The sequence below is a fragment of the Bacillus cereus group sp. MYBK5-2 genome, assembly GCF_051915685.1.
Taxonomy (GTDB): Bacteria; Bacillota; Bacilli; order Bacillales; family Bacillaceae_G; genus Bacillus_A; species Bacillus_A cereus.
On record NZ_JBQAFE010000014.1, the window covers coordinates 1 to 57,296 of the forward strand.

Sequence of the window (57,296 nt, forward strand, 5' to 3'; positions counted from 1 at the left end):
TAATGATGGCAGAGAGGTCACACCCGTTCCCATACCGAACACGGAAGTTAAGCTCTCTAGCGCCGATGGTAGTTGGGACCTTGTCCCTGTGAGAGTAGGACGTTGCCAGGCTAATATTATTCCGCAGTAGCTCAGTGGTAGAGCTATCGGCTGTTAACCGATCGGTCGTAGGTTCGAGTCCTACCTGCGGAGCCATTATGCTTCCATAGCTCAGCTGGTAGAGCACTTCCATGGTAAGGAAGAGGTCACCGGTTCAAGCCCGGTTGGAAGCTTGGGAATAGGTTTAAAACTTTTTTGGCCCGTTGGTCAAGTGGTTAAGACACCGCCCTTTCACGGCGGTAACACGGGTTCGAATCCCGTACGGGTCACCACTTTTGGAGGATTAGCTCAGCTGGGAGAGCACCTGCCTTACAAGCAGGGGGTCGGCGGTTCGATCCCGTCATCCTCCACCATATATATTTAAAATGTCGGAGGGGTAGCGAAGTGGCTAAACGCGGCGGACTGTAAATCCGCTCCTTCGGGTTCGGCAGTTCGAATCTGCCCCCCTCCACCATTTTCTTTAAAATAACCTGAGAGGGTTTATTTTTTTGAAAAGATAACCATACTAGTAAATATTAATGGGCTATAGCCAAGCGGTAAGGCAACGGACTTTGACTCCGTCATGCGCTGGTTCGAATCCAGCTAGCCCAGCCATTTACGAGCCATTAGCTCAGTTGGTAGAGCATCTGACTTTTAATCAGAGGGTCGAAGGTTCGAGTCCTTCATGGCTCATCATTTTTGCGGAAGTAGTTCAGTGGTAGAATACAACCTTGCCAAGGTTGGGGTCGCGGGTTCGAATCCCGTCTTCCGCTTAATTAATAAGGGGCCTTAGCTCAGCTGGGAGAGCGCCTGCCTTGCACGCAGGAGGTCAGCGGTTCGATCCCGCTAGGCTCCATCTAAATAAAAAAGCTTACATCATACGATGTAAGCTTTTTTTGTGTTTAAAAAGACAACTTTTATACTTGTCGTTTAAAATGAAGAAAACGTAAAAATAAGGGATGGGGAGATAATTGTGAAAGTTGTTATTGCATCTGATTCATATAAAGAAAGCCTAAAAGCTATAGAAGTATGTGGAGCTATTGAAAGAGGTTTTAGAGCAATTTTTCCTAATGCAGAGTATGTGAAAATACCAATTGGAGATGGAGGAGAAGGGACGGTTGAATCACTTGTTGATGCTACAGGGGGGAGAATTATATCAATTAGTGTGACAGGACCGCTTAGAGAAGGTATACAAGCTTTTTATGGCATTTCTAAAGATAAAAAGACAGCGTTTATTGAAATGGCAGCAGCATCAGGATTACAGCACGTTCCAGTTGAAAAGCGCAACCCACTTATTACAACGACAAAAGGAACAGGAGAACTTATATTACATGCGCTAAATCAAGGAGTGGAGTACATAATTTTAGGACTTGGAGGAAGTGCTACAAATGATGGCGGGGCAGGTATGTTAGCGGCTTTAGGAGTAAGGTTTATAAATGGCAAGGGTGAAGTAATAGATCCATCTGGAGGCACATTACACTCGATTGTTACTATTGATTTTTCACGAATGGACCCACGCTTAAAGGGGGTAAAGATAGAAGCGGCATGTGATGTGGATAATCCATTAGTCGGAATGCAGGGAGCATCTTTCGTATTTGGGAGACAAAAGGGTGCAAATATAGAGATGATGAAAGAGCTAGATGAAAATTTACAACATTATGCGAATATGCTTAAACGATATGTATCTTTTGATGTATCTGAAATACCTGGTGCAGGGGCAGCGGGAGGAATGGGAGCGGCTGTTATTTCAGTGTTAAAGGGAGACTTGCGTAGGGGCATTGAAATTGTATTAGATTATACAAATTTCGATAAACATATAGAAGATGCAAATCTTATTATAACTGGTGAAGGTAGAATAGATAAACAAACTGCATATGGAAAGGCTCCTGTGGGTGTTGCGGGGCGTGCAAAACGTTTTTCTGTGCCTGTAATTGCTATTGGAGGGTCTGTATCATCTGATTATTCAGCTGTGTACGAGAAAGGAATAGATGCGGTATTTAGTATCACAACGAGACCGATGACACTAGAAGAAGCATATAAAGTAGCAGAAGAAAATATTGAAATGACAACGAAGAATATTGCAACAGTATGGAAAATAGCATCAGAAAAACACTTCTAAATATAGGAGTGTTTTATTATTATTATTTAATAATAGTGATTGCGATTGTTTCATTAAGTTAACTTTATACATAGAATAGTCTTAAAATTTGGTTTTCAACGTGAATATAAGTGAATAAATTGTATATCCATACAGAAAAATGTCGAGTTGAGTCAGACTATATAAAAGATTTAAAATATTTAGTGAAGGCATAAAAGGGGGATACTATCTATGAAAAAAGAAATCTCAGTTATTGGAGTTCCAATGGATTTAGGACAGATGCGTCGTGGAGTTGATATGGGACCGAGCGCGATCCGTTATGCAGGGGTAATTGAAAGAATTGAAGAAATTGGATATGACGTTAAAGATATGGGAGATATATGTATAGAGAGAGAAAAAGAGATAGATGAAAATACAAAATTAAGAAACCTTACACAAGTTGCAACTGTATGTAATGAATTAGCAAGTAAGGTGGATCATATTATAGAAGAAGGTCGTTTTCCACTTGTATTAGGTGGTGACCATAGTATTGCTATCGGTACATTAGCTGGTGTAGCAAAACATTATAAAAACTTAGGCGTTATTTGGTATGATGCACACGGTGATTTAAATACAGAGGAAACTTCACCATCTGGAAATATTCATGGTATGTCACTTGCAGCAAGTTTAGGTTATGGACATTCTTCACTTGTAGATTTATACGGAGCATATCCAAAGGTGAAAAAAGAGAATGTCGTAATTATCGGTGCGCGTGCATTGGATGAAGGAGAAAAAGATTTCATTCGCAATGAAGGTATTAAAGTGTTCTCAATGCATGAAATTGATCGTATGGGGATGACGGCTGTGATGGAAGAAACAATCGCATATTTATCTCATACCGATGGTGTACACTTATCATTAGATTTAGATGGTCTTGATCCTCATGATGCACCAGGTGTTGGAACACCTGTAATTGGCGGTCTATCTTATCGTGAAAGTCATTTGGCGATGGAAATGTTAGCAGAAGCTGATATTATCACATCTGCTGAATTTGTTGAGGTAAATACGATTTTAGATGAGAGAAATAGAACGGCAACAACAGCAGTTGCTTTAATGGGTTCTTTATTCGGTGAAAAACTAAAATAAATGTAAGAAAAGCAACTGAGAAGTTGCTTTTTTTATTTGAAAATAAGCGTATAATAATGATTTATATTATACTGTACAATAAAAATGTTTGACATCTTACCAATTTGAGCTAAAGGGGGTTGTTTGTAATTGTCGTTTGTTTCATGTATGGTATAATTAACTAGTTGTTGGAAATACATACAGATAGAGCATAAAACAATATTTCAATATATGGATAGAATTGCTCGTAAGTAGGAGGAAGGGATAGCATGCCTTTTGAAGATACGACCATTTTGAAATATCTTAGTACGGCATTAGATATTGCCATTGTATGGTTTATTATATATAAGCTAATTCTTATAATCCGAGGGACGAAAGCTGTTCAACTTTTAAAAGGGATTACAGTTATTATCGTCGTTAAGATGATCAGTATTTTCCTTGAATTGCGTACGCTATCTTGGCTAACTGAACAAGTATTAACGTGGGGATTTTTAGCCGTTATTATTATCTTTCAGCCAGAATTGCGAAGAGCACTTGAGCAGCTAGGGCGCGGGAGCTTATTTTCGCGTGTTGGAACGCATGAGGATGATGAACCTGAAATGGTTGCAACAGCGATAGCAAAAGCAACCGAATATATGGGGAAACGTAGAATTGGTGCATTAATTACTTTGTCAAAAGAGACCGGTATGGGTGATTATGTGGAAACGGGTATTCCGCTTAATGCAAACGTATCATCGGAATTACTTATTAATATTTTTATTCCAAATACACCTCTTCATGACGGAGCGGTAATTATGCAAGGAAGTACAATTAAAGCAGCAGCATGCTATCTTCCATTATCAGAAAGTCCGTTTATTTCTAAAGAATTAGGAACTAGACATCGTGCTGCAATGGGAGTTAGTGAAGTTACTGATAGTATTACAGTAGTTGTGTCTGAAGAAACTGGTCAAATTTCTTTAACGAAAAATGGTAAGTTGCATCGTGATTTGAAGACAGAACAGCTGAAAGATATGTTATTAGCTGAATTTAGTGGAAACGAAAAAACGACTTCTTCGTCTTTATGGAATTGGAGGAGAAAGCGTCATGGATAAGTTAATGGAGAATCATTGGTTTTTAAAAGGGATCTCATTACTATTGGCGTGTATGCTTTTTATGTCAGCGACGTTAACTGAAAAAAATACGACATCAGGTATATTACCTTTTGCAAATGATACGAAAGAAACATTAACTAATTATGCTATTAATCTTAAGTATGATGAGGAGAAATATATTGTAAGTGGTATTCCGGCAGAGGGCGTTAAAGTAAAATTAGAAGGCCCAAAAGCATCAGTTGCTACAGCAAAAGCAAAAAAACAATTTGACATACCGGTTGATTTGCGAGATAGTCCAAAAGGAACTTATGAGATTTCTTTAAAAACGAACGGGCTTCCAGATGATGTGAAAGGAACAGTTCAGCCATCAACAATTAAAGTTACTCTTCATGAAAAGGCGAGAAAATATGTTCATGTAGATCTGAAATTATCAAATGAGGATCAGATGCCAGCCGGGGCTACTCTAGAAAAATCAAGCCTTAAACCGGATACTGTTGAGGTAGTTGGGACGAAAGAAGAAATTGAAAGCATTTCCTCTGCCAAAGCGTATGTTGATTTAAAAGGTGTTAATAAAACTGTTACAAAAACGCCCGAAGTTACATTATACAATAAAGAAGGAAAACGTTTAAATGTAAGAACAAGTCCATCTAAGATTAGTGTAACGTTGAATGTGGCAACGCAAACTACAGCCAATAATACTGAAAAAACTGTTCCTGTAACGTATACGAAGAAGGGGAGTTTAGCAGAAGGATTGGCGGTTACAAATATCAGTGTTGAACCGAGAGAAGTAACGATAGCTGGTCCAAAAGATATTTTGGATAATATACAATCGCTAGAGGGGGTCGAAGTAGATCTTAGTCAATTGACAGAGTCTACAACATTCGATGCCTCTGTTTTATTACCCAAGGGTGTAACAAGTGCAAAACCGAATCAAGTGAAGGTTTCGGTGGGAGTGCAAAAAACAAAACAAACGAAAACAAAAACGATTGATGGTATCCCAATCCAGAAAAATGGACTGTCTAAAGATGTTACTGCTCAGCTACTTTCGCCGCAAGATGGAAAGATAAGTGTTGATATTTCAGGAGAAGCAAGTATAGTAGATAAAATAACAGCTGCTCAAATAACAGCGGTAATTAATCTGCAAAATGTATCCTCAGGGACGAAAGATATTTCCATTCAAGTGAGCGGTCCTGGTAATATTTCAATAGAGCCAAAACAAAAAAGTGCTAAAGTTACTATTGTGAAGAAAGAAAAACCAGATAAAGAAGTACAGGGTAACGGTCAACAACCGGATTCAAATACGGATCAAGAAAATCAAAATGAGAAACCAAAAAATCCTGAACCTGATTCAGAAAAAGAACAGGAAAAGAATCAAAACCAAAATCAAAATCAAGATAAAGATAAAGAAACGAGTCAAGAACCAACAGTAGATAATCAAAAAGAGCAAGAAAAAGGAGCGAATCATAATGGGTAAATATTTTGGTACAGATGGAGTACGCGGAGTTGCAAATAAGGAGTTAACACCTGAATTAGCTTTCAAAATTGGACGTTTTGGTGGTTATGTATTAACAAAAGATACAGATCGTCCAAAAGTAATTATCGGCCGTGATACACGTGTATCTGGTCATATGTTAGAAGGAGCTTTAGTAGCAGGTCTATTATCAACTGGAGCAGAAGTAATGCGCCTTGGCGTTATTTCTACACCGGGCGTTGCTTATTTAACAAAAGCACTAGATGCACAAGCGGGTGTTATGATTTCTGCATCTCATAATCCAGTACAAGATAACGGTATTAAATTCTTTGGTTCAGACGGCTTTAAATTAACAGATGAGCAAGAAGCTGAGATTGAAGCTTTATTAGACAAAGAAGTTGATGAACTACCACGTCCGACAGGTACTAATCTTGGACAAGTGAGCGATTACTTTGAAGGTGGACAAAAATATTTACAGTACATTAAACAAACTGTTGAAGAAGATTTCTCTGGCCTACATATCGCTTTAGATTGTGCACATGGTGCAACTTCTTCTCTAGCTCCATACTTATTTGCAGACCTAGAAGCTGATATTTCAACAATGGGAACTTCTCCAAACGGTATGAATATTAATGAGGGTGTAGGATCTACACATCCAGAAGGCTTAGCTGAATTGGTAAAAGAAAAAGGTGCGGATATCGGACTTGCTTTTGATGGCGATGGCGACCGTTTAATTGCTGTAGACGAAAAAGGAAACATCGTTGACGGTGATCAAATTATGTTCATTTGTGCGAAATATATGAAAGAAACTGGTCAATTAAAACATAATACAGTTGTTTCAACTGTTATGAGTAACTTAGGTTTCTACAAGGCACTTGAAGCAAATAATATTACAAGTGATAAAACAGCAGTTGGTGACCGCTACGTAATGGAAGAAATGAAGCGTGGAGGTTACAACCTAGGTGGAGAACAATCAGGCCATATTATCTTACTTGATTACATTACAACTGGTGATGGAATGTTAAGTGCACTTCAACTTGTAAACATCATGAAAATGACGAAAAAGCCATTATCTGAGCTTGCAGGAGAAATGACGAAATTCCCACAATTGTTAGTAAACGTTCGTGTAACAGATAAAAAATTAGCATTAGAAAATGAAAAAATTAAAGAAATTATTCGTGTTGTAGAGGAAGAAATGAACGGTGATGGCCGTATTCTTGTTCGTCCATCTGGAACAGAGCCACTTATTCGTGTAATGGCAGAAGCACCAACACAAGAAGTTTGTGATGCATATGTACATCGCATTGTAGAAGTTGTGAAAGCTGAAGTTGGCGCTGAATAATTAGCTGAATTTATATGAAAAAGGAGCACAAAAAGTGCTCCTTTTTCATATGTTTTATAGACGATGAAAAAAATTTCATTGACGGTTTATCCATGTTTGTTATAAGATGGTCTTGTTCTTTTTCTCAAAGGAAATATTGTAAATTATAAAAGCGCCAGAACTACAAATAGTGTAGTTGACGAGGTGGGGTTTATCGAGATTTCGGCGGATGACTCCCGGTTGTTCATCACAACCGCAAGCTTTTACTTAAATCATTAAGGTGACTTAGTGGACAAAGGTGAAAGTGTGATGAGAGAAGAGGAACGGATGAAAACTAGCTGTATAAGTATATACGGACTTAAACCCAATCGAGAGGAAGGTGAAAGCCGTTACAAGCTTACAGGGCTAGCAATATGTAATCCGTTTTTTAGTATAAATAAAAATGGTATCGGACTATGTCGTTACATGTTCGCAGAGCAGTGTAAGCATTTGTAACGGCGACTAAACATGTGTGGAATCGTAGGATTTATTGGAGAGCAAGATGCAAAGGAAATTTTATTAAAAGGTTTAGAAAAGCTAGAATATCGTGGATATGATTCAGCAGGTATTGCAGTACAAGCAGAGAACGGTGTTGTTGTATACAAAGAAAAAGGCCGTATCGCAAAACTTCGTGAAATCGTAGATGAGAACGTAGCAGCAAGCGTGGGTATCGGACACACACGCTGGGCTACACACGGTGTTCCAAGTAAAGTAAACGCGCATCCGCATCAAAGTACATCAAAACGCTTTACATTAGTTCATAACGGTGTAATTGAAAACTATGAATTAGTGAAAAAGGAATATTTACAAGATGTAACGTTCGTAAGTGAAACAGATACAGAGGTTATCGTACAGCTTATGGAACAACAAGTGAGCACAGGATTAAGTGTAGAAGAAGCGTTCCGTAATACGCTATCTCTTTTACATGGCTCTTATGCAATCGGATTACTTGATGCTGAAAATCCAAACATGATTTATGTTGCTAAAAACAAAAGCCCGCTATTAGTAGGTGTTGGTGACAACTTTAATGTTGTGGCAAGCGACGCTATGGCGATGTTACAAGTTACAGATCAATTTATTGAGTTAATGGATAAAGAAATCGTAATCGTAACGAAAGAAAGTATTACAATTAAAAACTTACAAGGTGAAACGATTGAACGTGCACCGTTTACAGCGGAATTAGACGCAAGTGATATTGAAAAGGGAACATATCCTCATTTCATGCTTAAAGAAATCGATGAGCAACCACTTGTAATCCGTAATATAATTCAAAAGTATCAAGATGAAAATGGCGAAATTGAATTAAATCAAGACATCCGCAATGCGATCTTAGATAGCGATCGTATTTACATCATTGCATGTGGAACGAGTTATCATGCAGGTCTTGTTGGAAAACAATTTATCGAGAAGTTTGCAAAAATGCCAGTTGAAGTACACGTGGCAAGTGAATTCTCTTACAACATGCCATTATTAACAGAAAGACCATTCTTCATTTACATTTCACAAAGTGGTGAAACAGCTGATAGCCGTGCAGTACTTGTGCAAACAAATGAAATGGGCCATAAAGCATTAACAATTACAAACGTGCCTGGTTCTACGCTTTCTCGTGAAGCTGATTATACACTTCCGTTATACGCTGGACCAGAAATTGCAGTTGCATCAACGAAAGCTTACACAGCACAGCTTGCAGTACTTTCAATTTTAGCGGCTGATATTGCTAAAGCAAAAGGTGAAGTTCTTGATTTCGATTTAACACACGAACTAGGACTTGTAGCAAATGCAATGATAGAACTTTGTGATCAAAAAGAAGAAATGGACGCATTAGCAAAACAATTTTTAGCGACAACGCGTAACTGTTTCTTCATCGGACGTAGCGTAGACTTCTACGTAGGATTAGAAGGTGCGTTAAAACTAAAAGAAATCTCTTACATCCAAGCAGAAGGATTCGCTGGAGGAGAGTTAAAACACGGTACAATCGCTTTAATCGAAAATGGTACACCAGTTATCGCACTTGCTACACAAGAGCACGTAAACCTTGGAATTCGCGGCAACGTGAAAGAGGTAGTAGCACGCGGAGCTAACCCATGTATCATTTCAATGAAAGGCTTAGAAATGGAAGGAGACAGCTTCGTATTACCAGCTGTACACGAAGCGCTAGCACCGCTAGTAGCAGTTATTCCATTACAACTTATCTCATACTACGCAGCACTTCACCGCGAGTGTGACGTTGATAAGCCACGTAACTTAGCTAAGTCTGTTACTGTTGAGTAGGAGATTGGTAGGTTAATAAATATAGTTATACGTTTGAAATAAATTAAAACTAAGAAAAAACTCTGTAAAAATCATTTTACAGAGTTTTTTTAGTTATTTATTGTTTTACATAACAAATTGTTACTTGTTCGTCTATGTGGAAAATTTGTAACGCTTTACCATCTAAATTTTTAACCTCATATGATGAATAAATAGGTCTTTCCAATTTCACTTCTTGTCCATTTTGAGTTCCTTTTTCCACCATTAGCGTTAACTGATGGGAAGAAACGTCTGCTTGGTATGTTCCTGTTAAGTAATTATCTTTATTTGGATAAGAACCATTTGCATATGTTTCAAATGTCTTATCTGCTTTTAGGACTAACGTAGTTTTGACTCCGTCTCCGTAATCAATACCCCAATTACCTACAAGCTCTGTACCGTCTTTATAGTTGTTCTGTACATTCTTAAACTTAGCGGAATCCTCGTCTGGTGTATCAATTTTTCCTTTGAATATACCAGTTTTATCTTGGGTACTGTATGTTTTAACTGTATTACCACTAGATAAACTCGGTGAGTTAGAAGAACTAGTACCACTTGTTGTAGAGGTAGTTGTTGAACCACCCTTAGCTTCCGCTTTTAACTTATCAAATACAGGTTTCCAAATGCGTTTTGCTTCATCTAATTTATTGTTTGCTTTATCTATGATTGCATCATCCGTATCTTTAAGTGTTTTAGAGTAATCAAATAACTTCGATACTTCTTTGAAAGATTCTTTTAACTTTTGAACAGCTTTTACAATTTCCTTATGATCTTCCTTGTATTTTCCTGGTGCATCTATACGCTCTATTTTATTAAATACTTTATCTAAGTCTTTAATACTATCTCGTACCTCTTCATTTGACTTACTTCCCTTTTTATTATCCCTCACAGAAGCATCATAGTAATCTAGACGTCTTAATAAGTCTTCTTCAATGTCTACCATAAGTTGTGGGTAATCCTCAGGCAAAACCATAATCATCTTAACATCTTTACTTTCTTCTTTTGAGTTAGTTGATTTTTCCTTTGTTTCAGATGATTTACCTTCTGTCTTAGTTTCTTTACTTTCTTGTTTACCAGATTCAGTATTTGTTTTTTCTTTTTCTCCAAATAAATTTGTTACACTACAAGCTGACATAGAAACTACTAATCCAGATGCTAGTAAAATTTTACCGGTACTCTTTTTGAAATTCTTCATATGATTTTTCAATTCTCCCTTTCAAAACATAAAATAGATGTGTTTTAGCCCCTTTAAAACAAAAAAACATACCCCTTCTATATTTATTTTATAATACCTTTCTATGTATAATATTTTACAATTAATTACAGGTGCGGTCAAAGTTTATCTTAGTTTAACGATGTTCACAAAAAAGATGCGAAGCTCTATTCCTTCAAGTAAAGATTGTAAGTGAGTTTTGATTAAAATTTTTTTATAAAAATCTCATACTTAGTTAAAAAGAGTAATTCTATTTTGATCAAACGTTTTTTCAAAATGAATTTTTTTGTTGTTAAATAAAGATTTTTGACTTCATTGCTATCAAATTTTATTCCAAACCAATATATAGTTATAGCTTTAAAATAAATTTACAAATTTGCACCCCTTTAGATATTTTATCTAAAGGGGTGTTTTTGTGTCGAAAAAGAACATCTAGAATTGGTAAGTGGATAGAACTCCATAAATTAAAGTTTTACTTTATCGACTTCACTTTTGTTTGTCTGAATTTTCCGTTATTATTTTAAGTATTCGTGAACAATTTCATTTATTACGGCAAAAAGAGACGAGAGATTTATGGACATTTCAAGGGGGTATATTGATGAAAGTGAATGAAAAAACATATTTAAGTATAGAAGAGATTATTTCATTACCAACCGTATCAAGTACAAACATAAGTGATGATGGTAAAAACGTAGCATTTGTTAAGAAGACGGCTAATTGGAAAGACAATACATATAGGAATCATGTATGGATATATGAAAAAGATAAGAAGCAGAGTTACCCATTATCAAATGGTGATATAGATAGTACACACCCATTATGGTCTCCAGATGCTAGGTGTATCGCATATCTTAGTCCAGTTGGTGATGGGAAAAATCAGATATTTGTTAAGTCACTAGATGGTTATAGAGAGGTTCAAATTACCGATGAGAAAGAAGGAGTCAGTACATTCAAATGGGGTCCTACTGGCAAGGGTCTTTATTATGTTACGCAGTCAAAAGAATGTGAGGAGATAAAGAAACGTAAGGACCTATATGGAGATTTTCAACATATAGGTAAGGAACACCAGAATAATTGTTTATATTACATTGAAATAGAGAAGGTGATACAAAGTGATACAGATGAACACGAGAACAGAGTCGTTTATCAATTAACGGATGGTAAGGATTTTCATATCCATGAATTTGATATTTCAAATGATGGTAAAAAGGTTGTATTTATGGCGACACCAAGCTCAAATATGGCAGATTATATAAATGGAGATCTATACATACTCCATATTAAAGCTGGAGAGCTACAAAAGCTGAATGTGGATAAGTTGTTGGGAGGGAGTGTTTGCTTTTCTCCTGACGGCAGTGAAATATGTTACACAGCAAGCATAAGAGAGAAGGATTACTATAGAAACCATATACAGGATAGTACGTTAGAGATATATGATATAAATACCGGAAAGGTAATTCAACCTGTAACAAATTTTGATAGTACGGTTATGCCATTACAGTGGACAGCTAAAGGGGTTTTAATTAGGTGGCAGAATAAAACGAATTATCTTATTGGTTTGCTAGCCGAAGATGGCACTGTGGAAATATTAAGCGAAAAAGTAGATGGCTTTATAATGGATGCTTCTATAACAAAGGATGGCAAACATGTATCCTACAATAAGGCTATAACAAATGAAACCTTTGAAATCTATTTAGACGATAAAAAAATAACGGATGAAAATAGCTTTTTCAAAGGGAAACTTAGAAGTAACAGGGAAATCATCTCATGGAAAAGTAGCGATGGTCTTGAAATAGAAGGTGTTTTATCAACGCCAGTAGAGTTGGACACTAATAAAAAATATCCTTTATTAGTAGTAATTCACGGCGGTCCGGCTTGGGCATCTTTTCCGATATTTTCAGACTGCTTCAATGAGAAATATCCGATTGAACAGTTTGTTGAAAAAGGCTTTATCGTTTTAGAACCAAATTACAGAGGAAGTTCAGGTTATGGTAATGAATTTTTAAAAGCTAACTATAGAAAACAGGGGATTGCTGACTACGATGATGTTATATCTGGAGTGGATGAACTAGTAGAAAAAGGGATGGTAGACAAGGATAGAGTAGGAGTTATGGGATGGAGCAACGGTGGATATGTATCAGCTTTCTGTTCTACGTTTAGTAGTCGGTTTAAAGCTATTTCAGTTGGCGGTGGAATAACTAACTGGAGTACCCATTATGTAAATACAGATATACCTTACTTTATTAGAATGTATTTAGGAAATACTCCATGGAATGATCCAGAGATATATACGAAGACATCACCTATGACGTATATTAAATCAGCTTGTACGCCTACCTTAATTCAACATGGGGAAAAGGATGCAAGAATTCCAATTACAAATGCATATGATCTATATCAAGGATTAATGGATATGGAAGTTGATACAGAATTAATTATATTTAAAGGAATGGCATATAGTTCTGACCAACCAGGAGTTCATGTGGCTATTATGAAGCAGAACTTGATGTGGTTTTCACACTATATTCTTGGAGAGAGTATGGAGGGTTTTAGGACTTTGTAAGGGATGTTTGTACAAGACATAAGGTTGAAACGGTCTTCATATTGAGATGATTTATTATAAAATATATACTTAAACTACTATCAGTACATAAATTAGGGAGGACTAATATGACAGGAAATAAAAATGACTTACTAGTAGAAAAACGTGAAGAGTTATTGAAAGTATTGCAAGCTCGTTTTGAGAAAAACATGAACCGCCATGAAGGTCTTGAATGGGCTAAAGTTGAAGCGAAGCTGACTACTAATAATGAAAAAATGTGGTCACTTAACGAAATGGAAGTAACTGGTGGTGAACCGGATGTTGTTGGTTATGATGAAGAAAAGGACGAATATACTTTCTATGATTGTTCAAAGGAGAGTCCTAAAGGCCGCAGAAGTCTTTGTTATGATCTTGAAGCGTTAGAATCAAGAAAAAAACATAAACCAGAAAATAACGTTATTGATGTTGCCAATGCTATGGGCATTGAATTATTAACGGAAGAACAGTATCGGGAATTGCAACAACTTGGCGATTTTGACATGAAATCATCAAGTTGGGTACAAACACCTTCAGATATTCGAGAACTCGGTGGTGCTTTATTTTGCGATTATCGCTTTGGACATGTGTTCGTGTACCATAATGGAGCAGACTCTTACTATGCTGCCAGAGGTTTTCGTGGCTCGTTAAAAGTTTAAATTAGGAGAAATAAGAAAAAGAGCCTATATTCAGGCTCTTTTTCTTATTTATATTTTAAAAGTAAACTGTTACTATGCAGTTTTACTTAATTTATATGTTCCGTGGTTGTTTTTACGGAAAAGTTTAGGGAAAACATAGCCATCTAATCCAATACGTCCAGCGTTCTGCCCTGCAACTAAAATGAACATAGTCAAAATAAGCAGGTTTGGGTTTACACTAACGGTTCCACTTAATAAAAATGAAAGATTCATTATGATTCCGAAAAATGCAGCTGTTTTTGTTAATCCGCCTAAAATTAAACCTAGACCTACTAAAATTTCTCCCCATTGAACTAAAAAGCTAAATAGGTCTGCGTTTGGAAGGACAAAATGTTGAAGAAAATCTGCCCACCAACTTTGTACTGCAGGGTGGTCACCTGATGCTTGAGCAATAGCACCCTTTAGAAAGCCACTTGCGTCAAAAGATTGTCCGAAGACTTTGCCTATCCCAGCAGCGAGCCATGTATACCCTATGTAAAGCCGTAAAAGTAATAATATGAAAGTAGCACGTTTATCAGTTCTTAAAAAATTGATAACCATTGAAATCCCTCCAATATTGTATTTACATGTTTATTATATATATATTGTGAATAAATTCACAATAGAGGAAATGTGAACGAATATATGTTTTGAGTAATTGTTTTATTTTTTGTAACATTTCATCTTTTTTGATAGACTAATAATAGAGATATATCAAAAGGAGGCAAAGACTAGATATGTGGATGAACTTGTAATGATTAGAAACTAGATAGATGAATTTTTCTCTCATAAGCGAGGGTTTATTTAGTTATCTGTAAATCATTCAAGGAATGCATATTTGGCTTGTACATCCCTTTTATAAGGATAGGTGCCTATTTTATGTATCTGTCTTTTTTGTGGGAAAGTTTATATCTCTTATATAAAATATGCGTCCTTTAAACTTGGAGGAGTATATGATGAACCAATTAAAAAATAAAGTAGCAGTTATTACAGGGGTAAGTCGTCTAGACGGTATAGGCGCAGCAATTTGCAAAGAATTGGCTGAATCAGGATACGATATATTTTTTACGTATTGGACGGATTATGATAAAGAGATGCCATGGGGCGTTGAGAAAAATGAACAAATACAATTAGAAGAAGAGCTATTACAAAACGGTGTTAGAGTATCAAGCATGGAGTTAGATTTAACTCGGAATGATGCACCGAAAGAGCTTATAAATAAAGTTACTGAACAATTAGGGTACCCTCATATATTAATTAATAATGCAGCATATTCTACGAATAATGATTTCTCTACGTTGACTGCTGAAGAATTAGATAAGCATTATATGGTGAATATTCGTGCGACTACATTGCTCAGTAGTCAATTTGCCCGTGGATTTGATAAAAAATCTGGTGGTAGAATTGTGAATATGACTTCGGGGCAATTTCAAGGTCCTATGGTAGGAGAACTAGCGTATGCAACAACGAAGGGAGCTATTGATGCTCTTACTAGTACGTTGTCAGCAGAGGTAGCTCATTTAGGAATAACAGTGAATGCAATTAATCCAGGACCAACTGATACAGGATGGATGACTGAAGAGATAAAACAAGGGTTAAAGCCGATGTTTCCTTTTGGCAGAATTGGTGAGCCAAAGGATGCAGCTAGACTCATTAAATTTCTAGTAAGTGAAGAAGCTGAGTGGATTACTGGGCAAGTTATTCATTCAGAAGGTGGATTTAAAAGATAAAAAAGAAGGTATCTCACCTTGGTGAGATACCTTCTTTTTTTAATCTTTCTTCAACCTTCGTGCAATACCATTCCCTAAAGACTGTAATCCTTGAACGAGGATAATTAAAATAAAGACAGTTGCATACATTACTTCAGGTTCATAGCGTAAATGTCCGAAGCGATATGCTAAGTCCCCTAGCCCACCAGCGCCTACAAGACCAGCCATTGCTGTTGCGCCGATTAAGCCAATCGTTGCAATTGTTAATCCAAGTACAAGGGAGGGACGAGCTTCTTTAACCATAACGTGCCAAATAATTTTTATAGTAGAAACGCCCATTGCTTGATAGGCTTCAATAACGCCGCGATCTACTTCTAATAAAGCAGTTTCCATTAATCGTGCAATATAAGGGGCCGTGAATACGACAAGCGGTACGATTACGCCTTGTACACCAATGGAGGTTCCCATTAGAAACTTTGTAAAAGGTAAAATGAAGAATAATAGAATGATAAATGGAAGAGAGCGAATGATATTAATAATTGTATTAAGAATTGGGTAAATGATTTTATTTTCGTGCTGCCCACCAGGTCTTGTTAAAACAAGTGTGACACCAAGTGGTAGTGCAATAAGGATAGAGATGAATAGTGAAATAGATGTCATTTGAAATGTTTGAATGGTTGCTTCCCATATGACTTTACCCCATTCATCCAAAAAGGACTTGTTTCCCATAATCTGTTCTACCCCCTTCTACGATGATTCCTTGCTCTTGTAAAAATGATAAAGCGTGGTTGATTTCATTTTGTTCCCCTTGCATATGAATGACAAGTTTCCCGTATGCCTCATGTTTTAACTGTGTAATATTACCGGATAAAATATTTGGATACACTTGGAAACGTTTTGTAGCGATAGCTAACGCTGGTTCACCAGAAGAATTTCCTATAAATGAAAGTGTTACGATTTCTCCGGTTCTTTGTAGTTCTTTTTGTACTTCAGCTGGGATTTTTGCTGCAAATGCACTATTTACAAATTTCTTCGTTGTTACATGTTGTGGGTTTGTGAAGATCTCCTTCACAGTCCCGCTTTCAATTACTGCTCCATGTTCCATAACAGCAACTCGGTCGCATATACGTTGGATGACATTCATTTCATGTGTAATTAATAAAATTGTAATCCCGATTTCCTCATTAATCTTTAATAATAGGTCAAGAATAGAATCAGTTGTTTCTGGATCTAAAGCACTCGTTGCTTCGTCGCTTAATAACACTTCCGGTTCATGTGATAGTGCACGTGCAATGGCAACACGTTGTTTCTGGCCACCAGAAAGTTCACTCGGATAGGCATCTTTTCGATTAAAAAGATCGACAATACGTAAATACTTTTCTACCCTTTTTTCAATTTCTAATTTTGGAACGCCAGCAAGGCGTAACGGTAATGCGATATTTTCATAAACGGTAACAGTTTTGAGCAAATTGAATCCTTGAAAAATCATCCCGATTTTTTGTCTCGCTTTTGCTAGTTCTTTTGTAGACAGTGTTGTTAAATCTTGCTCGTTTACAATAATATTTCCTGTCGTTGGTTTTTCTAATAAATTTACACAGCGAATTAATGTACTTTTGCCAGCGCCACTATATCCAATGATTCCAAATACTTCGCCCTTTTTTACTTGGAGGGAAGTGGACTTAAGAGCTTCCACATTCCCCTTTTTTGTTGTAAATACTTTGGATACATTTTTTAATTCAATCATTATCGTCAGCTCCTACCAAGACGGTAAAACAGAACCATCAAATTTTTTCTCGATAAATTCTTTTACTTCTTTAGATTGATAAGCTTTCTTTAATTTATTTACAACAACATCATCTTTATTTTCAGTACGAACAACGACCCAGTTCACATAAGGCGAATCTTTGCCTTCACGGAAAATGGAATCTTTCGCAGGGCTTAATTTTGCACCTAATGCAAAGTTTGTATTAATTGCAGCTGCTTTTACTTCACTTAGTTGTGTTGGTAATTGAGATGCCTCTAACTCAACAATCTTTAATTTTTTTGGATTTTCAATTACATCTTTCGCAGTCGCTTTTTCTGTCGCTTTTGGATCCACTTTTAAAACCCCTGCTTTTTCAAATAACTTTAAAGCACGAAGTTCATTCGTTGGGTCATTTGGGACAGCGATTGCGTCGCCCTCTTTTAATTCTTTTACATCTTTTATGTCTTTAGAATAGACGCCCATAGGGAATGTTACTGTTGAAAATACTTCGGTTAATTTCATATTACGTTCAGCTTTAAATACGTCTAAATATGATTTCGTTTGATAGCTATTTACATCAAGGCTTTTTTCATCTAATGATACGTTTGGCGCTACATAATCATTAAATACTTTTATATCAATTTCGAGACCATCTTTCGCTGCCACTTCTTTTACCTTTTCAAAAATCTGCTCATGCGGCCCGCCTGTTACACCGACAGTAATCTTTTTCTCATCTAACGCTTTTACTTGTTTATCTGAACCTGTGCTACATGCGCCTAATAATAGTACCGCTCCGCTTACAATGCTTAATAATACTTTCTTCATCTATGATTCCCCCTTCATATACGTTCCAAAATAAAAAGCACCTCTCAAAATAAGAGAGGTGCCGAATAGACGAAATAGGTTCCTCTCTTATCTTCCAAAACGAAAACTCGTTTTGCAGGAATTAGCACCTTAGCTTATACGTCATAAACTCGGTTGCCGGGCATCATCGGGCCAGTCCCTCCGCCACTCTTGATAAGAGTATGTGTATGTAGTTTTTTAGTATGGTACTAATAGTAAATCTTACAAAAAGAATTGTCAATATTGTTTTCTGAATATATTTTATTTTAAGGTAATCGAAATGTTTCCTTTTTTATGCCCTTTTTCCACATACATATGAGCTTCAGCAATTTCTTCTAATCGGTAAGTTCTATCAATAACAGGTTTTAAATGTTCTGTTTCAGTTAGTCTTTTTAGTAGAATCATATCCTCTTTACTTACTTTTGCCATCATTCCATTCACAGATACATATTTTCCATTAGGCGCTAATACTTGTTTACAAAGGGATTTTTTATGCTTTCCAACTGCATCAAATATAATATCGTAACGCTCGCGCCGCTTAGTAAAATCTTCTTTCGTATAATCAATCACTTTATCCGCTCCTAAAGATTGCACTAGTTCAAAATTTGAATTACTACAAACAGCTGTAACGATCGCACCAAAATATTTAGCGAGTTGTATGGCAGCTGTTCCTACTGATCCAGAGGCACCATATATGAGAACTTGTTGCCCCTTTTTTATTCGGCCTTTTCTCAGAAAATGCAACGCTGAAGTTCCACCAAAAGGAATAACTGCCGCTTCTTCATACGTTACATTGGTAGGTTTTAATGTTATTAATCCACTTTCATGCACGCATGTGTATTCGGCATAACCACCAAGATTTAGTTCTGTTAATGCAAAAATTTGATCTTCTTTTTTAAATTGAGTTACATCTGTCCCGATCTCCTCTATCTCTCCTGCTAATTCTACGCCAAGTATAGGGTTTCTCGGTTTTCTAAGTCCTAATATAAGTCGCATAGGAATCCAAAATAATAGAGGGCTATTAAATCCGCGTATTCTACAATCTCCAGTCGATACACTTGTTGCGTGAATTTTAACTAATACTTCGTTCTTTTTAGGTATAGGTTTCTCTATATTTTGAAGCTGAAGAACGTTAGGTGGTCCATACTGTGTGCAAATGATCGCCTTCATAATGTCCTCCTGAAATGAGTTGTCTTTATTTACATCATATTTAAGATCTTTATTAAACATGTCGCTATATAGTGAGTATAGATTAAAAATTATATAGATTTCATAGGAAAAGAGGTGATATTATTTTGGGAAAGGGGGCAACAGTATGAAAAAATTATTTTTGTTTCAAGTTTAGTACTTGCAATCAGTCTAGGGGTAGGGTGTAGTAATGAGAAAACAGCAAAGACGGATGAGCCGAAAAAAGAATCCGTTCAAAAAGAAAAGGAATTAACGGCGAAAGATGTTTTCAAGAAAACGAATGAAGCTTTTAAAAATGAAGAACATGTAACGATGACATATGGTGTAGGGGTAAAAGCTGAGGGAACAGAGATGGATATATTAAAGGCTAAGATGCAATTAGAGCCAAAGACAAAGAATTCTCGTTCTGAAATGAATATTTCCGGTACAGATGTTGTAGTGTATACTGTGGATGGTAAAGTTGCTGGTGAGGTAAAAAACCCTAATACAGGAGAAGTTGTAACCGTACCAGAGGAGCAATTAAACGCTGGTGGAATGAAAGCGACTCAAGATATTATAGATAAATTAGAAGTACCGGAAGTAGTTTTAGATAAAATGAAGCTGGAGAAAAGCGGAGATAAATATAAACTGAAATTTACATTAAAAGGGCAAGAAACAGAAAGTATGTTAACTAGCATGGATGAAACGCAGAAGAAAATGTTACAAGCACAAAATGCGAAGATAGAAGAAGTGGATGCAGAATATATCATTACAAAAGATTTTAAATATGAATCAGCAAAGATAGACATGATTATGAGTAGCAATGGCAAGGATAAAGCACACATTATTACGAACGCAAAATATACGTCGTATGAAAAGTTTGACCCAATACAATTGCCAGCAGCAAAGTAACAGTTTTGATAAGGAGGGACCTAAAATAAGGTCCCTCTTTTTTGTATTCTTTCTTCATAGGAAAATAGGTACAATATAAAGAGGAAAAGATGTAGAAGAGGAGAGTGTCATTTGAAAAAAGGAAAGATAGCGGCGGTCATTGTTGCATATACGGTTTTGCTTGCAACGTCTGTACATACGTATAAAAAACAAATTGATCATCCTATTATGAGTGATGTAGGTAAATTGCTTCCGACAAAAATAAAACGTGTTGAAAGTGCTACGGAAGAGCGCTCGTTAATAAAATTAGTGCGAGATGCAAAAGTTTCAGGAGAGAAAATTTCCATTGCAGGCATGCAACATAGCCAAGGAGGACAGACATATTATCCAAATGGCACGATGCTCGATATGAAAGGATATAATAAAATATTAGAATTTGATCCAGAGAAGAAGCAGATTACAGTTCAAAGTGGTGTCACGTGGAATGATATTCAGAAGAAAATAAATCCATATGGCCTTGCGGTACAGGTCATGCAGTCTCAAAATATTTTTACTGTTGGTGGTTCATTAAGTGTAAATGTACACGGGCGTGATATTCGTCATGAGGCACTAATTGATACAGTAGATTCATTTAGATTGTTAATGGCAGATGGTACGGTACGTAATGTAAATAGAGAAGAAAATGCAGAGTTATTTCCATATGTCATTGGGGGTTACGGTTTATTTGGAGTTATTTTAGATGTGACGCTGAAGTTAACAGATGATGAATTATATGAAATGCACACGAGAATGATAGATTATAAAGAATACGTATCTTATTTCAAAGAGAAAGTGAAAAGAGATGAAAATGTTCGTATGCACTTAGCGCGTATTTCTGTTGCTCCAAATTCATTTTTAAAAGAGATGTATGTGACAGATTATACTTTGGCACAAAATCAAAATATGAGAGAAGAGTACAGTGAATTAAAGGAAGAAAATATTATAGCGGTACCGAAATTTTTACTTGGGTTATCACGTTATAGTGATTGGGGAAAGAATACATTTTGGGATATACAAAGAGGTTATTTTGAACGTACAGATGGAAAGTATGAGACGCGTAATAATGTTATGAGATCAGATAGTGCTTTTATGGAATATGAAAATCCAAATAGGACCGAAGTGTTACAAGAATACTTTGTGCCTATAGATGCTTTCACGGAGTATATAGATGATTTACGTAACGTATTAAATGAAGAAGAGTTTAATTTACTCAACATTACGATTCGTTACGTGGAAAAGAATGAAAATGCAGTTTTGTCCTATGCGAAAGATGATATGTTTGCGCTGGTTCTTTTGATTAACCAGGGACGCTCAGAGAGTGAGATAAAGAAAACAGAGGATGTCATTCGGAAGATGATTGATGTTACTTTAAAGCATAACGGTAGTTACTATTTGCCGTACTATTCTTATCCAACGAAAGAGCAGTTAAAGAGGGCATATCCTCGTATTGAAGAATTTCTCAAGAAAAAGAAGGAAGTAGATTCAGAAGAGAGATTTGTGAATTTATTTTATAGGGAGTATACGAAATGACATATAGAAGATTTGTGGCTTCGCAAAGTATCATCATGATGGCAGGAAGTATGGTATTTCCTTTTTATATATTATTGCTTCGAAACGTTGGAAATAGCTTCTCGCAATTTGGCTGGGCGTATGGCTTATTTGCTTTAACATCAGCACTTGTATATCCACTAGTGGGAAAGATATCTGATCAAGTAGGTGATAAAAAATTATTAATCATATACGCTTGGTCCATGGCAATCTTAATGCTTTGCTTTCCGATTGCCACGGAAGTATGGCATGTATATATTCTTCAAATTGTAATGGGCATTTTAGGTGCTGTGCAGCGTAATACTGAGAAGACTTCGTTAGCACGAAAGGTTGCGCAGGAAAAGGCTGGTTATGAGATTGGAAAATACCATGTGTGGACATCCATTGGCGGAGCAGTAGCGGTTATTGCCACGGGATATTTAGTAGATTTCTTTACGATTGGTACAATTTTTTATATTGCATCTATTCTATATGTAGTGAGCGGGATTGTATTAAGTAGTAAAAAAATATAACTATTCCTATTTTCACCTTAATACCCTTTATTTGTTATACTAAAAGGGAATACAAAAGAAAAGGGGACAGTGCCTTTGATGAAATTTGTAGTTTTAGCTATTCTTACTTTGTTTTTGATTCCATGGACAAGAAGTAGTAGTAAGCTTCGAGCAGTGGATAAGAAGGGAGATAAGAAGGTTGTAAAGGGTAAGAAATCATCTATTTTAGTTATTCCTGTTTTATTTTGGATAGGTATTGCAATCTATGAATACTTTTGGCTAATTGATGATCGGGTAGACTCGATTCTTACTCATTATTCTGTTGCAGTAGCAATTTTAATTGGGCTTGTTTTATTTTCACAAGATCAAATAGGGAAATTAGAAGGCACATTAAAAGGACTTCTAATGTTTATTTTACTCGCAAGTTACGGCTACTTTGGTTATTTGCATGATATAGTAATCTCGCAAAAGAAATATGATTCTGTTGTTAAGGTAGAGAAAGATATTTCAGAGCCATTTACTGAAAATGACCAGCCGTTTACAGTGCCGCCAAAGACAGCGGAGAATAAGATGAAAAAAGTATTTGGTGATATTCCAAAAGTAGCTTATTTTGAGCTAGGAGAATTAACGCCACAAATGGTAAACGGCGAGGCTTTATATGTAGCGCCGATTGAAGTTTCAGGATTTTTTAAAGCGCGTAAAGCTGAGACAATTCCAGGGTACGTAACGATGTCAGGTACGAATCCTGATGCGGAAGCGAAACTGCACCTCGGTTATAAAATGAAATATGTGCCAAGCATGTTTTTTGGTAATAATTTAGAGCGTGTGGTAAGGCAAGCAGAACCAAATTTAATCTTTAAAGGAAAACCTAAATTTGAGGTTGATGATAAAGGAAAACCATATTATACAATGACGTATGGTGAATTTATTTCAGGAAGATCTGGATTTGAGGTAGAAGGTGTTGTCGTAGTAGATGCACAAACAGGTGAAGTGAAAAGATATGATAAAGGAAAGGCACCTAAATTTGTTGATGGTGTATTAAATCATGAGACTGCATCTACGTTAAATACGTACTTTGGTAAATATATTCACGGATTTTGGAATACGAAATTCTCACAAACAGATATGAAAATTCCGACTGAGTGGGGAACGAAAGAAGGCGTGACCCCGATCTTTGGTAAAGATGGAACATTGTATTATTTTACAGACTTTACTTCTCCAAAAGAAGGAGTAGATTCAGCCCTAGGCTATTCATTAGTAGATGCACGCACAGGCAAGCTATATTACTATAATGGAAAAGAAGTAAAGGGGATTATGGATGGTTCAGCAGCTACAGAAGTAGTGGATAATTCCTTTAAGAGAGAGAAATGGCATGGGACAATGCCTGTCATTTATAACGTATACGGTAAACCAGCTTGGATTATTCCGGTTGTTGATGACGGAGGCCTAGTACGTGCACATACAGTTGTATATGCTGCTAATGCAAAAATATTTGCGACAGGTTCTTCGCAGAAAGAAGCGCTTGAGAATTATAAAAACGTAATGAGCGGTAATGGTGATACATTTAGACCAACCTCAACAGGAAAAGAAGCGCAAAAAGAAGGTATTGTACAACGTGTATATAAAGAAAAATCAGGTGAAAATACAATCGTGTACGTACTTTTAGAGAATGAACAAAAGGTATTTATGATACCGGTGAAGAAATTCCCATATGCTATGTTTACAGAAGTAGGAGACCCAATTCAAATTACATATTTAGATACGGGAGAGATGATGTCCTCAGTATCTAAATTTACGAATAGCAATGTGAAAAAGTAAAGCGATAGAATTTCTATCGCTTTTTTTACATTATGAAAGAGGAAAATGCGCTGTACTTGACGTATGTTTATGATGTAACTATAATTGTTACGATTCAGTTTGTATAGGAAAGGGTGAATTGAAAAAGTGAATGAAGTTAATCACGAAATATATAAACCTGTAAAGGCAAACAGGTTATGGATGATTCTTGTATTAGGAACACTTACGGCGATTGGACCATTATCTATTGATATGTATTTGCCTTCATTACCGAAGTTAACGGATGATTTGCAAACAGGTGCATCCCTCGCGCAGCTTACATTAACAGCTTGTTTGCTTGGGCTGTCAGTAGGACAATTATTTGTTGGCTCAATTAGTGATATTTACGGAAGACGCAAACCTCTTATTATTGCTCTTATTATTTATGTTGCTTCTTCTTTACTTTGTGTTGTTGCGCCATCTATTTGGACATTAGTGTTATTGCGCTTCCTACAAGGAGCTTCAGGATCAGCCGGGATTGTTATATCACGTGCGATGGTACGTGATATGTATTCAGGTTCTGAAATGACGAAGTTTTTCTCACTGCTTATGTTAGTAAACGGAGCAGCGCCTATTTTGGCACCGATTATTGGGGGGCAATTATTACAGTTTACAACGTGGCGCGGTGTTTTCATCGTTCTTGGAGCAATTAGCGTATTCATGTTAATCTCAGCTACTTTTGTATTGCGTGAAACATTACCTCCTGAAGAAAGAGAAACGGGTGGTTTGTCAGGGACTTTGGCGACGTACGGAAAATTGTTAAAGGACCGTCTGTTTATGGGATATGCATTGTCACAAGGATTAGTAACAGCGGCAATGTTTGCATACATTTCGGGCTCACCATTTGTGTTGCAGAACATATACGGAGCATCACCACAGCAATTTAGTTTATTCTTTGCGATTAATGGCATCGGTATTATTATTGCTAGTCAGGTAACGGGTCGTTTAGCGGGGAAAGTGAATGAGAAGACATTATTTGTTGCTGGTATTATTATCGCAGCTGTTGGTGGCCTATCTTTACTACTGACAATCGTACTAGGAATAGGTTTAATCGGTGTTTTATGTTCGTTATTCCTTGTTGTATCAAGTGTCGGGGTTGTATCAACAACTGGGTTCTCATTAGCGATGAGAAATCAGAAGCAAGCTGCAGGAACAGCATCAGCTTTATTAGGCTTATTACAGTTCATTTCAGGAGCTCTTGTTGCGCCGCTAGTAGGTATCGGTGGAAGTAATACAGCATTACCGATGGGGGTTGTTATTGCGCTTTGTGAAGTAGGAGCAGTGTTATGTTATCTATTTATGGCCAGAAGAAGTGAGAAGCAGTTTGAACTGCAGCAAAAACAAAATTTAGAGGCTTAACAAAAAAGAACTGATTCAAAGGGAATGTTTGAATCAGTTCTTTTTTTCATTTCTTTGAAATACCTCATACATATTATTCATGATCGTATCATATAAAACAGCAAGTTTATCCCACACCCAGCGATTACTATCGACTTCTTTTTCCCCACAGTCGATAATATCGGTATGGTCAGTAATTTTATACGCTTTTTTAACGATAATAGGAGCAATCTTCGGTATACGTGGGATTTCCTTTAAGGTATCTGCAAAGTTTCCAATGTAGACATGACCGATGATTTCGATTGTTAATGATTTATCCGATATATTGAGCACGGTATGAAATTGATTTGTATGTTGTTGTTTTAAATATTGAGCTAACTTAAATGGAGCATGCTTCTTCTTTAATACGCGGCGAAGGCTCTCTGTATTTTCGATATGAAGTGATTTTTCGCGAATAAGGACACGAATATCTTCTCCCATAAAAGGTATTGTGTTGTACATAGATGATTCTCCTTAAAACCTTACATATGTTTGCGTTATGCATATGTAAGTCTAGCATGGTTTGTTCTTTATGTGTGCTTACAGTTTTGTAAGGTGAGTAGTAAAGCAGTGCAAAAGTTATTTGTATAAAGTGACGATACTGTGACAAACATGTTGGTATACATGTTACGATGTCGTCTTAAGTGTAAAAAGTAGGATGTTCTCGGTATAATAACAAGTGGAGATAAAAGAAACTATAATGAGTAGTAGCTGTAGATAAAAGGAGAAGAAGAGATGAAGAAGGTTTTGGGTATTGCTGTAATGGGAAGTATGATCCTTCTAGCAGGATGTAATGGAAATAAGGATACGAAAGAACCGAAAGAAAAGGTAGAGCAATCTACAGAACAAACAGAAGAAATGAAAGAATACCTTGCAGTACATGAAAAATACGATTTGAAAATGAATAAAGAAATTAATAACGCACTGCAGTTATTTGAAGTGGCAAAAGAAAAGGGCGGTAAGAAAATAACGACTGCTACATATAAAGAAGATGTGCAAAAGGTAACAACGAGCATGTTAGAAGATATTGATCATATACGAAAAGAAATTCGTGTTCCGAAGTCGAAAGAGCAAGAACATGAGGTATATGTCGGTTTCTTGAATGAATCGGAACAAGCAATGAAAAAATTACAGAAGTTAGCTAAAGAAGAAGATTCATCGTTGATTCGTGATATAGAAATTAATTTTGCAACAGCATCGACATACTATAAACGTTTTCAAGCAGAAACGAAAAAATAACCTTGCATAGGCAAGGTTATTTTTTCTTCTTGCCATCTCCATCTTCATCCTCGGATACTAATATCTTCTGTTCTTCGTGAAATTCGGAAATAGTTTGCCCGGTAATATTATCGAAAGGGGTATAAAAAGAAGTGATACTTTTCTTTTTGATGAAGAGTTTGTAGAAGCCGATGATGACAAGTATAACGATTGTTAAGGGTAATCCTATAGTAGCTAGAAGTAAGGGGTCCATCTTATAACTCCTTTCATATCTTTTTTTATTATAAGCGAAATACGATATAGATAAATAAAAGTATTAAAAACTGATTTTTCTAAATATATCCAATTTGATTGACTTTTCATTTTTTCAGAATTATAATTCGAAATATACAATTTGAACCAAATAATAATATAGCAATTTACTTATCCAGAGAGGTAGAGGGACTGGCCCTATGACACCTCAGCAGCGGGTTCTGTAATAGGAACACCGTGCTAATTCCAGCAAGCAAGTCTTGAAAGATAAGTGATGGGCCTTTGTTTATTAAGCCTTGATCTTATTTTTTAAGATCAAGGCTTTTTGTATTCTAAAAAGAGAAAAGGGAGTAATGGAAAAAGTACGTTTATAAAACTAAGTAAATATATGTGTTTAGGGGGTTATTAGGGTGTATGTAATTAAAAAATTATCAGTTATGGTGTTCACGCTATGGGTTATTACGACGGTGACATTTCTAATTATGCATATTATTCCGGGGGATCCATTTTCATCAGATGCAAAAATCTTTCCTGAAGAAGTGATCCAAAACATGAGAGCGAAGTATCACCTTGATGAACCGTTATGGAATCAATATGTTGCTTATTTAGACGGCGTAGTTCATTTTGATTTTGGTGAATCTGTTCAATCAACCGGGCAAGGTGTATCAGAAATTATAACAACTGGTTTTGGTCCATCAGCAATTATTGGTTTACAAGCACTTATTATTTCATTGCTAGTCGGAATTGCTGCAGGTACATTTGCTGCTCTCTATCATGGGAAGGTAATTGATTACGGTGTAAGTTTACTTGCCATCCTCGGTATTTCTATTCCGAGCTTTATTTTAGCACCACTATTTATACAAGTATTCGCTATTCAATTCGAGCTCTTACCAGTAGCTTCTTGGGGTACATTTGAACATACGGTATTGCCATCCTTTGCATTAGCGTTAGGACCAATCGCAGTGATTACAAGATTTGTTCGCTCTAATATGATCGAAGTACTGCAGAGTGATTATATTAAGTTAGCGAGAGCGAAAGGTATACCGATTAAGAAGATTATTATAAGACATGCTCTTCGAAATGCAATTGTTCCGGTACTTACATTTGTTGGACCATTAATGGCGGGACTTTTAACAGGTACTTTCGTTATTGAAAAGATTTTTTCAATTCCTGGTCTCGGAAAATATTTTGTAGATAGTATTTTTAATCGAGATTATCCAGTGATTATGGGAACAACCATTTTTTATAGTGCACTTTTAATTGTATGTATTTTTATTACAGATATTATTCATCGTATTGTTGATCCACGTATTCGTTCTATTACGTAAGGAGGGGGATGTTTAGATGGGAGCTTATGAAATTAATGACCAGTTATTAACAAATGAAGAGAAGAAAGAATTAACGATAAATAAAGATCAGCAAAAGATTAGCCGAAAGAAAGAAGTGTTTCGTAAGTTTGTATCGAATCCAATCGCAGTTTTAGGATCAGTGACGTTATTACTCATTATTGTTTTCTCACTTGTTGGTGAAAGTTTAACGCCATTTACTGCGAGTGAACAAGTAAAAGAGGCAACAAACTTACCACCTAGTAGTGAGCATTGGTTCGGAACAGATGATTTGGGAAGAGATATATGGGGACGTACTTGGGCTGGCGGGAAAATTTCATTAACAGTTGGATTAGTGGCAGCTGCTCTTGATATAGGACTTGGTGTGCTAATCGGAGGATTTAGTGGATATGTGAGAGGGCGCAATCGCCTTGGGACATTAATTGATGAGTGGATTATACGAGGAATCGAAGTGTTATACGGTATCCCGTATTTATTAATTGTTATTTTACTATTAATTGTTATGAAACCAGGTCTTTTTACCATTATCATCGCCCTTGCATTAACAGGATGGATTGGTATGGCACGTCTCGTTAGGGCGCAAGTCTTATCTTTAAAACAAAGAGAGTTTGTTATTGCAGCGGAGCGATTAGGTACATCCCATATGAAAATTATATACGGGCATTTAATTCCGAACTTAACGGGCATTATTATCGTAAATTTATCATTTACAATTCCCGCAGCTATTTTCTCAGAATCATTTTTAAGCTTTATCGGACTAGGAGTGCAATCACCGGCAGCAAGCTGGGGGACGATGACGAATGATGCACTTGGGACATTATTGAGTGGAGAATGGTGGCAGCTATTCTTCCCAGCAATCATGATTGCGCTCATTATGTTCGCATTTAATGCGATTGGTGATGGTTTACAAGATGCAATTGATCCAAAAATCGTAAAACGGAATCGAAAGGAGAAAAAACATGGGACAGCTCTTATCTTTAGAAAACGTAACGTTAGCCGTTGAAAAAGAGAATAGTAACCAAGCAATTGTGAAGCATGTTTCCTTTTCTATTAGCGAAGGTGAAATAGTTGCACTTGTAGGAGAAAGTGGTTCAGGGAAAAGTGTTACAGCACAATCTATTATCGGCTTAAATCAAGAATCAATTCATATTGATGATGGAAATATATCTTTTGAATCAAAGGAATTAACGAATCTACAAGAATCAGAATGGAATCAAATTCGAGGGAAAGATATTTCGTTTATCTTTCAAGACCCACTTTCATCTTTAAATCCGACGATGAAGGTGGGAAGGCAAATTACAGAGGTGATTTTGCAACACGAAAAGAAATCGAAAAAAGAAGCAAAAGAAATTGCGATTAACTTATTAAATGATTTAGGGATACATGAAGCAGAGAAACGCTTTGAACAGTACCCACATCAATTAAGCGGAGGCATGAGGCAACGTATTTGTTTAGCAATCGCATTTGCCTGCCACCCCAAACTCGTTATTGCGGATGAACCTACGACAGCATTAGATGTAACAATTCAAAAGCAAATTATGGAGTTATTAAAGGAAAGAAAGGAAAAGCAAAATACGAGTATTTTACTAATTACGCACGATTTAGCACTTGTACGTGAAGTAGCGGATCGAGTAGTTGTGATGTATGGAGGACGTGTTGTTGAAAAAGGAACGATAGAGGAAGTGATAGGTTCCCCTAAACATCCATACACAAAAAGCTTATTACAAGCAATTCCGAATATGGATGATTCTGAAAAAGTATTACGTGCAATAGAAGGGACGACACCTTCCATTGAGACGTTAAATAGCTTTGGTTGTCCTTTTGTAAATCGTTGTCCAGTAGCGATAAAAGAATGTATTCATCGTTTCCCAGAGAGAACAACATATTCCAAGGAGCATAGTTCACATTGCTGGCAACATGTTCTGGAGCATAATAAAGCGAAATCAAAAGAGAAGGTGAATGCCTCATGACGACAGATTTAATTACTGTAAAGCAAGTAACGAAAACGTATGGAAGTAAAAATAAAGAAATCGCAGCGTTAAAAGATATATCACTTTCTATCCCGAAAGGAACAACGCTTGGCATTATTGGAGAAAGTGGTTCAGGAAAAACAACACTTGGTAAGCTCATAGCTGGGATTGAGAGCCCAACGTCTGGTGAAATTGATTATAACGGTCAAGTCGTTCACAAGTTGAAGGCAACTCATAAACGCGATTTCTTACAGAAAGTACAGTTTATTTTTCAAGATTCCACAGCAGCATTAAATCCGCGCTGGAAAGTACGCGATAGCGTAACGGAAGGCTATATTTCATTTGGTTTAGGTGATAAAGGATTGAAAGATAAAGTAGCAGGTGATGCGCTAGAGCGTGTTGGGTTAGATAGACGATATATTGATCGCTATCCGCACGAATTTAGCGGAGGACAACGTCAACGAATTGCTATTGCAAGAGCGTTATTGTGTGAGCCGGAAGTATTAATTCTTGATGAACCAATTTCGGCATTAGACGTTTCATTGCAAATTCAAATTGTACATCTGCTGCAAAAAATCCAAAAAGAACAAGGTTATACATATTTATTCATCGCTCACGATTTACCGATGGTTCACTATTTATGTGAAAAAGTAGCTGTCTTATACAAAGGAGAACTTGTTGAATTTGGAAATACGGACGAAGTATTCCGTAATCCACAACATTCTTATACAAAAACACTATTGGCATCAACACCAAAAATTTCAGGTTAAAGGAGAATGTAGGATGAAGAAGTTTTTACTGTTTGTCATTATGACTGTTTTAGCAATTACTTCTGTCGCTTGCGGTAAGAAAGAGACGCAAAAGGCGAGTGCTGGTAAGGGAGAAGGAGATCGATTAGTAACGAATATTGGTAGCGATCCATATACACTTGATTCCGCTATTGCGACAGATAGTACTTCAGGTTATGTAATTGGACATTTATTCTCAAGCTTATATACGCAAGATAGTGATGGAAAATATCAAAATGAATTAGCAGAGAAAGAAGAAGTAAATGCTGATGGAACTGAGTATACAATTCATTTAAAGAAAGATATTAAATGGTCAGATGGTTCTCCTATTACAGCAAATGATTTTGAATTTGCATGGAAGCGATTATTAAATCCGAAAACGGGTTCTATGAATGCGACAGAAATGTATTTTATTAAAGGGGCAGAGGCATACAATACTGGAAAAGGTGAAGAAGGACAAGTTGGTATTCAAGTTGTTGATCCTCAAACATTAAAGGTAACACTTGAGCACCCAGTGTCTTCCATTAAACAAAAATTAGCAAGCTCATTATTCATTCCATTATCAAAAAAATCAATTGATGATAATAATAAATTAAAAACAGATCCAAAAGAGTTAATTACGAACGGACCATTCACATTAAAAGAATGGAAGCATAATCAGGCTATTACGGTACAAAAAAATAAAGAATACTATGATAAAAAGGTAACATTAAAAGAAATTGAGTTTCGTATTATTCCAGATTCTAAAACAGCGTACCAATTATACAAATCAAAAGAATTAGATTTACTAAGTAGTTTACCGCAAGAAATGATTGAGAAAGAAAAAGGAAATAAAGAATATAAACGTGTTGCAGGATTTTCATCTTATATTTATTCGTTTAACGTAGAAAAAGAGCCGTTCACAAATGCGAAAGTACGTAAAGCATTCTCATTAGCAGTTGATCGTAAGTTTATTGTTGAAAAACTGTATAAAAACAATGCACAAGAAGCAAATGCATTCGTTCCAGAAGGAGCAAAAACACAAAGTGGGCGTGATTTCCGTAAAGAAAAAGGTGGTTACGTTAAATTTGATCCAGCAGAAGCGAAAAAATTATTAGAAGAAGGTATGAAAGAACAAGGCTGGTCTACATTACCTGAAGTAACATTAAAATTCACTACAGATACACAACATAAAAAAGTAGCAGAAGCGATGCAAGAAATGTTTAAGAAAAATCTTGGCGTAGATATTAAATTAGAAAATAAAGAGTGGAAGAGTTACATCGACACATATAAGCAAAGTGATTTCCAATTAGCTTATATGGGATGGGGCGGTTCTCTATTAGACCCAATTACTAAATTAGATTTATATGCAGGTGATGGTCCAAACAATTATGCAAAATGGCATAATAAAGAATTTGATGCTTTAGTGAAGGAAGCAGAAGTAGAACAAAATGAAGATAAGCGTTTTGATTTATTGCATAAAGCGGAAGATATTATGTTTACAGATTCACCATTAATTCCAATTATATTCCCGTCGGATTCCTATTTACAAAAACAAACGGTATCTGGACTTCAATATTATGTTGGATCTAAACCAGATTTAAGATATGCAAAAATAAAGAAGTAGGCAACCGCCTACTTCTTTATTTTATTTCTCTTTTATATTCTTTTTTCGTTCCATCAGAGAAGACAACTTCTAAATCGAATTTTTGATAGTCTTTATCAAGTTTGAACACGTTCACTACTTGATCGATTACTTCTTGGTCAGGAGTATCTTTATCAAATTTTAATTCTTGTAGAAGTGGGCTTAATTTTGTGATAGCCTCGTCTCCTGTTAATTTTACATCTGCTTTATGATCTTCAATTTTTGCTTCCATTTTCTTGTCAGCTGCTACATTTTTATAGTCTGCTTCGTAGTCTTTCTTTGTATCTTGATAGTCTGCCTTTAAATCGAATTCATTGAAGTTTAGTTTTAAATCTGCAGGAGCCTCATTTTTTGCTTCTTCAGTCGTCTTTTTATTAGAAGTTGTGTCTTCTTTGGCAGGAGCTTTACATCCTGTTAATGCAGGTACTAGCATAAGAGCTAATAAAACTGATAGTAGAATTCTCATTATAAATTCCTCCTTATGTAAATTCGTTCTATACAAGTTTTTCCCAAAAACATGTAATTATGTATGTGTTGAAAATAAATTATTATCCTGCAGTCACGAGGGCTAATCCGCAATTTAAATCAAAAACGATTTGTATGTATATGGTAAATTGAAATTGTGAGGGAGGGGCTAAAATGCATGAAGAATATAAAGAGATAATAAAAAAATCAATTGAATATATAGAGAATCACTTACATGAGGAGCTTACAACAGAAAGAGTGGCATCTCACAGTGCCGTATCGATGTACCATTTTCATCGCATCTTTCAAAGATATGTTGGGATGAGTGTAACGGATTATATTCGAAAGAGAAGGTTAACTCATGCTGCGCAAGTTTTAGTGTCAACGGAGAGAGCTGTTATTGATATTGCACTGCAATACGGTTTTTCCTCACAAGAGGCATTTACGAGAGCTTTTAAAAGAATGTTTCAATTGCCACCAAAGAAATATCGAAAGTACTTTCAGTCATTTTATATAGAAAGAGAGGGTGTTTCAATGCAAAAAGGTATACCGAAAGGATGGATCTTAAGTGGGAGTCATCCTGCTGAATATGAGATGGGTTTAGATTATGAAGTTGTCCATCAAGGAAAAGTATCTGCATACATAAAAGCAAAAGAGAATGTTACGCACGGAGGATTTTCAACATTAATGCAAATGTTCAGAGCGGATAAATATGTAGGGAAGAGATTACGTTTTACAGCATTTGTTAAGAGTGAAAATGTAAGAGATTGGGCAGGATTGTGGATGCGAGTAGATGGAAAAGATACAGAACCGCTCGCTATGGATAATATGCAAAATCGCCCCATTAAAAATACGAATAACTGGCAATCGTACTCGGTTGTATTAGATATAAAAGAAGAAGCACTTGGTATTGCATTTGGTGTTTTATTATCAGGAGAAGGTTGTGTGTGGCTAGATAGTATTCGATTTGATGAAGTAGATGAAAAAATTCCTTCAACAGATTTGGCAGAGAACTTTTATGAAACACTTTTAGAAGAGCCGGTGAATCTGCAATTTGAAGAAGTAGAAAAATAAAAAACAAGGAGAAAAGATATGCTCAAATATGTAAAACTAATAAGTATTAGTTTAGTAATATCGTCTTGTATTATGGGAATTAATTATTTAGTTAGCTATCTTTGGTCAGGGCATATACCTTCTTTGACGTGGAGAACATATTTGATGTTTGTGTTTATATTTATGATGAGTTTTGGTTCAATGCAAAAAGAAGGAAAAGAGGATTATTGACAATAGTCTTTTTCGCATTTCTTTCATTAACACAAATGGTTGTAACTGTGCCACATGAAATGCTTTCTAAAACATATCAAACAATCAGTGAATTATTTCCTGCAACATATGCAGCGAATGGCTATTATACAATAATATTTGGAGGAGTTAGTTTAGAGAGAAATATTATTTCATTATTAGTTATTGTATTGGTTACACAATCAGTAGCAGTGATGACTTTAGCTATAAAAGGAATGGTAAAGGGAAGAAGAAGCTCTGTAGTTAAAGAAGTATAAAATAAAAAGGTATCCTCGGTGGGATACCTTTTTATTAGCACTTATTATTTTGTAACTTCTGTCCACTTGTAGTTAAACTCACCACCGAAGTCAGTTGTTACAAGTCCTTTAATGAAAGAGCGTTGTAAGTAAGAACGGCCTTGTTGGTATAAAGGAGCGACAGCGCCGTCTTGTAATAGAATTTTTTCAGCTTGCTTCATTGCTTCAAAGCGTGCTTTTTCATCGCCAGCTAAATCTGTTTTCACTTTATGAATTAGCTCATCGTACTCTTTGTTAGAGTATTTATCGAAGTTATAAGCACTATCTGTTGTAAATAAATCTAAGAATGTAATTGGATCAGCGAAGTCAGGGCCCCAGCCGTCAATACCAATTTCATAGTCACCACTTAATAGTAGTTTTAGCTGTTGTTTACGTGGTTGTGGTTTTAAATTCACTGTTAATCCATCTAGGTTCTTTTCTAATTCACCTTTTAAATATTCACCAGTCTTTTTAGCTAAAGCATTGTCACTTGTTAATAGTTCGATTGTTACTTTGTCAGTACCAAGTTCTTGTTTTGCTTTTTTCCAGTTTTCTTTCGCTGTTTTCACATCATCCTTGACTAGATTTCCATTTTCTTTACGGAAGTCATTGCCTTCTGGGCTCTTTGCAAATTTCGCAGGAACCATTCCTTCAGCTGGAACAGCGCCGTTATTTAAGATTGTTTCTACGTAAGCTTTTTTATTCATTGCGCCGTTAATAGCAAGGCGTGCATGTTGATTTTTTAATGTTTCATTTTTCTGATTTAATCGTAAGAATTGAATGCCGACTTCAGCGCGTTCTTTGAAGTTTGGATCGCTCTTATATTTATCAACAAACTCTGCAGTTAAAGCAACACGATCAATTTGTCCTGAATCATATAAGTTCACTTCTGTAGACTTATCTTTAACGACATTGAAGTTGATTTCTTCTAATTTTACAGTTTTAGCATCCCAATAGTTAGGATTTTTCTTCAATTGGAAGCTTTGTTCATGTTTCCAGTTATCTAATGTGAAAGCACCGTTATAAATTAAATGATTTGTTTCTAAACCATATTTATCGCCTTGAGACTTTAAGTACTCTTCATTAATTGGTAAGAATGTTGAGAATGTAGTTAAGCTTAAGAAGTAGGGAACAGGACGGTCTAGTTGTACTTCTAAAGTTTTGTCATCGACAGCTTTAATACCTAATTGATCAACCGGTAATTGTTTTTGGTTTATTTGTTTCGCATTCTTTATATCGAAGAATAAGAATGCATATTCAGCTGCTGTATCAGGATTTACGGCACGTTGCCAAGCGAAGACGAAGTCCTTTGCTGTAACAGGAGTACCGTTTGACCATTTTGAATCATGGAGATGGAATGTATATTTTGTTTTATCGGGACTAATGTCAACCGACTCAGCGACACCAGGAACCGGTTTATTATCTTCTCCCATTGCATATAGCCCTTCAAAAACATTACGCATTACGTTCATGGATTCCCCATCCGTTGCTTTTGCAACATCCATTGTTGGAATTTCTGAAGCGAATGATAAGTTAATTGCCTGTTTATCAGGTGCTTTATCGTTTGCTTTCGCTCCGCTTGCATTATCTTTATTTCCCCCGCAAGCAGTTAGTAATAGACTTGCCCCTAAAACAGATGCAACAACAGGTACAACTTTTTTCTTCATTGTTCGTTCCTCCCTAAATGTGTTGTTCGTAACGTCATAATGTCCGTGTCTTGAAGTAGCTATAGAAGGAGATAAAACCTATTATAAATATTTGTTTATAGGTAATCAGGTGTTCTATATGTATATACATGTTGAACTATAATCTATCGTTATATGTTTCAACGTAGTAGACATTATATTTTGATGGTTAAATATTTTGTTTCTTTGATTATTTAGAATATTAACACTGAAAAGAACTATATGTCAATAATAAAAATAGATTGTTAATTTCTTAGAATAATATATTAAAAAAGCAGATTCTCATGTGTGAGAGAACCTATTTTTAATATATTTTGCTAAAAAAACAATTGGTGTAGGCTAATAATAAGTGGGGATGAAGAAACCCCCACTTATTAAAGTTTTACTTTATTTTTCAATTTTTGCCCACTTGAAGTTTAATTGACCTGCAAAGTCTACTTGCACAATTCCTTTCACATAAGAACGTTCTAAATAAGATTCGCCTTTTTGGTAAAGAGGAGCGATAACAGAGTCTTTAAATAATATTTTCTCGGATGCTAGTAATGCTTCCCAGCGAGCTTTTTCATCACCAGCTAAAGTTGTTTTCACTTTTGCTATTGTTTCATCGAATTCCTTATTAGAGTAATGATCTAAGTTATAAGGGTTATTCGTTGTAAATAGCTCAAGGAATGTAATTGGATCCGCAAAGTCAGGGCTCCAGCCATCAATTCCGATTTCGTAGTCACCTTTTAATAAAAGCGAAACTTGTTGCTTACGCGGCTGAGGTTTTATATTTACTGTTAATCCATCTAGATTCTTTTCTAGTTGTCCTTTTAAGAATTCACCAGTTTTCTTATCAAGGTCAGCATCACTCGTTAATAATTCTAATGTTATCTTTTCAGAACCAAGCTCTTGTTTAGCTTTTTTCCATAACTCTTGTGCAGATTTTGTATCAACTTTTGTTAAATCGCCGTTTGCAGTACGGAAGTCTTTTCCTTCAGGTCCTTTTGCAAAGTTTTTTGGAACGAGACCAAATGTTGGTGTAGAGCCATCATTTAATAACGTATTTACAAAGGATTTTCTATCAATTGTTTGATCAATTGCTTGGCGTGCAGAAACGTTTTGAAGTACTTTGTTTTGTTGATTCATACGTAAAAATTGTACGCCTACGTTTGGACGTTCTTTAAAGTTAGCATCCTTTTTATATTTATCGACGAAGTCAGATGTTAGTTTTATACGATCTAATTGTTTTGACTCGAATAAATTTACTTCTGTTGATTTTTCTTTTACGACATTAAAATTGATTTCTTCTAGTTTGACAGTATCTTTATCCCAATAGGTAGGGTTCTTCTTAAATTTAAAGCTTTGTTCGTGCTTCCAATCGCTTAGTGTAAAAGCTCCATTGTACAAGATTGTATTATCTTCTAAAGCGTACTTATCACCTTGTACTTTAAAGAATTCCTCATTAATTGGTAGAAATGTTGGGAAAGCTGTTAAGCTAATAAAATAAGGAACAGGACGCTCTAATTCTACCTCAAACGTATGGTCATCAACTGCTTTTACACCAAGTTGGTCGGCTGGAAGTTCTTTGTTGTTAATTTTTGTTGCGTTTTTAATATCAAAGAATAAAAATGCATATTCAGAGGCTGTTGCTGGATCTACGGCACGTTGCCAAGCGAACACAAAATCTTTAGCTGTAACAGGAGTGCCGTTTGACCATTTTGAATCTCGCAAATGGAATGTGTATTTCGTTTTATCGCCACTTACTTCATGAGATTTTGCAACACCAGGAACAGGTTTGTTACCTTCACCAAGATTATACAAACCTTCAAATACGTTTCTCATTACTTGACCAGAATCAGTATCTGTAGCACGAGCCGTATCCATTGTTCGTATTTCAGTAGGTGAAGATAAGTTTAAAACCTGTTTACTAGGTGCCTCGTCTTTTGCATTTGCTCCGCTTGCTTCGTTTTTATAACTACCGCAACCAGTTAATAAAATACTTACTCCTACAACTGATGCAATACCGGGTACAAACTTCTTTTTCATTTGATTTTCCTCCTAAATAATTAAGTTTGGATGATGATGAGGGAAATGAAAAATAAAAAATCCCTCTTTTCATATTGAGAAAGAGGGATTTTTACGTACAAGTTATGCACCCGTATATAAACGAAGTCCCTCATTCTATCTTTCAAGCATAAAGCTTGCAGGAAGTGGCACAGTATTCAAAATGAACCTGTTGCCGAGGTTTCAAAGGGCCAGTCCCTCCACCTCTCTTGATACAATGAGTAAACGAATAAATTTTATTAATTTTTGTGTTTCTTTGATAATTCAAAATCTTACACCTTGAATAATGAAGTGTCAACTAAATGAAATATAGTTTAAATTTTCAGTTTTCTTAAATAAAAAAACCACTGCATATGGCAGTGGTTTTTCTACTAGAAGTTAAAGTTATCTGGATCTGGACCAACGCGACGATCTTCATTTAAAGCTTGAATTGCTTTCATATCATCAGCACTTAATTCAAAGTCGAAGATGTTTGCATTTTCAATAATGCGATGTTCTTTAATTGATTTGGGAATTGTTACAACTTCGTTTTGTAAATCCCAACGTAAAATAATTTGCGCAGTTGATTTATTATATTTTGTCGCAATTTCTTGTAACGTTGGATTATCTAGTAGTTGTCCTTGCATTAATGGTGACCAAGCTTCAAGCTGGATATTATGTTCTTTACAGAATGCATGTAACTCTTCTTGTGCTAAACGTGGGTGGTATTCCACTTGGTTGACCATGGGCTTAATTTCAGCAATTTCAAATACGTCTTGTAAGTGGTGAATGTGGAAATTACTCACACCGATAGCGCGAACACGGCCATCTTTATAAAGTGTTTCTAATGCTTTCCATGATTCAGTATATTTCCCTTTTACAGGCCAATGTACTAAATATAAATCTAAATATTCTAGACCTAATTTCTCTAATGTAGTTTCAAATGCTTGAAGTGTTGTTTCATATCCTTGATCGCTATTCCATACTTTTGAGGTAATAAATAATTCTTCACGTGAAACACCGGATTCACGAATCGCTTGCCCAACGCCTTCTTCATTTTGATAGATTGCTGCAGTATCGATGCTGCGGTAGCCATTTTTAATTGCTGCTTTTACAGAATCAATTACTTCTGAACCATCTTCTACTTTAAAAACACCTAAACCAAACCAAGGCATTTTTACACCGTTATGTAATGTTGTATAGTCTTTTAAACTTGTTAAAATCATATTATTTCCCCCTAGCTTTTTTGTTTGTTGCTTCTAATGCTTTTTGAATTGCCTCTGAAAAATTATATTCGTATAAAGTTTTGAGACCCTCAGCTGTGGAACCACCTGGCGTTGTTACTTGTTCGCGAAGGTTAGCTGGATTTTGCGTTTGTTCAAGCATAGAAGCAGAGCCAGAAATCATTTGAATGACAAGATGTTTTGCGGTTTCTTCATCAACTCCATAACTTTTTGTTGCTTCAATTAAGCTTTCAGCAAAGTAATAAAGGAAGGCTGGTGCACTTCCAGTAACTGCAGTAAGCTGATGAACTTCTTCCTCAGTACAAAGTTGCGAAGTACCAATACCTTTTAAAAGTAGTTGCAGGGTTTCTTGATGTATCTCGTTTACTGATTGTCCCATTGTATATAAGGAGATAGACTTTCCAATTTCAGCAGCTGTATTAGGCATAATCCAAGCAACAGGCGTGCCTTTTGGGAGTCTAGCTTCTAAATAAGATGGTCCAATGCCAGCTGCTACTGTTACGACTAGTTGATTTGATATTAACGGAGATAGCTCAGCTAATAACTCTTCATGAGCCGAAGGTGGCATTGCTAAAACAACCGTATCAACAGATGTAACATTCTGTTTCCAATCTGTTGTAGTAGACACATTATATCGATGTTGTAACTGTTTTAGCTTTTCTATGTTGCTTCGGTTAGAGACGATAATTTCTTCGATGTACTCTTTGCTTGTTTTAAGTAATCCGGAAAATATAGCTTCTGCCATACGACCGGCACCAATAAATAAAATTCGATGTTTAGTTAGCATATCCTTTATTCCTTTCTAGTAGAGATATGTTATAAAAACGATATCATCTTTAAGAGAATTTTGTAAAAAGAAAAGACTTACCGTAGATGGAATGGATAATGAGAAGGAGGAAATTCATGGTAAAGGAAAGAGCTATTCCTTATACTGGTGATAGGGAATTTATTACACATCTGGGGAGAGATAAATATGGTTAGAAGTCCACTTTTTTTACTTGTTTCTAGTATTATTTGTGTATTAGTTGGATTGTATATTCAATCGAGTTATATTGAAATTTTCGCATCAATTATGGGAATCATTAATGTTTGGTTATTAGCGAGAGAAAAAGTATCCAACTTTTTATTTGGCATGATTACTGTTGCGGTATTTCTATACATTTTTATTACACAAGGTTTATATGCAATGGCAGTATTAGCCGCTTTTCAATTTATATTTAATGTATATGGTTGGTATTATTGGATTGCACGAAGTGGGGAGGGAGAGGTAAAAGCAACAGTTCGTTTAGATTTGAAAGGATGGACTTTTTATATAAGTTTTATTTTAGTTGCTTGGATTGGTTGGGGTTATTATCAAGTCCTTTATTTAGAGTCAACAAGTCCATATTTAGACGCTTTAAATGCCGTATTGGGACTAGTGGCTCAATTTATGTTAAGTCGAAAAATATTAGAAAACTGGCATTTATGGATTTTATATAACGTAGTTAGCATTGTAATTTATATTTCTACTGGTTTATACGTCATGCTAATATTAGCTATTATTAATCTCTTTATATGTGTAGCTGGTTTGCTAGAGTGGAAGAGCAATTATAAGGGGCAAGAACATACAAATAATTATATCTAGAAAATAATTAGAATTAAAAAACCCCTGAAGTACATATGCTTCAGGGGTTTACTAATAGAATATAAGATTATGCTTTTGTCATACCAAGTAATACAGCGCCGCCAATAATTAAAACACTACCGAGTGCAATAAAGATCAATTGACGTTTTGTTTTCTTTTCACCTAAGAATACAATCGCACCGAATGTTGAGATAACGATTCCAGTTTGAGATAATGGGAAGCTTGTTGCTACTCCAACACGTGGTAATGAAAGAAGTAAGAATAAGTTTCCAGTTCCCCATAGTAAACCAGACAAAGCATTACGGATTGCATATTTGTTAAATGGTTTATGTTTAGATGTCAGTACAACCGCCCCAACAAACATACCAACTGCTTGTGGTAAAATAGCAGACCAACCATCGATATTATACCAACGAATAATAATTACATATACAAGATAGCCGAAAGTAGAAACAATTAAAGTAAGAAGTCCTTTTTTCAATTGTCCAGGTGGCTGAGCATTTTCTTTATCATCTAATGATGTGAATACAACACCAACTACGATTAATAGGATTGCAATCGTTCCCAGAATGATCGTTGTAGTAGTAGTCCACTCACGGAAAGCGATAACCCCAAAGATAGAAGTTGCAACAAGTTGCATACCAGTAGAAATCGTTACAGTAGTTGAAACACCTAGTTTTTCAACTGTTTTTAATTGGTTTACTTGTCCTAAAGCCCAGAATAAACCTGAAATAAAACCAACAATTAAGATTGTCATTGTTAAAGCTGGTTGAGTAAATACATACATAATTGTTGCGAAGAATAGAGCACCGATTGTCATACCTACCGTTTGGCTATATGCACCACCGCCCATTTTTACGCTTACTAATAAGATGTTTCCCCATGCAATTGCAGGAAGAAGCGCTAATAAAATGTCCATTACAAGACTCCCTTCGGTTTGCTATACCAATATAGTTACATATCGTTCTAACGATCGGTAATGCCCCACTAATAGAGTAGAAGATTACCGATCGCTAAAACAGGATGAAGAATTCACGATATAAATGCGTTTTCATTTCTTCATTTTTTGAAACACCTCCATATAATAACAGGAAATTGCCTATTTTAGAAAGTGAATTCAAATAAAATGTATATTTTAATAAGAGGTAAAATTCAGTTATTTACCGGTGGTATATTTTATTTCCTAAGAAATAAAGAAGCAGCTTTGAAAAAAGCTGCTTTAAGAGTTAGTAATTCTTTTATTAATAAGTTGAATACATAGTAGAAATACGAGTGACATACCGATAGTAATAACTACAAGTGTCCATGCGAGTTGCATATTACTTGCATCAATAGCCATGTAAATTGCAGTTGGGATTGTCTGTGTTTTACCAGGAATGTTCCCGGCAAACATAAGTGTAGCACCAAACTCACCGAGCGCGCGGACAAAGCTCAAAATCATCCCGCTTAGTAAGGCAGGAAATGCGAGCGGAAGTGTAACGTGCAGAAAAACTTGATATTCACTTGCGCCAAGGTCACGAGCACTTTCTTCAATTTGTACATTTGCGATAGAAAATCCCGTTTTCGCTGATTGGTACATAAGCGGAAATGCAACAACTGTAGAAGCAATGATCGCAGCAGTAGATGTGAACATAATAGACTGCTGAAATAATGATTCAACCCACTTTCCGATCGGGCTGTTGTTTCCAAAGATGATAATGAGAAAGAAGCCGATAACAGTTGGTGGAAGTACCATTGGTAATAAAAATATGGTTTCTAATAGTACTTTATATCGCCATGAGGAGCGAGCTAGTGCTCGCCCGACAATCGTCCCTAAAATTGTAACGAGAATAGTGGCGCATGCAGCTACTCTTAAAGATAGAAAGACAGGCGATAAAATAGCATCAATGCTCATAGTAATTACGACAGGACTGTAAATCCATATTTCTTAAAGATAGATTGTGCATCTTTTGACTGCAAATACTCATAAAATGAAGTCGCCTCTTTCTTATGTTTAGATTCCTTTATAACACCTAAAGGATAGTGGATTGGCTCATGAGAAATAGCTGCTGCTGTCTCACCAATCTTTACTTTATCCGAAATGAGAGCATCTGTTTTGTATACGATACCAGCATCGACATTCCCTGTTTCTACATATGTTAACACTTGGCGAACATCTTTTGTAAATACGACTTTATTTTGAACATCATTCCAAAGGTTTTCGTGTGTTAGAGAAGCCTTTGCATATTTGCCAGCAGGTACAGATTCAGGTGTACCAAGTGCAATTTTTTTGATTTTCTCATCTTTTAAATCTTGAAATTTTGTAAGAGAACTATCTTTAGGGATGACTAGAACTAGTTCATTTCCAAGAAGATTTTTCCCTTCTTTTTCATTAATGAATCCTTTTTTTACAAGGGTTTGGAATTTATCTTCTGCTGCTGAGAAGAATAAATCAGCAGGTGCACCTTGTTCAATTTGTTGTTGAAGTGCTCCAGAAGCACCGAAGTTAAAAGAAAGTTTGATATTTGGCTCTTTTTCTTTATATTGTTTTTCGATTTCTTTTAATGCATCTTGTAAGCTTGCAGCAGCTGAGATAGTTAGTTCAACTGTTTTATCCTCTTTAGCAGCTGACTTTGTATGCTTTTCCCCATTTGTACAAGCAGCGCTAAATATAAGAAGGAAAGAAAGTATAAGTGCCCCGATGGAACGTAATATAAATTTATTCATAAAAAAATCCCCTTTCATTTTGATACACCTAATTATAACTAAATATAACTAATTATAACTAGTTATAATTGAATATAATTTGAACATATGTCTATTTTTAAAAAATAGGAGAAATATTCTTTTCTTTGTTACAATGAAAGGAGAAAGTGAGGAATCGTCTATGGATCATCATTCCTACACAACGGAAGAAGTAGCAAAGCGATTAAAAGTATCAAAATTAACTGTATACGACTTAATTAAAAAAGGAGAACTTCCTTCTTATAGAGTTGGTAGACAGATGCGCATTGATGCAGCAGATTTAGATCAATATATAAAGCAAATGAAAACAGGGAAAGTACAAGTTAATCCTGTAAAAAACGATGGTAGTAGTATCTTGAACACGTGTATTATTAGTGGTCAAGAACTAACGTTAGATATGTTAGCTAAACGTATAGAAAATCGTTTGCCAAGTTCTAATGTTTTAAGAGCGTATCAAGGTAGCTTAACGAGTTTAGTGAAAATGTATCAAGGAGAAGGAAGTATCGTTAGTTTGCATTTGTTTGATGGTGAAACGGGTACATATAATATTCCTTACGTAAAACGTATTTTAGTAGGACAGCCATGTCTTATGATTAATTTATTGTCCAGAAATGTAGGGTTTTATGTTCAAAAAGGAAATCCGAAGAAAATAAAGACATGGGCTGACATATCCGGGTCCACTATAAAGTTTGTGAATCGAGAAAAGGGTTCTGGTATTAGAGTGTTAGTGGATGAACAATTACGAATCCGAAAATTAAATAAAGCTGATATTAGTGGATATGAATGGGAAGAATCGAATCATCTTGGTGTTGCCACGCAAGTTGCAAATGGAAAAGCTGATGTAGGAGTAGGTTCAGAAAAGTTTTCGCAAATTGTAAATGTGGACTTTATTCCAATCATGAAAGAACAGTATGATTTAGTAATTTTGAAGAATAAAGAAAATGAAGAGCTGATTGAAGTTGTGAAAGACATTCTGCAATCGGAAGAATTTCATAATGAATTAAATGCGATTGGCGGATATGATATTACGAGAACAGGTCAAATTGTATATGAAATAAAGTGAAACTTTAATCAGTGTGGGGGTTCTTCATCCCCCACTGATTATTAGCCTTCACCAATCGGACTTTTATGGGCAGCCCGACCCCCACCTAACTTCTTTGCTTTCGCTGAATTTTGAGGTGGGGGTCTTACTGCCCATTAAAGCGGGACAAACTAAAAAGCTGCTTGTCTATAAGACGAGCAGCTTTTTCTATATATAAAGGGGTTTGGGGAAACAAAGTGTTAAATAAGACCTTGAGCAAGTGTATAAATGAAAGCCGTAAGAAGAGTAGCTCCACTTGCAAGTCCGATAAAGTCTGATTTGTTGAAAGTAATGTTGTTCATTATAATCTCTCCTTATTTGTTTAATGTAGTTGCAACAGCTTTTGCATCGACAAGTGCGGATAGCACCATGCCCATTGTATTTAAAAATTTATTTGATTTCATATTGTTCATCATGCGTATCCGCTCCTTTTCGAATAGTTGTTGCCCTGCTTATGTCTTAATTATAGGGAATATGGATACTTCCAACTATCGAATTAGCTTACGAAAGACTTACACTTTTGTAAGAAAAAAAGACATTCATGTAAGAATGTCTTTCACAGCATATTGATATGATGATGGTCTTCAATTGTTTTTAAAAAACTACGCATTGAATTCGTCATATAGCTATCTTTACGGCGTATGAAAACCGTTGAAATACTGCCGTATTTTTCAGGGATTGCATGACAATGTACCTTACCTGCTTTAGAAAGATGATGGACAGCAGACTGTGGTACGAGTGTAATTCCGAGACCGAGTGCAACACTGTTTAATATTGTCTCTAATATATTGAATTCCATAATTCTTTTTGGTAGCAAACCTTCGTCTTTAAGCCAACGTTCTAGTTTGGAGCGGTATCCACATCCTTGGTTAAAAACGAGTAGAGGCGTTGTTGTAAATTCTTCTATATGAAAGGCTTTATTTTGTGTTATAAGCATTAATTTCTCTGTACTAACATCGTATTGTTCGATTAGTGGATGTTTAATAGGACCTGATATAAAGGCGCCATCTAATTGATGATTAAGTACTTCTCTAATTAATTCTTCTGTTAGACCCGCTTGTAATGATAAATCGACATTCGGATAGCTTTTATAGTAAGAAGATAAAATGGTAGGCAGTGTACTTACTGTTTCGACTGTACCGATTTTTAATATACCAGAAGGTGTTTCGCTATCTAAAAATACTTGTTTTAGTTCGTCGACATCTTGCAAAATTTTACTAACATAAACGAGCATTTTTCTTCCTTCAGCTGTTAAAGTCATTCCTCGTTTATGGCGGTAAAAGAGTGGGGTTTTTAATTCGTTTTCTAGTTGTTTAATACGTGCAGTTACATTTGATTGTACATAATTTAATTCCTTTGCTGCGCTACTTACACTACCTTGGTCGGCAACGCTTTTAAAGATTTGTAAGTCTCGTAATTCCATTTTGTAATCCCCCTTGATGTTAACTATCATTATAAATGATAGTTAACATCATTTTGAATCATTTTACGTGATATATTTTTTCTTTTACAATTCTCTTTGTGCAAATAGAAAGAAACGGGGGATTGTGGTGAGAAGAGGTCAAATGATAATAGGGGCTTTAGCGTGTTTAATTGCGAGTATGTCATGGGGAGCGATGTTTCCAGTTGCTGATCATGCGCTAGAATACATAGATCCATTTTATTTTTCGCTTATTCGCTATGGAGCAGTGGCGATAATGCTGATTGTATTGTTGTTAATGAAAGAAGGAAAACAGGCATTTCGTTTAGAGGGAAGAGGAAAGTTACTCGTCTTTTTTGGAACGATGGCATTTACAGTATATAATGTCCTCATATTTTTAGGGCAAATGTTAATGGGTAAGTCGGGTGTAATGGTAGCTTCCATTATGGAAGCACTTATGCCGATGATTTCTATTTGTATTTTATGGGGATATAAGCATATAAAACCGAAGAAGTATATGGTAACGAGTATGGTTATAGCTTTTGTAGGAGCTGTATTTGTTATTACAAAAGGTGACATGAGTTTCTTTGTAACATTGAAAGATAATATGTTCCCATTAGCATTTATATTTATTGGTGTAGTAGGCTGGGTTATTTATACGATGGGTGGTCAAACTTGTAGTGATTGGTCAACATTACGTTATTCTACGTTGACGTGTGTATTCGGTACGACTGTTACAGCGATTATAACGGTAATTATTACGTCGCTTGGATATATTTCAGTTCCGAGTATGGGAACGATTTCTATTGTGAAATATGATTTGTTATTTATGATGACATTGCCAGGTATTGTAGCGCTACTTGCTTGGAACTATGGTGTGAAAATTTTATCATCCATTAATGGGATTTTATTTATTAATTTTGTACCAATTACGACTTTAGCTATTATGATGATGCAAGGGTATCAAATCACAATGTTTGATATTATAGGGACTGTACTTGTTATTGCAGCGCTTATTCGCAATAACGTTTGTCAGAGAAAAGAAGAAAATATAAATAAGAGAGTTTTACAAGAAGAACAATTACGTCAAGCTGTTTAATAGGCAAATGGAGGATTTCACATGTTAGAAAGTTTATTGTTTTTCTTCGCCGTCGGAGTTGCCTGTGAGCTTGCAGCAATTAATCGAAATGGTCGTAAAAAGATAAAACAACAAGCTGAGCTGATACAGCTTTTAAAAGAATTGAAAGAAAGAAAAAATTAAAAAGACGACCGGGCATAGACGGTCGTCTTTTTCTATATAAAGGGGAAAGGGGACACAAGGTTATACAAGCATAGCAGCGTAAATAAAAGCAGTAAGAAGAAGAGAGCCGCTAGCTAATCCTAAAAAGTCTAATTTGTTAAAAGTGATGTTATTCATAATGAGTTCTCCTTACTTGTTTAATGTAGAAGCAACAGATTTTGCGTCGAAAAGAGCTGATAATATCATGCCCATTGTATGTAAGAAATTGTTCATTCTCATATTGTTCATCATATCAATCGACTCCTTTTCGAATAGTTGTTGCCCTATTTCTGACTTAATTGTATGAAATATAGTGAGAAGTAACTATCGAATTAGCTTACAAGAAAATTACACTTTTGTAAGAATTGAAATTTAACAATTCATACTTAATTTTATTACCAACTCCTAAAACTTAGTGTTATAATCGTTATAAGAATATGATTATACTTCGGATGTTTAGAAAGGAACGAAACCAATGTATAAACCAATTACATTTTTGTTGAAATATATATTTAAAACAGCTGGGAAAGTAGAAGTGCAAGGAAGAGAAAAGTTACCGGAAGGTGGTCCGTATGTTGTTGCGTGTACACATACAAGTTTTATGGATGTATTAATGTTAGCTACAGGGATGTACCCAACTCAAATTCATTACATGGCAAAAAAAGAATTATTTGAAGGGAAATTCAAAAATTGGTTCTTTAAAAATGTAAATGCATTCCCTGTAGATCGTGCGAATCCGGGACCAAGTACACTTAAAATTCCATCACGTTTATTAAAAGAAGGAAAGGTAGTAGGAATTTTTCCGAGTGGAACGAGATCAGCAGAAGATGTTTCATTAAAAGCGGGTGCTGTGACAATTGCGATGCGTTCTAATGTACCTTTAGTGCCGGCAGCTTATGTTGGTCCATCAAGTGTAAAAGAATTAATAAGGGGGAAAAAGGCACAATTAATTTTTGGAGATCCGATTCAAATTGAGGCTGGAGAACAAATAGATCGAAAAACCGCTATGAAAATGATGACGGATCAATTAAATGAGAAGTTTGAGGAGTTAAAAGAAGCTTTGCAATCAAATCAAAAATAAGAAAAGACGACCGGGCATAGACGGTCGTCTTTTCTATTACTATTTATAATAAAGGGGAAAGGGGACACAAAGTTATACAAGCGTAGCGGCGTAAATAAAAGCAGTAAGAAGAAGAGAGCCACTAGCTAGTCCTAAAAAATCTAATTTGTTAAAAGTGATGTTATTCATAATATATTCTCCTTACTTGTTTAATGTAGAAGCAACAGCTTTTGCGTCGATAAGAGCGGAAAATACCATGCCCATTGTATGTAAGAAATTGTTCGTTTTCATTTTGTTCATCATATTAATCCGCTCCTTTTCGAATAGTTGTTACCTTGTTTCTGACTTAATTGTATGAAATGTTGCGGAAAGTCACTATCGAATTAGCTTACAGAAAAATTACACTTTTGTAAGAGAAACGAATGAAGGTGTAATGATAAGAAGATTTGACATATGTTCATGGGATTCATTAAGTTAAAGATAGAGGTGAGTGTATGGCTAATATTAAAGATATCGCAAAGATGGCGGGAGTTTCAGTTACGACTGTTTCGAGAGTGTTGAATGATCACCCATATGTAAGTGAAGAAAAAAGAAAAGCGGTTATAGAGATAGTTGAGAAATTGAATTACTCGCAAAACGCAAATGCTGTTCATTTATCAAAAGGAAAGACGAATATTGTTGGTGTGATTTTACCCTATATTAATCATCCGTGTTTTGATGCGATGGTGAGCGGAATGATGGAGAGTGCGTTAACTCATAATTACAGAGTGTTACTTTGCCAAACGAATTATAATAAAAAAGAAGAAATGAAAAGTTTACATATGTTAAAAACAAAACAATTGGATGGTCTTATTATTTGTTCACGTGCAAATGATTGGGAAACGATAGAACCGTATGCTTCTTACGGCACAATAATTGCTTGTGAAGATAATGATATTTCAAACATCTCAAGTGTATATACGAATCATTCAGCGGCCTTTCAATTAGGAATGGATTATTTGATTGAGAAAGGTTATAAAAAAATTGGTTATTGTACGGGAAGAAAATTAGGGCCGAGTAGTCAAAAGCGTTTTGATGTCTATAAACAGCAATTACAATCTATAGACGAAGAGGTTAATGAAGAATGGATTTTTACAGAATGTTTTACACTAGAAGATGGTGTAAAAGTGGCTCATAAGTTAAAAGAGATGCAGGATCTTCCTGAAGCATTAATAGTAGCAGGCGATGAAGTTGCGATTGGGGTTATGACAGAGGTTGAAAAATTAGGGATTCAAGTTCCTGAGGATTTAGCGATTATTGGCTTTGATAATCAACCTATCTCGCAAGTGTTACAATTGACAACTATTGATCAAAATTTAAAGGAGATAGGGAAAACTGCTTTTGAAATGTTGCATAGAAAAGTGAATGAAGAGAGTTCTGAACAAGAAAAGCTGGAAATTCCATACGAACTTGTGGAACGCTCTACAGTTTAATTTTAATCCGTTATGTGTATAATCGCATAACGGATTATTTTTTTGAAATACCTTTGACAAGAAACGCGTTTCATACTTTATAAAGGAGTTAAACCGGTTTGTAACAATCCATGGATTCTTTTCAAGAATAGTATTTGGAGGGATATGCATGAATGAACTTTTATTAAGTGTGAACAAGTATATAGAGGATAACGAAAAAATGTTAGCCTTTGTAGTAGGGATCTTTGAGAAGGATAATTTCATGTTATGTTACCAACATGGAATTTTTGTTGCCACTACTAGACGTCTCCTTTTTTACGGGAAATTTCCGTACTATCCTTCAACATTTAAAGAGTACCCATATTTGCATATAGATAGCATAGATTTTCATTCGTACTTTGAGTTTACTTATAATCATGAAACGGTTAGAGCTAAGCATATTCAGAAAGGGAATGTGGAGCGATTTGTCCATGTAGTTAGAGCAAATATGAATAATTAATCAACCCTCTGTTTAAACATAATATTTCAATTTTTAAGAGGGAAAATGCGGAATAAAAACCACTTCTAAACCTCTAGGAGATAGTGATACAATGTCAAATGGGGGGAGGGTATGAACTATGGTTAATCAACGTATAAAGGAAATAACACTAATTACAATTGGTTCATTATTATTCGCAATTGGTATTAATTACTTTGCAATTCCAAACCGTTTATCGGAAGGTGGAATTATTGGTTTAACGGTTGTTACGTACTACTTATTTGATTGGTCACCAGGGATTGTGAATTTTGCTATAAATGCAATTTTACTAGCTATTGGTTATAAATTTTTTGATAAGAAAACAATGATTTATACAATTTTAGGGATTGTAGAAACATCTTTGTTTTTATACGTTACAGAACATATTGAGTATCATGTAAATAGTGATACATTATTAGCAGCTTTATTTGCTGGTTTATTTGTGGGTATTGGATTAGGCTGTATGTTCAAAGCCGGAGGTACATCGGGAGGATCAGCAATCTTAGCTCAGTTAGCAAATCAATATTTAGGTTGGAGTGTAGGTAAAGGTGTACTAATTATTGATATTGTTGTAATTGCTGGTTCTGTATTTATAATAGGGCAAGAAAAGGCAATGTATACACTTGTAGCTGTGTTCATTGGAGCGAAGGTGATTGATTTCATTGTAGAAGGAATGGACACAAAAACGGCTGTTACGATTATTTCGAATCAACCAGACTTAATTCGTGAAGCTATTACGAAAAATATGACACGCGGTGTTACTGTATTAGAAGGGCGCGGCGGATATACTGGTAAAAATAAAGAAGTTTTATATGTTGTTATTAATAAACAAGAGCTTGTTAAGTTAAAACAAGTTATTAGTCGGGTAGATGAAGATTCTTTCGTTGTTATACATGATGTACGTGATGTACTTGGCGGTGGCTTTAAAGCAAGCTAAAAGGTGAACGAGCAAATTCGTTCACCTTTTTTAATTCTTACAAAAATGTAAGTGTAATGTAATGAGATTCAATAGTAGATTTTATTCCCCCTTTTTAAAATGGATGTATATATATCCTGCAGAGGAGGAATGTTTATTATGAAGAAAAAAATGATCACTACTATAATAGCGATGATAGTGATAGTAGTAATGTTACTGCCTACGAAACTTGGACCGGTTATCGATAAATATAATCCATTTTATAAGACGAAAGAATACTATACGGTTGTGAATACAATTGGTCAGCATATTGGTGATGAGTGGTATGAATATGAATTTATTGCATTCGATGAACGTGGTAGAGAGCAGAAAATAAAGAAAACGGTTAAGCATATGTTAAAGAGAGATGAAGCATTAAAGGTTTTTGCAAAAGGACGTTACGGTGAATCGATTGAAGAGATTGAGGTTGCAAATATTCCTATAAATGCGAAGAGCAAACTTTTAACGATGAGATAGTAAAATATACCCCCAGCTATTTTTTGTCGAAAATAAAAATACTGGGTAAGGGTATTTTTAAGATTAACAAAAAAGCCTTAGTCCATATAGACTAAGGCTTTTTTATTATATAAAGGGGAAGGGGGTACATTGTAGTAGCATGGGTGAAAGGTATAAGAAGAGTAGCTACTAGCAATGTAATTTGGTTATGTGAGTGTTCTTCTTATTTGGCTTACTTCCTGACTTTATTGTACGAAATATAAGTAAGGGGAACTATCGAATTACATTACACATAACTTACAAACATGTAAGCCTTCTGTAATGTAATTCGATAGTTAAAAGATAGTAATTTTCATATAGTGTAACTAGAAAGTCTCAATGTATTACTTTCTGTTTGTAATGAAGAATGAAAAACCAACTAATTTTTAATAATCCTCATCTGAATAAAGATGGGGATCCTTTTTTAAACCTTACAACATTGTAAGGTTTACGTAAGTTAATTCGATAGTAAATTTGTCATATTTTTTGCATAATAGATACAGATAGAAAAATAATTAGGGATCTAGTAAGAAGGGAGAAGAATGGGATGCGTAAAGAAGAAGTAGTGAAGTTACCAATTAAAGATTTCTGTAGCTACTTTACTGTTGCCGTAGTGTGTATTGGATTATTTGATATCATAACAAACTTAATTGTTAAATAATATAGATGCTAAAACAAGAAAGGAAGTCCTTTCTTGTTTTTTTTATGGGGGCATAAAGATGAAATGGATTGATAGTCATATACATGTTGATCAATATAAGGATGAAGAGAAGAGCAGATTACTGAAAGAGGTGGAAAATAGTAATGAAATAAAGGGGCTTATTGCAGTATCTATGAATTATCAATCTTGTAAGGAAACGTTATCTTTAGCGAAGAAGTATCCCTTTATATATCCAGCGATAGGGTTTCATCCAGAGCAACAGATTCATAAAGAAGAGTGTGACCAGATTTATCAACTTATTGAACAGAACGCAGAGGAAATTGTTGCGATTGGTGAAGTAGGTTTGCCCTATTATTTGAGGAAAGAAGATAAAAGAATTGCTGTAGATCCATACATAGCTGTATTGAAAAAATTTATAGAACTAGCTAGTAAGTATAATTTGCCGATTATATTACACGCAGTTTATGAAGATGCTGACACTGTATGTGATTTGCTAGAGAAATATAAAGTTTCACGTGCACATTTCCATTGGTTTAAAGGAAGTGATGAAACAATGAAACGGATGATGAAGAATGGTTATTATATTTCGATTACACCGGATGTTTTACATAAGGAGAAGATTAGAAAAATTGTTTCGTATTATCCGCTTGAATATATGATGGTAGAAACAGATGGACCGTGGGAATTTCAAGAGGGTGTTATAACGCATCCAAGAATGATTCGAGAGGTATTAAAGGAAATTAGTTCTATAAAAAACATATCCATTGATAAGGTCGCAAAAACAATATATGGAAATACAAGTCGATTTTATTTGAAAGGATAGGAGAATTATAATTTTCATAATGTAACGGAAAAAGTAAAAGTTGAATTTATTTAATAAAATGCCACGGTTTGATATATGAAAAAAACCACCGAGCGTTCCGCTCGGTGGTTTTGTATTAGGATTCTAATTTTTTCGCACGTTTTAATAATAAAAGAAAGACAATGATAACGAACCCCAGTATAAGGAAGAAGCCATATTGCTTTATATAATCAATTATGTCATTCGCACTGGTTGGTTTTTCAACGTGAATGCCGTCTTTATTCGTCGTAATATGAATATCTTTCATTTTTACTTCATTCTTTTCCTTTTGTAAATCAATCCATTCTATATTTGGAATACTTTCTAGATCCTTTAATACTTCTTTTAATGGTTTCACACCTAAGTAAGGATGATAGAATGCACCAATAACTCCATCTGATAATTTAGAAACAGATAGAGCACGTTCTTTCATTTTAGCAATAGTTTGTGGCGTATCTTCTTCAATAAATCCGACTGTTTCAGGCAATAGTTTCATTCCATGTAAAAATGACGGAGTACTTGTATAATATGGTGAGTGCATGGATTTCCAAGTTGTATCATTTAACTGTAGTTGTCCTACATAAGTTGAAAAGTACCTTGATAATATTTCATATCCTTTTTGAGACATCGTGTAATGAGGTGCTTCAAAGGCAACAGGATATAGTTTAGCATCTACAAGTTCTTGAATTCCTTTTTCGATATGATCTTTCGTATATTTTTCCTCGAATTCTTCTCCTTTTTTTACATATTGGTTATATGCCTCTATATTTGGAAAGTCATCTTTTGTCTTCGGTTTTTCATGCTTCGGTTGGCGAATTGGTTGATCTGTTTTTACATCCCAAAATTCAAAGCCCTCACCTGTTTCACTGTCATAAAATTGGTGAGTATAACCATGCATAATAATTGCTGCACCATCATCTTGCATAGAGCGTAAAAGATCAACTAGTTCTGGTCTATCTTTTAAATGTATTATCTTTCCTGTATCTGGATCTTTATATACCGGAATAACAGTAATCATGTAAGGCATCTTTTTCTCTTTTAGTAATTCAGCAATTTCTTTCAATTGATTTATATCTGCTGCTGGGTGAACATCCTCAAGGCGTAAATAAGCTTCAACTTTATTTTTCGTTGGTTTTTGGCCGAAATAAGAAAATAACATTTCACCGACGTAATGAGACATCCAGTCAAAGAGGTTAGGTGTTGCAACATAATAAGATGTTTCATGCTGAACAATTAGTGGATTAGTGTTATTTGAGCTTAAGGCGTTAGCAAGCACAGTTCCATTCGTATCAAATGATTGAATTAATCGTTCCTCTTCTAAGGTATTTTTTAGCTTCTTGTCTGGATATTCAATTTTATTAACTCGTATATCATCACTCTTCAAAGTAATGAAAGAAAAACGCTTAGATAATTGTTCAACATTTTGTCCTAATACTAATATAGGGCCGGAGAAGTTTTCTAGAAATTGTTTCGTTTCATCAGAAAACGCTTCTTTTGTTTCACCGATATAAACAATATGTGTATAGGAGGATACGTTATTAATTGAAGTTGCTTCTTTTAAGTTTTTTACGGTTATATCATTTGTAAAATATCCTAATTGAGTATTAAGGATTTGGACATTATTTGAAACTTTATCGTCTTGTGTACTATACAAAACAAGTACTTTTGGTTTTGATGATGTTTGTGCAGAGGTGTAGGTAGGGATGAGTAGTAAAATGCTGAACAAGAGTGTTAGGCATTTTTTCATTTTGTACGCTCCTATTCTATATATAGAGTTCAGTTTACAATTATATACAATAAATGCGTTATAGTCTATGAAAGTTACATTTTTGCCCGTATTTACCAGCTGTTTTTTCACAAAATCGGTCTAAAGCATGATGATAATATGTATAGTTATTTGCTATGATAAAAGAGTAATAGAATGTAGGTAATTGTAAAGGGAAGGCTGAAAGGGGACAAATTTCAGCGGAGAAAGAGGTAGAGGTAGTGAAGAAATTCTTTGTAGGATTTTTAGTTGTTCTTGGAGTATATTTATATTTCCAAGGAAAGTCTGAAGGAATGGATAAGCTAGTGAATGGAACAAGCTATGTTGATTCAGAAGAAGCAAAACAGATGAAACAAATCATTATAGAGGAAGCGAAGAAAGTAAATCTTCCAGAATGGATACCTCTTGCAATTGCCGAGCATGAAAGTCGATTAAATCCAAGAAGTGTTGGAGATAATGGAACTTCATTCGGATTGTTTCAACTACACCGCGGCGGCGGGCTTGCACCAGAACATTTAACTGATGATGAGCTGAAAGATCCACGTACAAATGCGCAAATTGCAATGCCGCATTTAATGAAAGGATATAAGCGTGGGGTGCAAAAAGGTTTGACTGATTTTGCATTACTGAAATATATAGCGAATACATCTGGATGGCCAGGGAATTTAGGGCCAGAGTGGACGGATAATAACATGAAGTATAACATCGGATTAGAAGATGTGTACTATCGAAATAAAGGTGTAATAAAAGAGTAGGTTTTCTATACCTACTCTGTTTTTTTATGAATAATTTCATCCTTTTCTTTCGTGAAATACTGCGTGAGTTGTATTTTCACCTCTTCTAGTTTTGTAGAAACTTGCGGTATTTTATATCCTACATACAATGGTGAAACGACAAATCTAGGTACAACTTTACAAATAATTTTTCCATTTAAGTAATAGAAGAATAAGTTATAACTACTGCATCCTTTATGGAAATCTGTCAGTATGTAACGTACAGTTTGCTGAATGTAATTTGCCATTTTATCTATATATGAAATATTATCAATGATTATATTGAATTCAGTGAAGCCAATAATGGGACGCTCTGAAATATTAAGCTCAATGCATTCATTTTTTTGAACAATTAACCCTTGGAAATTTTCTTCTTCAATATTTTCAAGATAATCTACATATTTCATTCCGATAATTTGCATGTGTGCATGATGCAAACTTCCACCTGAAAATGGACCGTGATTTTTATATAAAATCACAGATGCGAACTCTTCGTTCTTCTGTAAGTGTAACCAATGTTGAATAGAAAATTGCAGTAATTTTCTCATATGTTCTTTTGTATATGTTGCGATATGATCTTCGCAATTATCGGTTTCGATTAACACTGTTTGAAATGTATCTTGTAATGTAGGAAATTTATTTTTTAACCAAATAATAGAACCATCAGTTGCTAAAATATCCGTTAATTGTTCTTTATCGCAAAATGGACATGCAGCGCTTCTATTCCGAATACTTTCTGGTTTTTGTTTACCGATATCGTTTAAAAAATATAGTTGTTGTGTATCCATTTGTATATATGCCCCTTTAAAATATGTGTAAAAATCCCGCTTAATACATTCGGGAAAAGGAGAA

57 protein-coding genes, 9 tRNA genes, 1 rRNA gene and 3 riboswitches are annotated in these 57,296 nt (G+C 35.3%); of the genes, 45 read left to right on the forward strand and 22 right to left on the reverse strand.

Going from position 1 to position 57,296, the window contains the following annotated elements; translation table 11 throughout:
* From rrf to glmS, 17 genes are all read left to right on the forward strand, one after another.
* A 5S ribosomal RNA gene (rrf, locus tag ACTFP3_RS27635) occupies positions 1–111 on the forward strand; the annotation flags it as partial.
* A gap of 9 nt (positions 112–120) precedes the next feature.
* Positions 121–195 (forward strand) — tRNA-Asn (locus ACTFP3_RS27640).
* A gap of 4 nt (positions 196–199) precedes the next feature.
* Positions 200–272: transfer RNA gene (locus ACTFP3_RS27645), tRNA-Thr, on the forward strand.
* 24 nt (positions 273–296) lie between these two features.
* A tRNA-Glu gene (locus ACTFP3_RS27650) sits at positions 297–371 on the forward strand.
* A 5-nt stretch (positions 372–376) separates the two neighbouring features.
* Positions 377–452 (forward strand) — tRNA-Val (locus ACTFP3_RS27655).
* A gap of 17 nt (positions 453–469) precedes the next feature.
* A tRNA-Tyr gene (locus ACTFP3_RS27660) sits at positions 470–553 on the forward strand.
* A 65-nt stretch (positions 554–618) separates the two neighbouring features.
* A tRNA-Gln gene (locus ACTFP3_RS27665) sits at positions 619–693 on the forward strand.
* Positions 694–698: 5 nt separating this feature from the next.
* Positions 699–771 (forward strand) — tRNA-Lys (locus ACTFP3_RS27670).
* 8 nt (positions 772–779) lie between these two features.
* Positions 780–851 (forward strand) — tRNA-Gly (locus tag ACTFP3_RS27675).
* A gap of 10 nt (positions 852–861) precedes the next feature.
* A tRNA-Ala gene (locus ACTFP3_RS27680) sits at positions 862–934 on the forward strand.
* Positions 935–1,051: 117 nt separating this feature from the next.
* A complete protein-coding gene (locus tag ACTFP3_RS27685) occupies positions 1,052–2,197 on the forward strand; it encodes a glycerate kinase (RefSeq protein WP_000869592.1) in 1,146 nt (381 codons plus the stop codon).
* A 210-nt stretch (positions 2,198–2,407) separates the two neighbouring features.
* A complete protein-coding gene (rocF, locus tag ACTFP3_RS27690; RefSeq protein ID WP_000711563.1) occupies positions 2,408–3,301 on the forward strand; it encodes an arginase in 894 nt (297 codons plus the stop codon).
* A gap of 248 nt (positions 3,302–3,549) precedes the next feature.
* Positions 3,550–4,371, forward strand: a complete 822-nt coding sequence (gene cdaA / locus ACTFP3_RS27695) for a diadenylate cyclase CdaA (protein WP_001115697.1) — start codon at positions 3,550–3,552, stop codon at positions 4,369–4,371.
* Complete coding sequence (locus ACTFP3_RS27700; RefSeq protein ID WP_000359601.1) at positions 4,364–5,845, forward strand: CdaR family protein; 1,482 nt, start codon at positions 4,364–4,366, stop codon at positions 5,843–5,845. The genes cdaA and ACTFP3_RS27700 overlap by 8 nt, the downstream gene beginning before the upstream one ends.
* Positions 5,838–7,184, forward strand: a complete 1,347-nt coding sequence (gene glmM / locus ACTFP3_RS27705; protein ID WP_000521476.1) for a phosphoglucosamine mutase — start codon at positions 5,838–5,840, stop codon at positions 7,182–7,184. Before ACTFP3_RS27700 ends, glmM begins: the two co-directional genes overlap by 8 nt.
* A gap of 288 nt (positions 7,185–7,472) precedes the next feature.
* The gene (locus tag ACTFP3_RS27710; RefSeq protein WP_001206405.1) at positions 7,473–7,658 is read left to right on the forward strand and encodes a hypothetical protein; all 186 of its coding nucleotides are present in this window, start codon (positions 7,473–7,475) and stop codon (positions 7,656–7,658) included.
* 12 nt (positions 7,659–7,670) lie between these two features.
* Positions 7,671–9,473 carry a glutamine--fructose-6-phosphate transaminase (isomerizing) gene (gene glmS / locus ACTFP3_RS27715; protein ID WP_000334163.1) on the forward strand — a complete coding sequence of 601 codons (1,803 nt, stop codon included), beginning with the start codon at positions 7,671–7,673 and terminating at the stop codon, positions 9,471–9,473.
* Between the two features lie 97 nt (positions 9,474–9,570).
* On the opposite strand, the gene ACTFP3_RS27720 is transcribed toward glmS, so the two are convergent.
* Positions 9,571–10,698 (reverse strand): DUF3994 domain-containing protein, encoded by a 1,128-nt coding sequence (locus tag ACTFP3_RS27720; RefSeq protein ID WP_440011889.1) that lies wholly within the window; start codon positions 10,696–10,698, stop codon positions 9,571–9,573.
* Between the two features lie 604 nt (positions 10,699–11,302).
* On the opposite strand from ACTFP3_RS27720, the gene ACTFP3_RS27725 reads away from it, so the two are divergent.
* Together ACTFP3_RS27725 and ACTFP3_RS27730 are read left to right on the forward strand one after the other, a co-directional pair.
* Complete coding sequence (locus ACTFP3_RS27725; RefSeq protein ID WP_326036148.1) at positions 11,303–13,267, forward strand: S9 family peptidase; 1,965 nt, start codon at positions 11,303–11,305, stop codon at positions 13,265–13,267.
* Positions 13,268–13,374: 107 nt separating this feature from the next.
* Positions 13,375–13,941 (forward strand): DUF4256 domain-containing protein, encoded by a 567-nt coding sequence (locus tag ACTFP3_RS27730; protein ID WP_000147394.1) that lies wholly within the window; start codon positions 13,375–13,377, stop codon positions 13,939–13,941.
* A gap of 72 nt (positions 13,942–14,013) precedes the next feature.
* Here ACTFP3_RS27730 and ACTFP3_RS27735 read toward each other — a convergent pair whose 3' ends face one another.
* On the reverse strand, positions 14,014–14,520 hold the full coding sequence (locus ACTFP3_RS27735) for a DoxX family membrane protein (protein ID WP_000236367.1): 507 nt from the start codon (positions 14,518–14,520) through the stop codon (positions 14,014–14,016).
* A 392-nt stretch (positions 14,521–14,912) separates the two neighbouring features.
* Between ACTFP3_RS27735 and ACTFP3_RS27740 the strand changes: the two genes are divergently transcribed.
* Positions 14,913–15,689, forward strand: coding sequence for an SDR family oxidoreductase (locus ACTFP3_RS27740; RefSeq protein ID WP_048655827.1), 777 nt, complete (start codon positions 14,913–14,915; stop codon positions 15,687–15,689).
* A 39-nt stretch (positions 15,690–15,728) separates the two neighbouring features.
* On the opposite strand, the gene ACTFP3_RS27745 is transcribed toward ACTFP3_RS27740, so the two are convergent.
* The 4 genes from ACTFP3_RS27745 to ACTFP3_RS27760 form a co-directional block, all read right to left on the reverse strand.
* Complete coding sequence (locus tag ACTFP3_RS27745; protein WP_000527136.1) at positions 15,729–16,397, reverse strand: methionine ABC transporter permease; 669 nt, start codon at positions 16,395–16,397, stop codon at positions 15,729–15,731.
* The gene (locus tag ACTFP3_RS27750) at positions 16,372–17,412 is read right to left on the reverse strand and encodes a methionine ABC transporter ATP-binding protein (RefSeq protein WP_000571355.1); all 1,041 of its coding nucleotides are present in this window, start codon (positions 17,410–17,412) and stop codon (positions 16,372–16,374) included. The genes ACTFP3_RS27745 and ACTFP3_RS27750 overlap by 26 nt, the downstream gene beginning before the upstream one ends.
* A 12-nt stretch (positions 17,413–17,424) precedes the next feature.
* Complete coding sequence (locus ACTFP3_RS27755) at positions 17,425–18,237, reverse strand: MetQ/NlpA family ABC transporter substrate-binding protein (protein WP_427251054.1); 813 nt, start codon at positions 18,235–18,237, stop codon at positions 17,425–17,427.
* Positions 18,238–18,321: 84 nt separating this feature from the next.
* Positions 18,322–18,436: riboswitch (SAM riboswitch) on the reverse strand.
* Between the two features lie 80 nt (positions 18,437–18,516).
* Complete coding sequence (locus tag ACTFP3_RS27760) at positions 18,517–19,425, reverse strand: NAD(P)-dependent alcohol dehydrogenase (RefSeq protein WP_440011893.1); 909 nt, start codon at positions 19,423–19,425, stop codon at positions 18,517–18,519.
* Positions 19,426–19,539: 114 nt separating this feature from the next.
* On the opposite strand from ACTFP3_RS27760, the gene ACTFP3_RS27765 reads away from it, so the two are divergent.
* From ACTFP3_RS27765 to ACTFP3_RS27785, 5 genes are all read left to right on the forward strand, one after another.
* Entirely contained in the window at positions 19,540–20,334 is a 795-nt protein-coding gene (locus tag ACTFP3_RS27765; RefSeq protein WP_440011894.1) for a hypothetical protein, read from the forward strand.
* A 111-nt stretch (positions 20,335–20,445) separates the two neighbouring features.
* Complete coding sequence (locus ACTFP3_RS27770) at positions 20,446–21,882, forward strand: FAD-binding oxidoreductase (RefSeq protein WP_440011896.1); 1,437 nt, start codon at positions 20,446–20,448, stop codon at positions 21,880–21,882.
* Positions 21,879–22,412 carry an MFS transporter gene (locus ACTFP3_RS27775; RefSeq protein WP_000222361.1) on the forward strand — a complete coding sequence of 178 codons (534 nt, stop codon included), beginning with the start codon at positions 21,879–21,881 and terminating at the stop codon, positions 22,410–22,412. Before ACTFP3_RS27770 ends, ACTFP3_RS27775 begins: the two co-directional genes overlap by 4 nt.
* Before the next feature lie 78 nt (positions 22,413–22,490).
* Positions 22,491–24,209: a DUF3981 domain-containing protein gene (locus tag ACTFP3_RS27780; RefSeq protein WP_000674047.1), complete on the forward strand. Its 1,719-nt coding sequence runs from the start codon at positions 22,491–22,493 to the stop codon at positions 24,207–24,209.
* A gap of 117 nt (positions 24,210–24,326) precedes the next feature.
* Positions 24,327–25,586, forward strand: a complete 1,260-nt coding sequence (locus tag ACTFP3_RS27785) for a multidrug effflux MFS transporter (protein WP_440011922.1) — start codon at positions 24,327–24,329, stop codon at positions 25,584–25,586.
* A gap of 33 nt (positions 25,587–25,619) precedes the next feature.
* Here the strand turns inward: ACTFP3_RS27785 and ACTFP3_RS27790 are convergent, their stop codons facing one another.
* Entirely contained in the window at positions 25,620–26,066 is a 447-nt protein-coding gene (locus tag ACTFP3_RS27790) for a hypothetical protein (RefSeq protein WP_000282860.1), read from the reverse strand.
* Between the two features lie 273 nt (positions 26,067–26,339).
* Between ACTFP3_RS27790 and ACTFP3_RS27795 the strand changes: the two genes are divergently transcribed.
* On the forward strand, positions 26,340–26,843 hold the full coding sequence (locus ACTFP3_RS27795; RefSeq protein ID WP_440011898.1) for a hypothetical protein: 504 nt from the start codon (positions 26,340–26,342) through the stop codon (positions 26,841–26,843).
* A gap of 16 nt (positions 26,844–26,859) precedes the next feature.
* Here ACTFP3_RS27795 and ACTFP3_RS27800 read toward each other — a convergent pair whose 3' ends face one another.
* On the reverse strand, positions 26,860–27,075 hold the full coding sequence (locus ACTFP3_RS27800) for a DUF3951 domain-containing protein (protein WP_000371388.1): 216 nt from the start codon (positions 27,073–27,075) through the stop codon (positions 26,860–26,862).
* Positions 27,076–27,242: 167 nt separating this feature from the next.
* Positions 27,243–27,348: riboswitch (SAM riboswitch) on the forward strand.
* Positions 27,349–27,484: 136 nt separating this feature from the next.
* Here ACTFP3_RS27800 and ACTFP3_RS27805 point away from each other — a divergent pair.
* From ACTFP3_RS27805 to ACTFP3_RS27825, 5 genes are read left to right on the forward strand one after another with little or no spacing between them, the layout of a single operon-like run.
* A complete protein-coding gene (locus ACTFP3_RS27805; protein WP_000289310.1) occupies positions 27,485–28,402 on the forward strand; it encodes an ABC transporter permease in 918 nt (305 codons plus the stop codon).
* A 16-nt stretch (positions 28,403–28,418) separates the two neighbouring features.
* Positions 28,419–29,423 (forward strand): ABC transporter permease, encoded by a 1,005-nt coding sequence (locus ACTFP3_RS27810; RefSeq protein ID WP_173601043.1) that lies wholly within the window; start codon positions 28,419–28,421, stop codon positions 29,421–29,423.
* Entirely contained in the window at positions 29,380–30,390 is a 1,011-nt protein-coding gene (locus tag ACTFP3_RS27815) for an ABC transporter ATP-binding protein (protein WP_000531264.1), read from the forward strand. Before ACTFP3_RS27810 ends, ACTFP3_RS27815 begins: the two co-directional genes overlap by 44 nt.
* Positions 30,387–31,160 (forward strand): ABC transporter ATP-binding protein, encoded by a 774-nt coding sequence (locus tag ACTFP3_RS27820; RefSeq protein WP_000205673.1) that lies wholly within the window; start codon positions 30,387–30,389, stop codon positions 31,158–31,160. The genes ACTFP3_RS27815 and ACTFP3_RS27820 overlap by 4 nt, the downstream gene beginning before the upstream one ends.
* A gap of 13 nt (positions 31,161–31,173) precedes the next feature.
* Positions 31,174–32,784 (forward strand): peptide ABC transporter substrate-binding protein, encoded by a 1,611-nt coding sequence (locus ACTFP3_RS27825; protein WP_025690493.1) that lies wholly within the window; start codon positions 31,174–31,176, stop codon positions 32,782–32,784.
* 16 nt (positions 32,785–32,800) lie between these two features.
* Here the strand turns inward: ACTFP3_RS27825 and ACTFP3_RS27830 are convergent, their stop codons facing one another.
* The gene (locus ACTFP3_RS27830) at positions 32,801–33,268 is read right to left on the reverse strand and encodes a YusW family protein (RefSeq protein WP_001221552.1); all 468 of its coding nucleotides are present in this window, start codon (positions 33,266–33,268) and stop codon (positions 32,801–32,803) included.
* A 173-nt stretch (positions 33,269–33,441) separates the two neighbouring features.
* On the opposite strand from ACTFP3_RS27830, the gene ACTFP3_RS27835 reads away from it, so the two are divergent.
* From ACTFP3_RS27835 to ACTFP3_RS27845, 3 genes are read left to right on the forward strand one after another with little or no spacing between them, the layout of a single operon-like run.
* Positions 33,442–34,341 (forward strand): helix-turn-helix transcriptional regulator, encoded by a 900-nt coding sequence (locus ACTFP3_RS27835; RefSeq protein ID WP_016124192.1) that lies wholly within the window; start codon positions 33,442–33,444, stop codon positions 34,339–34,341.
* Between the two features lie 18 nt (positions 34,342–34,359).
* Entirely contained in the window at positions 34,360–34,551 is a 192-nt protein-coding gene (locus ACTFP3_RS27840; protein WP_000922547.1) for a hypothetical protein, read from the forward strand.
* Positions 34,548–34,826, forward strand: coding sequence for a hypothetical protein (locus ACTFP3_RS27845; protein ID WP_000156944.1), 279 nt, complete (start codon positions 34,548–34,550; stop codon positions 34,824–34,826). Before ACTFP3_RS27840 ends, ACTFP3_RS27845 begins: the two co-directional genes overlap by 4 nt.
* A 44-nt stretch (positions 34,827–34,870) precedes the next feature.
* Here ACTFP3_RS27845 and ACTFP3_RS27850 read toward each other — a convergent pair whose 3' ends face one another.
* The 4 genes from ACTFP3_RS27850 to proC all read right to left on the reverse strand — a co-directional run bounded on the left by ACTFP3_RS27850 (position 34,871) and on the right by proC (position 40,585).
* Positions 34,871–36,511, reverse strand: a complete 1,641-nt coding sequence (locus ACTFP3_RS27850) for a peptide ABC transporter substrate-binding protein (protein WP_326036155.1) — start codon at positions 36,509–36,511, stop codon at positions 34,871–34,873.
* A gap of 405 nt (positions 36,512–36,916) precedes the next feature.
* Positions 36,917–38,557 (reverse strand): peptide ABC transporter substrate-binding protein, encoded by a 1,641-nt coding sequence (locus ACTFP3_RS27855; RefSeq protein WP_000726482.1) that lies wholly within the window; start codon positions 38,555–38,557, stop codon positions 36,917–36,919.
* 132 nt (positions 38,558–38,689) lie between these two features.
* Positions 38,690–38,794: riboswitch (SAM riboswitch) on the reverse strand.
* Between the two features lie 152 nt (positions 38,795–38,946).
* A complete protein-coding gene (locus ACTFP3_RS27860) occupies positions 38,947–39,780 on the reverse strand; it encodes an aldo/keto reductase (protein ID WP_000604203.1) in 834 nt (277 codons plus the stop codon).
* 1 nt (position 39,781) lies between these two features.
* Positions 39,782–40,585 (reverse strand): pyrroline-5-carboxylate reductase, encoded by an 804-nt coding sequence (gene proC / locus ACTFP3_RS27865; protein WP_440011901.1) that lies wholly within the window; start codon positions 40,583–40,585, stop codon positions 39,782–39,784.
* 186 nt (positions 40,586–40,771) lie between these two features.
* Here proC and pnuC point away from each other — a divergent pair, with 186 nt between their 5' ends.
* Positions 40,772–41,422 (forward strand): nicotinamide riboside transporter PnuC, encoded by a 651-nt coding sequence (pnuC, locus tag ACTFP3_RS27870; RefSeq protein ID WP_440011903.1) that lies wholly within the window; start codon positions 40,772–40,774, stop codon positions 41,420–41,422.
* A 67-nt stretch (positions 41,423–41,489) separates the two neighbouring features.
* Here the strand turns inward: pnuC and ACTFP3_RS27875 are convergent, their stop codons facing one another.
* From ACTFP3_RS27875 to modA, 3 genes are all read right to left on the reverse strand, one after another.
* Positions 41,490–42,341 (reverse strand): GRP family sugar transporter, encoded by an 852-nt coding sequence (locus ACTFP3_RS27875; protein WP_000353544.1) that lies wholly within the window; start codon positions 42,339–42,341, stop codon positions 41,490–41,492.
* Between the two features lie 300 nt (positions 42,342–42,641).
* Complete coding sequence (modB, locus tag ACTFP3_RS27880) at positions 42,642–43,316, reverse strand: molybdate ABC transporter permease subunit (protein WP_000020526.1); 675 nt, start codon at positions 43,314–43,316, stop codon at positions 42,642–42,644.
* A gap of 5 nt (positions 43,317–43,321) precedes the next feature.
* On the reverse strand, positions 43,322–44,128 hold the full coding sequence (gene modA, locus ACTFP3_RS27885) for a molybdate ABC transporter substrate-binding protein (RefSeq protein WP_440011905.1): 807 nt from the start codon (positions 44,126–44,128) through the stop codon (positions 43,322–43,324).
* Between the two features lie 160 nt (positions 44,129–44,288).
* Here modA and ACTFP3_RS27890 point away from each other — a divergent pair, with 160 nt between their 5' ends.
* Complete coding sequence (locus ACTFP3_RS27890; protein WP_440011923.1) at positions 44,289–45,209, forward strand: substrate-binding domain-containing protein; 921 nt, start codon at positions 44,289–44,291, stop codon at positions 45,207–45,209.
* 218 nt (positions 45,210–45,427) lie between these two features.
* Here the strand turns inward: ACTFP3_RS27890 and ACTFP3_RS27895 are convergent, their stop codons facing one another.
* Together ACTFP3_RS27895 and ACTFP3_RS27900 are read right to left on the reverse strand one after the other, a co-directional pair.
* Entirely contained in the window at positions 45,428–45,529 is a 102-nt protein-coding gene (locus ACTFP3_RS27895) for a DUF3948 family protein (protein WP_001060017.1), read from the reverse strand.
* 254 nt (positions 45,530–45,783) lie between these two features.
* Positions 45,784–46,650, reverse strand: a complete 867-nt coding sequence (locus tag ACTFP3_RS27900) for a LysR family transcriptional regulator (RefSeq protein ID WP_326036159.1) — start codon at positions 46,648–46,650, stop codon at positions 45,784–45,786.
* Positions 46,651–46,777: 127 nt separating this feature from the next.
* Between ACTFP3_RS27900 and ACTFP3_RS27905 the strand changes: the two genes are divergently transcribed.
* Entirely contained in the window at positions 46,778–47,746 is a 969-nt protein-coding gene (locus ACTFP3_RS27905) for a DMT family transporter (RefSeq protein ID WP_440011907.1), read from the forward strand.
* Between the two features lie 21 nt (positions 47,747–47,767).
* Positions 47,768–47,908, forward strand: coding sequence for a YrzO family protein (locus tag ACTFP3_RS27910; RefSeq protein ID WP_000894065.1), 141 nt, complete (start codon positions 47,768–47,770; stop codon positions 47,906–47,908).
* A 60-nt stretch (positions 47,909–47,968) separates the two neighbouring features.
* On the opposite strand, the gene ACTFP3_RS27915 is transcribed toward ACTFP3_RS27910, so the two are convergent.
* Positions 47,969–48,064 (reverse strand): DUF3948 family protein, encoded by a 96-nt coding sequence (locus ACTFP3_RS27915; RefSeq protein WP_064774791.1) that lies wholly within the window; start codon positions 48,062–48,064, stop codon positions 47,969–47,971.
* Positions 48,065–48,401: 337 nt separating this feature from the next.
* On the opposite strand from ACTFP3_RS27915, the gene ACTFP3_RS27920 reads away from it, so the two are divergent.
* Positions 48,402–49,007 (forward strand): lysophospholipid acyltransferase family protein, encoded by a 606-nt coding sequence (locus ACTFP3_RS27920; RefSeq protein ID WP_000277783.1) that lies wholly within the window; start codon positions 48,402–48,404, stop codon positions 49,005–49,007.
* 72 nt (positions 49,008–49,079) lie between these two features.
* Here ACTFP3_RS27920 and ACTFP3_RS27925 read toward each other — a convergent pair whose 3' ends face one another.
* A complete protein-coding gene (locus ACTFP3_RS27925; RefSeq protein ID WP_001060007.1) occupies positions 49,080–49,175 on the reverse strand; it encodes a DUF3948 family protein in 96 nt (31 codons plus the stop codon).
* A 305-nt stretch (positions 49,176–49,480) separates the two neighbouring features.
* Here ACTFP3_RS27925 and ACTFP3_RS27930 point away from each other — a divergent pair, with 305 nt between their 5' ends.
* From ACTFP3_RS27930 to ACTFP3_RS27950, 5 genes are all read left to right on the forward strand, one after another.
* Positions 49,481–50,458, forward strand: coding sequence for a LacI family DNA-binding transcriptional regulator (locus ACTFP3_RS27930; RefSeq protein ID WP_326036161.1), 978 nt, complete (start codon positions 49,481–49,483; stop codon positions 50,456–50,458).
* Between the two features lie 148 nt (positions 50,459–50,606).
* Positions 50,607–50,936 carry a PH domain-containing protein gene (locus ACTFP3_RS27935; protein WP_001004230.1) on the forward strand — a complete coding sequence of 110 codons (330 nt, stop codon included), beginning with the start codon at positions 50,607–50,609 and terminating at the stop codon, positions 50,934–50,936.
* Between the two features lie 118 nt (positions 50,937–51,054).
* On the forward strand, positions 51,055–51,891 hold the full coding sequence (locus ACTFP3_RS27940) for a YitT family protein (protein WP_000248038.1): 837 nt from the start codon (positions 51,055–51,057) through the stop codon (positions 51,889–51,891).
* A gap of 138 nt (positions 51,892–52,029) precedes the next feature.
* A complete protein-coding gene (locus ACTFP3_RS27945; RefSeq protein WP_000728422.1) occupies positions 52,030–52,386 on the forward strand; it encodes a YxeA family protein in 357 nt (118 codons plus the stop codon).
* A gap of 737 nt (positions 52,387–53,123) precedes the next feature.
* The gene (locus ACTFP3_RS27950) at positions 53,124–53,888 is read left to right on the forward strand and encodes a TatD family hydrolase (RefSeq protein ID WP_440011910.1); all 765 of its coding nucleotides are present in this window, start codon (positions 53,124–53,126) and stop codon (positions 53,886–53,888) included.
* 115 nt (positions 53,889–54,003) lie between these two features.
* Here the strand turns inward: ACTFP3_RS27950 and ACTFP3_RS27955 are convergent, their stop codons facing one another.
* Entirely contained in the window at positions 54,004–55,653 is a 1,650-nt protein-coding gene (locus ACTFP3_RS27955) for a DUF2334 domain-containing protein (RefSeq protein WP_440011911.1), read from the reverse strand.
* 239 nt (positions 55,654–55,892) lie between these two features.
* On the opposite strand from ACTFP3_RS27955, the gene ACTFP3_RS27960 reads away from it, so the two are divergent.
* The gene (locus ACTFP3_RS27960) at positions 55,893–56,426 is read left to right on the forward strand and encodes a transglycosylase SLT domain-containing protein (protein ID WP_000713249.1); all 534 of its coding nucleotides are present in this window, start codon (positions 55,893–55,895) and stop codon (positions 56,424–56,426) included.
* Positions 56,427–56,437: 11 nt separating this feature from the next.
* Here ACTFP3_RS27960 and ACTFP3_RS27965 read toward each other — a convergent pair whose 3' ends face one another.
* Positions 56,438–57,232, reverse strand: a complete 795-nt coding sequence (locus tag ACTFP3_RS27965) for a DUF4931 domain-containing protein (protein ID WP_440011912.1) — start codon at positions 57,230–57,232, stop codon at positions 56,438–56,440.
* Between the last annotated feature and the right edge of the window lie 64 nt (positions 57,233–57,296).

Bases quoted from the DNA above. Each gene is read 5' to 3' on its own strand.
- ACTFP3_RS27840 (WP_000922547.1), top strand. From the start codon at position 34,360: ATGCTCAAATATGTAAAACTAATAAGTATTAGTTTAGTAATATCGTCT.
- ACTFP3_RS27835 (WP_016124192.1), top strand. From the start codon at position 33,442: ATGCATGAAGAATATAAAGAGATAATAAAAAAATCAATTGAATATATA.
- ACTFP3_RS27760 (WP_440011893.1), bottom strand. From the start codon at position 19,425: ATGAAGGCGATCATTTGCACACAGTATGGACCACCTAACGTTCTTCAG.
- ACTFP3_RS27925 (WP_001060007.1), bottom strand. From the start codon at position 49,175: ATGAATAACATCACTTTTAACAAATTAGATTTTTTAGGACTAGCTAGT.
- ACTFP3_RS27740 (WP_048655827.1), top strand. From the start codon at position 14,913: ATGATGAACCAATTAAAAAATAAAGTAGCAGTTATTACAGGGGTAAGT.
- ACTFP3_RS27815 (WP_000531264.1), top strand. From the start codon at position 29,380: ATGGGACAGCTCTTATCTTTAGAAAACGTAACGTTAGCCGTTGAAAAA.
- ACTFP3_RS27750 (WP_000571355.1), bottom strand. From the start codon at position 17,412: ATGATTGAATTAAAAAATGTATCCAAAGTATTTACAACAAAAAAGGGG.
- ACTFP3_RS27910 (WP_000894065.1), top strand. From the start codon at position 47,768: ATGTTAGAAAGTTTATTGTTTTTCTTCGCCGTCGGAGTTGCCTGTGAG.
- ACTFP3_RS27800 (WP_000371388.1), bottom strand. From the start codon at position 27,075: ATGGACCCCTTACTTCTAGCTACTATAGGATTACCCTTAACAATCGTT.
- glmS (WP_000334163.1), top strand. From the start codon at position 7,671: ATGTGTGGAATCGTAGGATTTATTGGAGAGCAAGATGCAAAGGAAATT.
- ACTFP3_RS27920 (WP_000277783.1), top strand. From the start codon at position 48,402: ATGTATAAACCAATTACATTTTTGTTGAAATATATATTTAAAACAGCT.
- ACTFP3_RS27965 (WP_440011912.1), bottom strand. From the start codon at position 57,232: ATGGATACACAACAACTATATTTTTTAAACGATATCGGTAAACAAAAA.
- ACTFP3_RS27755 (WP_427251054.1), bottom strand. From the start codon at position 18,237: ATGAAGAAAGTATTATTAAGCATTGTAAGCGGAGCGGTACTATTATTA.
- ACTFP3_RS27825 (WP_025690493.1), top strand. From the start codon at position 31,174: ATGAAGAAGTTTTTACTGTTTGTCATTATGACTGTTTTAGCAATTACT.
- ACTFP3_RS27945 (WP_000728422.1), top strand. From the start codon at position 52,030: ATGAAGAAAAAAATGATCACTACTATAATAGCGATGATAGTGATAGTA.
- cdaA (WP_001115697.1), top strand. From the start codon at position 3,550: ATGCCTTTTGAAGATACGACCATTTTGAAATATCTTAGTACGGCATTA.
- glmM (WP_000521476.1), top strand. From the start codon at position 5,838: ATGGGTAAATATTTTGGTACAGATGGAGTACGCGGAGTTGCAAATAAG.
- ACTFP3_RS27930 (WP_326036161.1), top strand. From the start codon at position 49,481: ATGGCTAATATTAAAGATATCGCAAAGATGGCGGGAGTTTCAGTTACG.
- ACTFP3_RS27725 (WP_326036148.1), top strand. From the start codon at position 11,303: ATGAAAGTGAATGAAAAAACATATTTAAGTATAGAAGAGATTATTTCA.
- modA (WP_440011905.1), bottom strand. From the start codon at position 44,128: ATGAATAAATTTATATTACGTTCCATCGGGGCACTTATACTTTCTTTC.
- ACTFP3_RS27790 (WP_000282860.1), bottom strand. From the start codon at position 26,066: ATGTACAACACAATACCTTTTATGGGAGAAGATATTCGTGTCCTTATT.
- ACTFP3_RS27795 (WP_440011898.1), top strand. From the start codon at position 26,340: ATGAAGAAGGTTTTGGGTATTGCTGTAATGGGAAGTATGATCCTTCTA.
- ACTFP3_RS27710 (WP_001206405.1), top strand. From the start codon at position 7,473: ATGAGAGAAGAGGAACGGATGAAAACTAGCTGTATAAGTATATACGGA.
- ACTFP3_RS27810 (WP_173601043.1), top strand. From the start codon at position 28,419: ATGGGAGCTTATGAAATTAATGACCAGTTATTAACAAATGAAGAGAAG.
- ACTFP3_RS27940 (WP_000248038.1), top strand. From the start codon at position 51,055: ATGGTTAATCAACGTATAAAGGAAATAACACTAATTACAATTGGTTCA.
- ACTFP3_RS27900 (WP_326036159.1), bottom strand. From the start codon at position 46,650: ATGGAATTACGAGACTTACAAATCTTTAAAAGCGTTGCCGACCAAGGT.
- ACTFP3_RS27820 (WP_000205673.1), top strand. From the start codon at position 30,387: ATGACGACAGATTTAATTACTGTAAAGCAAGTAACGAAAACGTATGGA.
- ACTFP3_RS27860 (WP_000604203.1), bottom strand. From the start codon at position 39,780: ATGATTTTAACAAGTTTAAAAGACTATACAACATTACATAACGGTGTA.
- ACTFP3_RS27730 (WP_000147394.1), top strand. From the start codon at position 13,375: ATGACAGGAAATAAAAATGACTTACTAGTAGAAAAACGTGAAGAGTTA.
- ACTFP3_RS27935 (WP_001004230.1), top strand. From the start codon at position 50,607: ATGAATGAACTTTTATTAAGTGTGAACAAGTATATAGAGGATAACGAA.
- ACTFP3_RS27780 (WP_000674047.1), top strand. From the start codon at position 22,491: ATGAAATTTGTAGTTTTAGCTATTCTTACTTTGTTTTTGATTCCATGG.
- ACTFP3_RS27700 (WP_000359601.1), top strand. From the start codon at position 4,364: ATGGATAAGTTAATGGAGAATCATTGGTTTTTAAAAGGGATCTCATTA.
- ACTFP3_RS27775 (WP_000222361.1), top strand. From the start codon at position 21,879: ATGACATATAGAAGATTTGTGGCTTCGCAAAGTATCATCATGATGGCA.
- ACTFP3_RS27875 (WP_000353544.1), bottom strand. From the start codon at position 42,341: ATGGACATTTTATTAGCGCTTCTTCCTGCAATTGCATGGGGAAACATC.
- ACTFP3_RS27895 (WP_001060017.1), bottom strand. From the start codon at position 45,529: ATGAACAACATTACTTTCAACAAATCAGACTTTATCGGACTTGCAAGT.
- ACTFP3_RS27955 (WP_440011911.1), bottom strand. From the start codon at position 55,653: ATGAAAAAATGCCTAACACTCTTGTTCAGCATTTTACTACTCATCCCT.
- ACTFP3_RS27850 (WP_326036155.1), bottom strand. From the start codon at position 36,511: ATGAAGAAAAAAGTTGTACCTGTTGTTGCATCTGTTTTAGGGGCAAGT.
- ACTFP3_RS27735 (WP_000236367.1), bottom strand. From the start codon at position 14,520: ATGGTTATCAATTTTTTAAGAACTGATAAACGTGCTACTTTCATATTA.
- ACTFP3_RS27855 (WP_000726482.1), bottom strand. From the start codon at position 38,557: ATGAAAAAGAAGTTTGTACCCGGTATTGCATCAGTTGTAGGAGTAAGT.
- ACTFP3_RS27745 (WP_000527136.1), bottom strand. From the start codon at position 16,397: ATGGGAAACAAGTCCTTTTTGGATGAATGGGGTAAAGTCATATGGGAA.
- proC (WP_440011901.1), bottom strand. From the start codon at position 40,585: ATGCTAACTAAACATCGAATTTTATTTATTGGTGCCGGTCGTATGGCA.
- pnuC (WP_440011903.1), top strand. From the start codon at position 40,772: ATGGTTAGAAGTCCACTTTTTTTACTTGTTTCTAGTATTATTTGTGTA.
- ACTFP3_RS27890 (WP_440011923.1), top strand. From the start codon at position 44,289: ATGGATCATCATTCCTACACAACGGAAGAAGTAGCAAAGCGATTAAAA.
- ACTFP3_RS27830 (WP_001221552.1), bottom strand. From the start codon at position 33,268: ATGAGAATTCTACTATCAGTTTTATTAGCTCTTATGCTAGTACCTGCA.
- modB (WP_000020526.1), bottom strand. From the start codon at position 43,316: ATGAGCATTGATGCTATTTTATCGCCTGTCTTTCTATCTTTAAGAGTA.
- ACTFP3_RS27950 (WP_440011910.1), top strand. From the start codon at position 53,124: ATGAAATGGATTGATAGTCATATACATGTTGATCAATATAAGGATGAA.
- rocF (WP_000711563.1), top strand. From the start codon at position 2,408: ATGAAAAAAGAAATCTCAGTTATTGGAGTTCCAATGGATTTAGGACAG.
- ACTFP3_RS27915 (WP_064774791.1), bottom strand. From the start codon at position 48,064: ATGAATAACATCACTTTTAACAAATTAGACTTTTTAGGATTAGCTAGC.